The following is a 43,600-nucleotide window of genomic DNA, read 5'->3' on the forward strand; positions in this document are numbered from 1 at the left end:
CGCTTCAACTTTTTCTTGCGCTTTTTTCTTACTTTTTAAAGCAACAATAAATAAAATCAAACAAATGACTGCTACGACAATTGCCACGATTAAACCAATCTCTATTGGTCCAAATGAATTCATAACAAAAACGCTCCTTTATGTGTTCAGTAACTTAATTATAATAGATATGCGCATCGTATTCGATAGTAAAGTTTAAAATTTAAACATTTTGTCTCAGTTTAAGCTTTGACACTATCTTTTAATAAGTTAACTTTATCTAATTTTTCCCATGGTAATAGCACATCAGTACGTCCAAAATGACCATATGCAGCTGTTTGTTTATAAATTGGATGTTTTAAATCAAGCATTCTAATAATTCCGGCAGGTCTTAAATCAAAATGTTTTCTTACAGCTTCTACTAATTCATATTCACTGACTTTACCAGTACCAAATGTATCTATTGAAATTGAAACCGGTTCAGCAACACCAATCGCATACGCTAATTGTACTTCACATTTTTCAGCCAATTGAGCTGCAACAATATTTTTAGCTACATAACGTGCAGCATATGCAGCTGAGCGGTCAACTTTAGTTGGATCCTTACCACTGAAGCATCCACCACCATGACGTGCATATCCACCATATGTGTCCACGATGATTTTACGACCTGTTAGTCCTGCATCTCCTTGAGGACCGCCGATTACAAATCTACCAGTTGGGTTAATATAAAATTTCGTCTGTTCATCTAATAATGACTCTGGCACTGTTGGATAAATAACGTGTGTTTTAATATCATCTTTAATTTGATCCAATTCAATATCTTCAGCATGTTGTGTAGATAAAACAATAGTATCTATTCGAACTGGTTTATCTTGTTCATCATATTCAACTGTCACTTGAACTTTTCCATCAGGACGCAAGTATTTTAAAATTTCATCTTTACGTACGTCAGATAAACGTTTAGCTAACTGATGTGATAAGAAAATGGGTAACGGCATATACGTATCTGTTTCATTAGTTGCATAACCAAACATCAAGCCTTGATCTCCTGCACCCGTAGCTTCAATTTCCGCTTCAGAAGCTTCGTCGCGATATTCTAAAGCTGTATCTACACCTTGTGCGATGTCAGGAGATTGTTCGTCAATTGCTGTTAATACAGCCATCGTTTGGCTGTCGTAACCGAATTTCGCACGTGTGTAACCTATTTCTTTAATTGTTTCTCTAACTACTTTTGGTATATCAACATAAGTTGTTGTTGAAATTTCTCCTGAAATTAAAGCCATACCTGTGGTTACAGTCGTTTCACAAGCCACACGTGCATTTGGGTCATCTTTTAAAATTTCATCTAAAATCGCATCCGATACTTGATCAGCAATCTTGTCCGGATGCCCTTCTGTTACAGATTCTGAAGTAAACAATCTTTTATTATATGTCATAATTTGCTCCTTTAGTTTTAAATTACGAAAATTCTCTCTCTGTTGAGCTCATTAAAAAAGGCCTTCTACACTATAGTAAATAGAGAGAAGGCCCTTTATACGTCCATTCGCTCTTATCGTTCAGACGCTATTTGTCTGCAAACGGTTTGGCACCTTTCTTCAATTAAGAAGAGGTTGCTGGGCTTCATTGGGTCCATGTCCCTCCGCCACTCAGGATAAGAGAATCCGTTAATTTATATAGTACCTAATCTAACATATAATGTCAATTTTACATTTATTAATATTTATTTAAAATTCCTTTGAAATTGGTGTGGACTATTAATCTATATATGTTATACTCTGTAATTGTAAAGGCTTACATCAACTAAATAGCGTGGAGGGATCAAGTATGGCGGTAGATACATACACTTATACAAGCAAAATTGAAAGCATTTTAGACAAGCAATCTTCATTATTTCAATTATCTACAACTCAGTTGTATAATAAAATTTTAGAAAATAATGAAGGCGAACTAACGGAATTAGGCGCCATCAATGCAAAAACTGGTAAATATACTGGTCGTTCACCAAAAGATAAGTTTATTGTCACTGAGCCATCTTATAGAGATGACATCGATTGGGGCAACATAAACCAACCTATCGAAGAAGAAAAATTTCTAAATTTATATGATAAAGTATTAAACTATCTTGATAAGAAAGATGAGCTTTATGTTTTTAACGGTTATGCAGGTAGCGATGAAGATTCACAGTTAAAACTCACTGTTGTTAATGAATTGGCTTGGCATAATTTGTTCGCTCAAAACATGTTCATCCGTCCAAGTACAAATGAAGAAGCTCAAGAAATCAAACCAAACTTCACTATTATTTCTGCACCTCACTTCAAAGCAGACCCATCCATAGATGGTACAAATTCAGAAACCTTCATTATCACATCATTTAAACATAAAGTAATCCTAATAGGTGGAACTGAATATGCTGGTGAAATGAAAAAAGGAATCTTCTCCGTAATAAACTACTTACTACCTAAAGACGACATTATGAGTATGCATTGTTCAGCAAATGTTGGCGAAAAAGGCGACGTAGCTCTATTCTTTGGTTTATCAGGTACTGGAAAGACAACACTTTCTGCTGACCCTACACGTAAACTCATCGGTGATGATGAGCATGGATGGAATAATAACGGTATCTTCAACATCGAAGGTGGCTGTTACGCAAAAGCAATTAATCTATCACAGAAAAAAGAACCACAAATTTATGATGCTATTAAATACGGAACAATTCTAGAAAACGTTGTTGTTGATGAAGAAGGCGATGTTGATTTTGACGACAATCAATACACGGAAAATACTAGAGCTGCATACCCTATTCACCACATTGATAATATTGTGACACCATCTAAAGCAGCGCATCCTAATACAATTATTTTCTTAACTGCAGATGCATTTGGTGTATTACCACCTATTTCAAAATTAACCAAAGACCAAGCGATGTATCATTTTTTAAGTGGTTTCACTGCTAAATTAGCTGGAACAGAACGAGGCGTTACTGAGCCTGAACCATCATTCTCTACTTGTTTTGGTTCCCCATTCTTACCATTAAACGCTAAAGTTTATGCTGATTTATTAGGTAACTTAATAGATAAACATGGCGTTGATGTTTACTTAGTTAACACGGGTTGGACTGGCGGAAAGTATGGCGTTGGACGTCGTATTAGCCTAAATTATACAAGACAAATGGTTAATCAAGCCATTACAGGTAAATTGAGAGATGCAGAATATGTGAAAGATGATATGTTCGGATTAGATATTCCTGTTGAAGTAGAAGATGTCCCTCAAACATTGCTCAATCCTATCAATGCTTGGAGTAAGCCAGAAGCATACAGAACACAAGCTCAAGATTTAATTAATCGTTTTAAATCTAATTTTGAAAAATTTGGAGAAGATGTTGACGAATTAGCCGTCAATGGCGGATTTGAATAATTTAAAATATTAGAAAAGTAGCCATGTAGTCGTCTATTACAATAGAAAACTACATGGCTACTTTTTATTTGTAAATACTTTATATCTATAACATCTTATCTATCATATTGGTCTTTAAGCTTGTTCTGTTCAACATCATCCATCCACTGTTTAATTTCCAGTAGCGTATCTTTGAGCGCAAATGGTCTTGGTACGTGTCCCTCCGACATTTGGTAATAAGTACGAAATGTCGCACCAATCTTTTCAAGTTGTTCCACTAAATAGTAAGCATTATGAATACTTACTTGTTTATCCTTACCCCCATGAACTATAAATATGGGCGGGCTTGTGTTTTTAATTTGAGCGATAGCATCACGTCGTTTATAAGCTTCTATATTCTTTTTAGGATGTCCAATCATACGTTTAAGCATTCCCCTTAAATCAATGCGTTCTTCATACATCAGATTTATGTCTGAGACACCGCCCCAAATAATATAACTCGTCACCGGTAAATCTTGAAATGTTAATAAACCTTGAAGTCCACCTCTAGAAAAACCAATCATGTGAATGGGAATACCAGGATACTTTTGATGTAACAAACGTATCGCAACTGTAACGTCATGCAGATCCGAACCATAAAACTCATCTTTGCCTTCGCTACCATTATTACCTCTATAATAAGGTCCAAAGACCAATGTATGTTCATCCGCAAATTGCATCAATCTTCCCGTTCTCACCTTACCTACTTGCCCTTTACCACCTCGTAAATATAGAACAATTCTCTGCACTTTTGCATGAGGTGTCATCAGCAGCCCCTTAACATTTAAATGATCTACTCTATAGATTACTTCATCAAATATATGGCTATTTGATTCAACCGGCATTCTCTTTTTATGAATAAAATCCAAGTTCAATCACTCTCTCTAAACATTGTAATATTGCTGGATCTTTCAATAAGTAACTTTTTTTATCTTCTGGAATCTCAGATAATGATTTATACAATAGTGGTCCATCCGTTTCAAAATAATCTGGTTGCTCAGTGATAGCTTCTATCTCCACCATAAAGACATCTTTAGTAAAGGACATTCCAATTTGACGATCAACCTTATATTGCGCTATGTATTCACAGTATTTAATCGTTGCGCCAGTTTCTTCAAAGACTTCTCGTGCTGCAGCAGTTTCACTCGCCTCACCTTTTTCTCTTTTACCACCCGGAAATTCAATACCACGTATTTTATGTTTTGTGAATAACAAGCTACCCTTATATTTAGGGATTATAAGTACATGATTACCGTTGGCATAATCTACTTTCTTTTTAAATGTTAGGTACACATCGTCATTTTCTTTGTCTTTAAACTTCACATACATCACTCTTCCCCTTATTATGTTAAACTAGCTATGCTAAGATTTTTGTTGGAGGCAAAATTATGAAAACTATATTTCTAGGACTTATCCATATATATCAACGCTTTATATCACCATTAACCCCTGCAACTTGTCGTTTTTATCCAACCTGTTCTGAATATACTAGAGAAGCCATAGTAGTGTATGGTCCCTTCAAAGGCACATGGTTAGGTATTAAAAGAATTTCAAAATGTCACCCGCTTCATAAAGGTGGCTTTGATCCCGTACCGCTAAAGAAAACAAAGCATAAAAAAGATAAAAACATTAACAAATAAAATTCAATATCTTATGATTTACCACTGGAGGCTCAAAATAAATTGAGCCTCCTTTTAATATACCTGCCTGATTAATCATATCTACCTTGTAGTAATAACCTTCTGGTGTAATATCACTAGGATAATCAGCATATTGTGCTAACATCGCTGTAAAATACCTACTTAGGCCATATTCATACATACCACCTATCACGATTTTCACATCTAGAGTATTGAGCATTTTTATCAAATCCATCACTTTATCTATGCCACCCAATCTAAATGGTTTTAACACAACGACCTCAATGCCAAAATCATTAATAGCTTGTGAAATAAGTGATTTAGATGTCGCTTTCTCGTCAATCGCAACGGGTGGTAGTTCATTTTTTTCAAAATGTGTTAAATGTTGTAGTGACTTAAAAGGTTCCTCAATATATAATATTTGCGCTTCACTTAGTGTTTTTAATTTATCATAATCTACTTTGCTTAATGATTCATTCGCATCGATGGCTATATCAGGTCGAAAAGCTAATTGTGACACCTTTTCCACATCATCTAAGATATCAGCATTCCATTTAAGCTTTACGCGTTGCGGTTGCGTTTGAACAAGTTGTTGAAAATTTCTTGAAGTCATGCCATTAACTGTCGCGCCATAAGGCACATTCAATGATTCTAAAACATGAAACATTTGATAACAAGCCATCACCAACATGCTACGTGTTGCAGGATAATTAGATAATTGCGTTAATGCATCTTGAATTTCTAAAAAAGAATGAAACGTTTTACCCTGAACCTGTTGAAACCATAGTTTTGAAAAATGTTTTACATCCTCTATTGTTTCATTTGCATACCAATTCGTTTCAAACGCATTGCTTTCACCAAAATATGATTTACCTTTATCTGTTATTAATTCAACGAAAAGCGCTTTGCGCGTATTCATTTTAACTTTAGGGGTAATGACAGGTGTTTTAAATTTTGCATTATAATCATACAAATGCATGTTAACTATTTTCATATGTACTCCTTAGTTAAGATTATAAACGCGTTCTTTGAAGTTTACCAGTTGACGTGTAAGGTAAACGAGATACTCGTTGAAATTGTTTAGGTACTTTATATTTTGCAAGTTTTTCTTTAAAAAACACAGTTAATTGTTCTTCTGCGATATCTTTATTTGCAACATAATATAGATAAGGTACTGAACCCCAAGTATCGTCCTCAACACCGATACACATAGCATCTTCGATATTAGGGAATTGTTTGGCTACAGATTCTATTTCAAATGGGTATATGTTTTCACCACCGCTAATAATTAAATCTTTTCTACGATCGTATATCATGACGTAGCCTTCCTCATCTATTTCCGCTATATCACCAGTTTTAAAATAACCGTCTTCGAATGTATCCATTTTTACTTTAGGAAAAAGATAACCATCCATTACATTTTTACCTTTAATCAATAGTTCTCCATGTCCATCTATATTAGGTGATTTAATTTTAACTTCAACATCATTACTCGGTTTGCCAACAGTATCAAATCGATGTTCAAGCATTTCAGGTGTCGCCGTTAAAAATTGCGAGCATGTCTCTGTCATGCCAAACGAATTATATATTGGTAAATCATAGCTTAAAGCTTGTTCAATTAAGTTACGAGAAAGCTTAGCCCCACCTAACAGTATTTTCTCAATATAGAATGGACGGTGTAATCCAGCATCCATTAACCATTTTAATGTTTGTGGCACCAGCGATACATGCGTTGGCGCTTCATTTTTTATGATATTTAACATTTGCTCCGTATTAAATTTTGATTCTAACCGTAATGTGAAGCCTTCAATTAATGAACGTAATACGACACTTAATCCTGAAATATGATATATCGGTAACACAGATAACCATTTTGTTTTCTCATTAAAACCCAAGCTTTCTCGACATCCAAGAGCACTCGCCAAATGATTATTGAATGTTTGCGGCACTGCTTTTTGTGGCCCTGTAGTACCGGATGTAAACATAATAGATGCTATACGCGTTAATGAAAATATCTCTTCAAAATACTTATCATTATTAACTGAAATAAGCTCATTAAAAGGCACAACTTGAATATGTTCTAATTCAAGATCATGCATGGAAATTACTGTATCAACATTTATTGAATCCATCTGTGCTATCATCTCATTTCGAGTTAACCGAGTATTTATCATAGCTGCTTCAATCCCTGCCAGCCAAGCAGCATTAATAAGCAAAACAGATTCAATAGTATTATCAATATAAAAGCCTATTCTCTTTTTATTTAACTGATGTAAAGTACAAGCAAGTTTTGAAGCTCTGTCGTACATTGTCGCAAACGTGACTTGCGTTTCACCATCATCAATAAATATATGTTCACCCTTTTGTTGCGCCTGTTGTTTTAACCAAAAATCCACTTCATCATTCCTCCATCTCATACTCATTATAACGTGTTTAGTCTTATTTAACAGTGTCTGCACATCAACAACAAATAATCTATTAAACTCAAATGTTATAATTAAAGGTAAACACGTTAACATTACCACGATGACCACAAAATAAAAAAGCATCCATAAATTGCCTGGATGCCTTTAATCCTAAGACTTACTATATAAGGTGTTGATCACCCATAGAAATGGATAGTCTATTCCACATATTAATTTGATTAATAATTAATACTAAATCTGTATATTCTTCTTCAGAGAATGATGTACGTACCTCATCATACAGTTTATCTGGCACACCATTTTTAGAGATATGTGTAATTGCTTCTGCTAATTTAAATGCTAACTTTGCTTTTTCAGAAAAAACATTCGTATCATCCCAAGCATTTAATAAATATATTTCTTCTTCTGAAACCTTCATTTTTCTAGCATCTGCAGTATGCATGCCAATACAAAATGCACAACCATTGATTTGTGAGACGCGTATTTTAATCAATTCACGTAGTTTTCTATCTATCGATGTTTTTTCAATTGTTTCTCTAAATCCATAATTAACCCAAGTTCTTCTTTTGCGATTTCATAATAGTCTATTCGATTATCCATGAATGAACCTCCATATCTTTTTAAACGAAGTGATTTATCTTTAAATTAATTAAAAATAAAAAATAATACTTGCAATCGTTGATATTTTACCACTATTAAAGCGTTGACAAACTTATTTTGGATATCTGCTATAAATATACAAGATTTGTAAATCAGACCCTAATTTTATTTTCGTTCAACTCATTATTTAAACTAATAAAAAACCTCGTTATTCAACACTTTAATAAGTTTAGAATAACGAGGCATCTATTATTAGCGGAGAGTGAGGGAGTTTAGAAAACGCACAACTCCAGTGTTTAAGCCATTTCGTTGGCGTACCGTTGGCATAGATAAAAAATGTCATGGTTAGAATCTCTAGCTGACGGACTGCCCATTGCTACGCAATCAAATGTCACTTACAAAACAACCCACCTATTCATTTAGGTGGGCTGTTTTATGGATTGTTATTAAAACCTCCATCTACTTTGATTTCTTTCATTTTTTCGACTTCTTTTTTATTATTTAATGTAAAAACGTGTACTTTTAGACCATTTTCATGTGCCCGTTCCACTAACTCTTTTTCAGTTTTTTTATAATTAATTCCTATGCCATAAGAAAACTTAGATAATCTTTTTAGCTCTGTATCAGTTAATTTGCTTATGTCATTATCCTCCACTAATAATATTAGAGGTATATTTTTGTTCATTTTATGTATATTAGATAGGCTTTTCTCTGAAAATGACTGAATTATAATCCTACCATTTTTTAAATTATGAGGCGTTAATAAAGTTTTTTTATTCAATTCATCAATTAACTTTCTATCCATTCCTGGATAAGCTTCTGGTGTTTTGGTTTCGATGTAGAAATTTGTCTTATTATAATATTTTTTTAACACATCTGATAACAAAGGAACTTTTTCATTCGAATATTTCCCATCAAACCAAGAGCCCGCATCTAACTTTTTTATTTCGTTATTAGTTTTATTTTTTACCAGACCACTACTATTAGTAGTTCTAGTAACATCATTATCATGCATAACAATTAATTCTTTATCTTTAGTCATCTGTAAATCTAATTCTAAATAATCAGCTTCTTGTTTAATAGCTTTATCATAAGCAGCATATGTATGTTCTGGTGCTTTTCCACTTGCTCCTCTATGTGCTATATTTAAATAATCCTTTTCTAATATATTATTATTACTACACCCTGCTAATAAATAACTACTCAATAAACCAAATGCTAATAGTCTTTTCATTTTCCCCATCCTACATATGTTATATTTCGTTGTACTATCTACCATGGTTTATTTTATTAATTCATAACCGACCAACATTTTAATTCGGCCGGCTATAGTTTATACTTTTAAGTTTTTCTATATCTTTTTCTAAACGATCTACTTTTACTGATTGACCATAAAAAGCTAATCCGAAAAATGCCGCTGATAAAGTTGGTAGAATCCATACAAGGTTATCCATGTTTATCACTCCGATTTATCTTTAATTATCTTTCTTTGCTCTTCAATGATAAGTTGCTGTTGTTTGTTAATTTCATCTTTTTTATGCATCTCTCTGTCTAAATTATTTTCTTTATTTTCTGCATAGGTGCTATAAGCAGAAAACAATAATTGCGAAACAACTCCCACTGCTGCAAACACATTTTTATTCTTATCGCAAAAGTTTCTTATTGTGTTTATTATACCACGATATTGTGGGGTTTCACTATCAATTCTACTTTCAATATCTTTTAATGAATCGTTCTTTTTAACATTTTTTAATATTTTTTCTAATTTGTATAAATCTTTGCCACCATCTATCGAAAATACATCTACTATTTCATTTTTAACATTATATATTCCGTCTGGAATATAAGATAGCCCGCCACAATATGAACAAGTTTCTTTATTGTTTTTCATGTAAATTTCATAAGAGTTTTTTATTTCAAAAGATGATTGAAAAGCTTTATCACATAAATCGCAAATTGCTATTAATCTTACCATAATTTAGCCTACTTTTTTAAATTAACTTTAATATAGTATATAAATTTTCACAATATTTATTTTATCTCCACAATGTCTTTTAAATTCAATACACTCATTCCAGTATCTTCATACATATGTAGTGTTTTTGTATGAACATCTACTTTATGAATATAACCTACTTTAGTTTTAATATATCCATTTTCGAAGTAACGCAATTCAATTTTAGGATCATTGTACATTTTAAATATTAACTTATCGTTTAAATCATTCAATTGGTCATCACTTAATGATGGTCTATCAATCTTATTTTGGTCTTGTATGTATTGTTCTAGTTGTTCGTATTGTTCGGGCAGGGTCTTGAAGGCATTCCACTTAACGATTCCTCGCCCTTTTTGTATACGTGGGTTGAGATATTCTCTAGGTATTTTTCGATAATCAGTTTCATATTTATATTCATCTGGTGCATCTTGGTTAATAATCATATAATCACCTCATGAATATAATAGAACTTTTGTTCGTATACGTAAATAAAAAAATAACCACCCCTAAGGGTGGAAGTAGGGTTATACGTTTAAGAGATATTGCGCATACAAGTGTTAAGTAGAAAAGAAATAGATCTGATTTCTCTACTGTTCTTTATGCATTTGTTATAGTATCTAAACAAAAACTATAACAAATCAGTTATAAATTTATATCCTCTTTAACAATTCTTTTATATTTTCTTTAGGATAAATTATAAAATCCTCTAATTTTTCTTTATACTCTAGCCTTTCGAAATTATAATCTTCAGCAGTACCGCCATGAAGAATAATATTATTTAAGGTCAGCCCTTCCACTTCGGTTAGTCTATTCTTAGTGAATTTTATAAAATCAATTTGAGTTTCATTCACTCCAGTAGGTCTACATTTAATTTCACATATATGAGAATTACCGTTTTTTTCCCAATATATGTCTGCAGTTTCTCTTCCTTGAACTTTTATCAATTCTCCATTTTCTATAGCATTAAAATCCCAAACAAATAAATTTTCTTGAAAATCACTCGTTTTACCAAAAATAGATATTCCTAAAGCTTCCATTAATATACCTCTCATTTTATTGACTGATCCTTTTTTATAATCAAGTATATTTTTATAATTCATTAAGGCTCTTTCAAAGTATTTAAAAGTTGCTTCTATGTTTTTTTCTTCATCATCTGTAATATCTCTTTCTATTTGAGCATATAATTCAACGATTTCAACTATAGTAAATTCCAATAATTCTACAAGGTTTTTATTTGTAAAATTTTTAAAATCCATAAAATCCTGATTTATATTCATACATAATCCATCATATAAAATACAATAAAGTTCATCATTAATTCTTAGTATTGTATTTAACTTTGAAATAAAACCATCTATGTTTTTCATAAATTGCTTATACTTAGCTTGTGCAATAGGAAAATATAATTTCCCATCAATATATCTGTTTTCAATTGCAGGCACAATTTGAATGTTATTAGTCATTTATTTTCCTATCTTCCTTCTATCGTAGATTGGAAATATAACTTTGTTACCTACTACTTCACTAATAACTTTAACAGACATTTCTTTCGCATATTGATACATAGTTATAAATACAGCTGGCTCTAACTTTGAGTAGTATTCTTGTTTAGTATCGATTTCATTTATAGTTGAATTATATTCAGCAATATATTCAATATTTAACTTAAAATCTTTAGTGCTGATAGTGAATTTCGCCAAAACAGTTATATTATTATTTTTTTCTTCTATTAAATACACTTTGAAATTAATCTCTTCAGACTTAATAGTATATGGATTGTTATATGATAAAAATTCTTCATTATATTTTTTTAATGATAAATTATTTAAATTGAAATCTGAGAGTTGGAATTCATATTCATAATTCATTAACATAAAGTAAACTCCGTTATATTTGATTTATTAATGATTTCATTTTCGGCGCTAAAATTATGTTTTATAGCTAAACTATTATCTTCTATTTTATCCAGTTTATTTAAAATGTCCGAGAATAAATTTATTATATCTTTGAAATTACTATATGCTGATTCATGGATATAATCATTTGCTTTTAACCTTTTTATATATAATTGATAAAAAGAATTATTAACATTAGTACCTTTATCTTTTATTAATTCTTTAATTTCATCATAAAGATATAAAATTCTAAAATTATATTCGAGTTGATTCTTAAATTCTTCATTTTCTAATAGTTTGAGCGCTCTTTCCCATTCCATTTCTAATTGTTGTGTAAATTCATCTACTAATCTACTTTTATCGAGGCTATTATTTTTTTGCTTTAATTCCTTAATACTTAACATAAATGTCACCTCATAACTTTTCCTATATTATAATATATAATATATCACATCTTATATATTTATAAACAAACACATCAATATACTACATATTGTGTTTTTAATTTAAAAAACTCCTTCAATCACTATAAACACTCTTAAAAATACTACATATTGTGTCAATATATTTTCTTGATATAATTTACTTTTGAGTTTTGAAACAAAGCGCATAAATACCTGCCCTGTATAGTATGAATACAATTAAATTATAGTATAAAAAAACACCCAGTAGGAAGCTGGATGGCATCAACTATTAGCAGAGTAATCATACAATCAATATAAATACTATTAAGGAGTATCTATTAAATAAATACCCACTAAAAATGTTAATAAACAAAAAAGACAGCCGAATTAACGACTGCCTATACACAATAAGGAAGTTTCTCTGTCTAAGAAACTAACGAAACTATATCATACAAACATAAAAAATAACCACCCATTGACATGTGTGGGTGGCGGATATAAAACTATTCGGGAAAGGGCTTATACATGTAAATAAATTATACCATAAAAAATAGGGCAAGCACATAAGTGCCTACCCTGTAGTATATGACGTAATTTAATTATAACATATTTATTTCCAGTTAATAATTCCGTACATGGCTTTTTCGTATTTTATTCTTGCTTTCTTATCGGTGATTTTTCCTAATGCGCACCAAAAATATTTATCACTGCTACCAGCACGAGGATATTTAAAGCGACCCCACCAATATCCGTCGACTTTTTTAATTTGCGTAATATCTACCCAATCATTTTTACCATTCAACCACGAACCCTTATCAACGACACTCCCATGTAAGCCAGCACTACGTCTAACTTTAATTAAAGTGTTAGGATAGAAACGACCTTTCCAGTTCCAAGTTGTTTGTGCGGCTTTCACTTTAGCAGTTGCTTTTTTAGCTACAGCAGTAACTTTAGTACCTGCAAAGTTAGGACGAATAAAAATCATGTTAGGATCATATGCATGTGTACGTTTGGTAGCAGGTTCCCAACCACTACCACCATGCTCAGGTCCATAAGTCCACCCCCCATTTTCCCAGTTCTGCTCAACGACAGTTATAGTATTAAGTGTTGCTGATAATACCCATGCAACGTGTCCTGATCCATTACCGAATGTACTTGGGAATAAAGCCATATCGCCCGGTTTAGCTAAAAATGACGGTGTGTTTTTATATACTTTTGCACGTGAAGCTAACAATGCTTTATTATCTATCGCAATAGCCCATGCGTTAATACCACTTAAATGATAGCCGGGAAATAATGCGTTAAAACCTGCGTTCGCATAGTCGTAGCACTGATTGCCATACCAACCATCGAAGTCATATTTTTTCCCTATTGAATTTTTTAACCAAGTTACAAATTGTGATTGTGTCATTACTGCTGTTGTCATATTATTTATCCCCCTTTTTCCATTTGAGTTTGCCCCAATATTTCTCGTGTTTCACTCGTTCTTTTTTATCCGTAATTTTGCATATAGCAGAATAGTATTTTTTGCCTTTACTTGTGTATGAGATCCACCAATAGCCATCTTCTTTAATAATAGAATTAAACTTAATAACTTTTACGCCTGTAAATTTCATAACATCATTACTGACAATACTTCCTTTCATAGACGGCGCTTTTCTTACTTTGATTGGTGTGTTTGGTACAAATGTTCCTTTCCATTTCCATTCAGCTTGTAACTTCGCAGGTTGCTTAATATCTTTTTTATAATATTTAGCGACATTCTTATCTAAATTAGCTGTTGAACGGTTATAACCTGCAGCCTCTAATAAGTTACCCGGATCTTGTTTGTTGTTTTGAATATCTTGGTGTCCGGGCATACGTGTTTTGTAATCAATTTTCCAATATTCAGCAAGATATGCTAACACACGAGCTGTATTATCAAGTGATTTTTGGCTACGTTTTTTTGCATTTTGTGGATTTTTTCTATCTGTAAAATAGCTGCCTTCAACACCGATTGCACCATAATTTGAATCTACTCCATACCAAATATTGTCTTGAATAGCACTAGGCAATACATGATAAGCAACTTCCGTCGTTGGTATACATACAATGCACTCTTTATCATCTACAAAGATATGTGCCGAAGCGATACCCTCTTGAATATTGTAAGTGTTGCTGTAATAATCAACGTTATTTTGTGCAGTAGTATTCGGATTGCCGGTATCATGTGCCACGATAAATTCAGGTTTCCCTTTTCTTAATCTTAATCCCGGGCGTCTTGTACCTATTTTTAACAATTGAAAATTAACTTTTACACCATTCCATGTTTCAGTCATTTAACTTCACTCCTATTTCATATTGTTTTGTTTTAATACTTTTTCTTGTGCTTTCGCTTTACCTTTAATTAAGTAGGTGTTTTTATATACACCATAAGCTGCAATTACAAAAGGGATTAACGTTGTAGCAAAGTTTTGCCAAGCGTTGAGTTTATCTGGGTCAAGTAATGCTAACTCAATACCACTTGCTTTAAGTGCAAGATACAAAGCACTTAACATACCCCCAATTAAGCCAATCCATTGTTTTAATTTATCTGCATTCATTTAAATTCCTCCATAATAAAAAGCCGACACGTATGTGCCGACTTTAGAATAAGTGTTGTAAAAATGCTGCGGCAGCTGTAACAATAACGCCTGAAACGCCAATAATAGCGACGATGATTTGCACACTGCCTTTTTGCTTTTCATCTATCGTACCTTGAATACCCTTGATTTTATCATCATGATAATTCACTTTATTCGTTAAATTTATTACATCTGTACTTTGATTTCTCATTTCCTTTGCTAACTCTTTCACATCTTGACCCATTTCTTTTTGGACTTCGTAGGATTGTTTGGCATATATCGTGCTTTTTTCAATTTCAGATTTTAAACCACTGATTGCTAAAGTGTTGTTTTTAATGTCTTCATCTATTTGTTCATTTTTCTTTTCCCAGTCTTTTTTCAAAACATAGATACTATTATTTTCGTTTGCCAAATAGACTCACCCCGCCTACAATACACAATACAAAACTTGTCCCGGCCATAATCGCCATTTGTACTGTCGTTAGCCAGTTAATAGAGTGGTAAATACTGCCACTTGTTAAAAACATGTAAGCCACAAATGAGCCAAGACCGCTAATAAAAAGTAATGTAGCACATATGTTGTTGTAGCGATAACTTGTGACAAATATACTGCTTGATATAGTAATAAGTCCGCACAGTATCAATATGGCCCCCCAAATCCATATATGCATCAAATGATCTAAAGCAACGTAAAATGGCGAATCATTAAGTACACTCTCTTGCTCCTTTACCCAGAATACCCCTCGCCATGTAATACGAAAACCATGACTGAATAGAAGTACAACAGCTAATGTTTCTGTTAAATTAAGTTGTTTCATATTATTCTTCATGCGTCACCCACTTTCTATAAAATAAAAACCACAAGCCTAAGCCTGTGGTTCTTCTGGATAATCCTCTCCTGTGATTTTGGCGTATTCCTCTTTAGTTGTTACCCCTAACTCTACATATGTTGCTATATCTTCATTTGTATAAGCGTTTATATCATAAAACCATTTAATACTTTCGTAAGTCGGCCACATTATTCAACACTCCCTTTTAATTTAGAAATTTCAATTAAAGCATTAGCTAGTTGTTTTTCTGTTTCTTTAAGTTGACTGTTACCTTTCACAACTTGAATTTGTAATTTGGCTACTATCATTTCTAACTGACTAGGCACTACAGATGGTGGTTGGTTTGTATCTTGAAATTGTTGTTCAGAAGCACCATGCCAATTCTCACCATCAAACTGTCTAGGTGGGTATAAATCATAAGGTGGCATTGTTTCTGTATATTGATACAGATTTTGTGCTTTTAAATCTTCCTCATCTAATACACCTTCATCATCAGCTTTAATTAAAAAAGGTTTCCCGTTATAATCGAAAACTTGTTTATACATCTAATCACCCCACTAAGTAAGTTAAATGACCGTAGATGTAATCACCTATAGCCATTGTATTATTATTGTCTTGCCATACTTTGAAAATTTTATTTACTGTGTCGTAACTGCATTTGACAGGGTTTTTACCTAGTGTTCCGTTTGTTCTCGCTAGAAAACTGAAAGCATATTTAGGTAAATATTGGTCTGGTAATGTTAGGAAAGGTGAGCCTGTGCTTAAAATGTCCTTCATTACTTTCATGTTGAAAATAATTTCGCAAATATCATTTTTTATTCGATATACAGAAAAGCCTAGAGAATCATCATTAACAAACCCACTCATAAGTGGTAGAGATTGCCAACCTGTATCGTAAAATTTACTATCAGCATAGGCTTTTGCACTAGTCAAAGCGGTATCAGCTTTACTTTGCGCACCTTGTGTTGTTTCCATGTTTAACGTAGGATTTTTCCAATCTCTTGGAACACCATTTGTGTGGATTGTTTTACGATATACAATATTTAAATCACTGTGGATTAGTTCGATAACTTTTCTGCTGCTATTCCCTTCAGTTACATTGATTTCTGCAAAATATGAATTTTCTGCACCACCAGGATCTAACGGACAATCGAATGTATTATTACCTGGTATGATAGCTTCATAAAAGCCTGCGGATAATGTATGCACACTTTTAGATAATGTACCTAAATATTGACGTTTACCTGTGCTATCTGTGAAAGCATATTTCTGCCAATTCGTAGTATCTGTTTGTTTTACATAATTACTTGGCTGAACATCAGTATTAAATTTATCTATTTTCCCTTGCATACTATCATTGATGTTATTCAAATCTGATGCGTATTGTGATGACTTTGTAGTCAATTCATTCAACTTTGTGTCTGCTAAATCATTAATTTCCTTAACACTATTTGTCTTAGCAATTTCAATGTCAGATAATCCTTTATCACGCGCTTGGTCTATCTTCGCTACGTAATCTTCTTGATTTTTCATTGCTTGCTCAATGTTATAAATACGTTGTTTAATTAACGTTTCTAATTCATCAAATTCAATGATGTAATTTAATTTCGTTTCAGCATCAAATTCCCACATTAAACTTTTTTCTATCGTAAAACTGAATATACGTTCAGCAACGATTGCTTCTTTACCCTTTACAGCTACGTAAACTTGAGACGTAACTTTACCTGGACTACTTAAAATGTCATTAGGTACAAGTGTTGATATTTTACCGTTTAAACCGTCTGTAATATCTAAATCTTCTCTAATACTTAAACCATTAGAGTGTACATAGACGATGCTTGTTTTAACATTAGAATCTCCTAAAAGAAGTGGTTTGCCGTTTTGTGTAACTGTAAATTCGAACACCCCTGTATCTTTATCAGCAGTAGAAAAAGCGACATTTAAGTCGCTTCTACTTTGCCTAAATGCTGTTGTTTCTAAAACTAATTTTGCTTTTTTGTTAGGTGCACTTTCATAATTGACCATACATTACACACCTTTCGTTTTGAGTTTAGTTATTTCATTAGACACGTTTACATTGTTATAACCAATGACTGATGAATTTTCGTTGTCTGTGCCATCTACATACACGCCACCTGAACCACCATTGTTGAACACAGTTGTATTTTTTTGTCCTACGGAACGAATGGCGAAGTCTTTATCAGCACCCCATAAGTGATTACCTTCTACTGCACCCGTTTCACAATACGCTAAATAAATACCACCTCGAGGGTTGCCATCTTCCGTTTGTTGGTTGGTATTCGTTACGGTATTATCTCTAACGAAAAAGTTTTTCGCATATTGTATGAATATACCGTTACGGCCTGTGACATTGATTAAATTACTTGTAATGTGTATGTGTCTTGCAAATGCTGCATAACCTGTATATTGTGATATTTCATTGTATATCGCTTCTGTTTTAACGTTGTTGAAATAGTTTTTATCAATAAATAAGGTGTCACACCCTGTATGGCGGACACCTCTATAACCGTAATTAAACGAGTTATCTTTGATATGAACATTTGCACATAGATTAAGGTTTACAGCTTCCCCTTTGTCGTTGTTGTCACAATCAAAAACGTTATTATTTATATGAATATTAAATACTTTAGCTGTTAAGTCATTATATTGTTGTCCAAATGCACTAACTCCTGTTTTAGAGTAATTTTTGAAAATATTACCATTAATAAAGTACATTTCACCTGATTGTGGTTGTTCACTTGGTACGTTGTTAATGTCACTCGCACTCTTATCTAATCCACCTACTGATGAAATACGGACACCTTCCGCACAACTTTCGAACGTATTACCTTCTACCCTTACATTTTTCCACTTGTAAGGTCTGACGCCTGCACCTTTACATCCGTTAAAAACATTATGTGTAACTGTGATATTAGATTGCCATATGTTGTGCACACTTAAATGATTTCCTACGCCTACATCAGGTGCCCCTAATATGTCAGATGGTCTAAAGGTACAGCCTGTGACAATAACATCTTGGCAAGGAGTACCATCAAACTTGCCTTCCCCTTCGATACTTGCAGCAACATATTCTGATAATTGTATTGCCTCTTTCATGGTCTGTGTCGTTTTATTAATATAGCCTTCAAAAATACAATTCGATACTTTCAAATTACGTATACCGTTTGCATCAATAGAGTGATAAGATAATGTATTTCTAAATCGAACGTCTGTAAAAGTTATATTTTGAGCGTGCATTAAATTAACCATATTCGCTTCAACGTCAGGATATTTGTCTAATTGCTCATAGTTATGATCTAGCGTACCACCTTTGAAATGAATATTGCCATTACCTTCATAGCCTGCGTAAGCATCAGTGTATTTAGCATTCATAAACAACTCGTTTGTTTTCCCTCTTAAAATAGTTGCGTTATTATCCATTTCAACAGTAGTATTTCTATACACAATTAACGGTTGGTGAATAAGATAACTCCCCGCAGGTATGAACAAACGTCCACCTTTTGCCTGTTTGATACGGTCCAACGCATCTTGCAATTGATTTGATACATCGGTTCTTCCTGTATTATCCGCGTTGTATTCTTCAAAGTTGATATTTACAAATTTATTTTCAACTCTGCTGATTTCTTGTTTCACATAGTCAAAATCATGTTCTAATCTATCGTAAAGTACATCATGGCTTTTGCCGTCCATTGATACTCTGGAATCCAATATTTCTGAACCGGGGTCATCAATTTCGCCTTTGACAATGTTGGATATTCTTCCGTCTTGTCTCGCTAATTTTTCTTCTAATGTTGAACCTCTATGGTCTATCTGATTTGTTGAATGTGCTTTGACTTGTTCAAGTTTGTGAAACATAAAATCTTCAACCAGTCCGTTATGCGAGAATTCGATTTTGTCGAAATTACTGATATTTTCATTTCTGTAAGTCGAATCCAAATATGGACTTAAATTTCTTTTCAATCTAATCATATATTCATTCCCTCCAATACTTCTGTGCTTAATACGCCTTCATCATCTACTGTTAATTTGAACTTTTTTCCGGAAGGCGATTTGATAATGACATCTGTTGAGATATAAGATTCAATCAAATCTTCTACCCCGATAACAGCAGCCACGTGTGTTTGTGGAAAGTATTCATCGCCTGTTTCTTCATTGACTTCACGAATAATGTCTATTGCCTTACTCATCTATAATTACACTCCCTACAATCGAACCTGTTTGATACTTTAATGGTTGGACACTATAAATATTGTTGAGCTTTACTCTGTTCAATGCATTACTGACATTTTTTATTTTGTTTGTAATCGAGTTATTGATTTGAACGATATCTTTTTGGTTGTTGCTGAATCCAATTTCATCAGGCACTTTGTTTAACGGGTGGCTTTTTTTTAATCGAACCACTTTCAATTCTGAATCAAAGCCCATAATTTCATGAATGAACCAAATACTGTCTCTTTCTCCGATAGATTCATTGCCTACATAATTGATTTCTAAGTCAATATCAGGAGAATCCTTGAACTCTTTCAACATGGTCTTTTTAAGGTCTGACAGTTCGCTGGAATTATCATCGAATACATCTGGTGCTTCTCGTCTTCCGAATATGCTGTAATTACTCGATTTATGCTCATAAACTGTACTGTACAATTGTTCGCCGGTTAATTTGGCAGTTGTATTAATAACTGTTGTTTTTTCCGTTCCTACATACATGCAAGGTTTCGATTTTTTATAATCTATTTTGTCTTTAGGACCTTTGAAAACAACTTTTATTGTATGCTTTCCTTTATCCGCTCCCTTTTTCAGAGTGATATTTTGTATGTTTGCCGTTTTACTGAAGCAGCTGTATTCTCCTAGAGATTTATTATCAAAATAGATTTGAACTACTCCGCCTTTGCTCATACGTTTCAAACTGAATATAATCGTTTCATTACCGTATTTGCAGTTCAATGTGTATGAAAAAGACGCACCGATTTGTTCGGTACGCCATGTTCCTTCTTTAATAAAAGTTCCTGTATATGATAGTTGAGGTGGTTTGATAGGAGTATAGTTTTTAGTGTCCTTTTCTGTTAATTTCTTTCCATATCCTTTAACGACTGTTTTCAAATCACGTGTATCAATCGAAGCTTTAACAGAATCATTGTTATATTTGTATCGAATTACCTTTTCTGTTAATTGGTAGAAAGAGTGATCGTCATAAAAGTATATTTTCCTATTATCGGCGAAATAAATGTAATTAAATAATTCTGCACCCTCAACAATATATTCAATCCCGTTTTTGCCGCCTAATTCTTCAATGGACACCGATTTATTGAATTTACCGATTATTTCATAAGAAAAGCCTAATTTATTATCTTTAAAGGCAAAATCTAAAAACTCTTTTAAACTCAGCTGTTGTGGTTTGTTTTCTGAGTTTTCATCATTTAATGCTTCTTTCGATATATCTTTGCTAACATAATGATTCTGAAATTCAAACATGATATGACTGGCTACAATTTCTTTAGTTTGAATTAAACCGTCATACGATGCTGTACTGCTTTTAATGATGTATCTCTGACCTTGGTAATCAAGGTATGCTTCATTCTGCAAAAGATTATAAATATCTTCATTTCTGGAAGTTTTGAATGCTGTAAATGATATTTGACGTGTATTATTGCGTTCGTACTCATACGAGAAAGAGTCAATATTAAAATCGGTAAGAATTTCAGATACAGTTTCTTGAAAATCGCTTATTATAATATCTTCCATATCCTCACCTACCTGTAAATATAATTAAACACAAATTCTATTTCGAAATTAGATAAAGTCCCCCACACTTCGAAATCATTGAATCCAGGTGCTAAAGAGATAACCCCATGATTTGTTAGTCTTCCACATCTCTTCAAATCTAAATACGGATAAACACCATCTAATACCAAACTTTGATTTTTCTTTAAAGTTCCTTTGAATTCAAAAATATCTCCAGTGGTTTTATTAACAATTTTAAAACTCTTTTCTGTATTGCAGCGTATCCATATTTTCAAAAAATGAAAGCGTGGATTGATTGTATCAGTACTTCCATTGTAAATTTTGAATTTTTGTCTAGTATGTTTAAAAGTTATTTCTTCGTCAGGAATCAATCCGCCTTCAAACTGCCATTTATCAGACATTAAACTGAATTGGTCTGTCTTGTATAGCGATTCGGAATATCCTTTGTAAACGTTGAATGTGATTTCGAATTTAACTGCTGATGTACCTAAATATTCTGCCGATATTACTGGATTATCTACCGCATATTTTTTAGCAGGCATTTGAGAAGTCGATACATAATAACGTTGTCTAGTATTGAATAGGCCCCTTAACTTTTCTTCTAATAAATCAACATCAATAACATCTACACCATCAAAACCAACTTTGACCACTAAATTGAAAGGATCATAAGTTATTGCTCCTGGAATTTCACCGTCAATCCCGTTCATTTTCACATTATTATTGGTTTGAACCGGATAACTTGGTTTTGCTTCTAAAAAAATGAGTCCAGGAATTTCTTCCTGAACATCAACTGTGCCTTCTTGTTTAATTAATTTTAACCATCCATGTGTTATCAAACAGTACCACCTCTCATGTATGCTATTTCAGCACTTCTTTCACCTTGAATTTGAGATATTATCTTTTCTGTACTTTTATAGTCAGTCCCTTTAGGCAATTTTTGAATAACATCAATAACTGCTTCAGTTAATCGATTGTTTTTATCATTTAAATTGACAATTTTAGTCAGTAACTTTTCCACAATTGTATTATCATTATTAACTGTAACTTCTGTTTTACCTTTGTTCATACCAACATAGCTCATAGCCTGTTCAATTAATTGAATAGCTCTAGTACGTTTAGTTCTATGAAGTGGTATAACCATTTCTGCTTTGTTGCCTTCGCCAATTTCAGCTATTTGATGTTTAGTAACCATACCACCATTAGCGTAAGGACCGCCTACACCAATTTGTCTTAGCATTCTTCCTTCATATGTTGCTTTAGCATATCTCATACCAGCAATTAAGTTATCAAGTCCATTGAATATATTGCCATGACCACTTAACTTAAATGCATTAAATGTACCAGGTTTAACTTGTACTAATCCTCTAGGGTTACCTTCTGAACTGCCAGGTCCTACTGCTTTTGGATTACCAGTTGATTCTGTGTTGATTTGTCTTAACCAAGCATTTGCATATGCTGCAGTTTGTGGAAGGCCTGCTAAACCTAATGCTTTCATTACTTCTGGTCTCCAAGCTTGAACTGCTTTTGGCCCTGAGTTGTCACCGCCTTTACCTTCTAATGAATGTAACCATTTTTCAGGATTAACTGCAGTGTCATTACCTGGATGGCCACCACGCATTAATTGGAAGTGTAGATGGGCTCCACGTACAAAATTACCTGTAGCACCTGATTTACCAATTAATTGTCCCGCTTTAATTCTTTGACCTTGTCTAGCAATCTGTTTAGACAAGTGCATATACCAGTTCCATTCGTTTGCAGCTGTCTTGATTTGTACTGAATTACCTCCACCAAAGTCAGTCCATACTTTATCGGCAATACCACCTTTTACAGCATATATATTAGTACCTGTAGGCATACCAAAGTCCATGCCATAGTGTTTACCGCCATTGAAGGTTAAACCACCAGTATAGTTACCGAATCTTTGCCATATATCATGTTTGAATAACCATGAAGCGTCGCCTTCCCCGCCAAATTCTTCAAACATAGACTTAACTTTATCTGCTAATGAGGATTTTAGTTTTGAGTAAGCACCTTTAGCTATGCCAACAGTAGCATTTGCACCTTTTCCGAAATCTATACCCATGCTATCCATAACTTTGTTAACTAGCTTTTTAGGGTTTGAAACATAATCCCAAACATCGCCTATTTTATCTCCTAGCCATGCTGCTCCTTTTTTGGCCATTTCTGTTGTTTTTTCTAAACCATCCTCAGTTTTTTTCTTGATTCCATGTGCAGTTTTAGAAGCACCTTCTTTAAATCCTCCTGCAACGTCACTAAATTTGTCAGCTATCATACTACCAAGTGGGTCATCTTTTTTCTTTTTCTTAGTACCGCTATGAAATCTTGGAAGCAACCCCATATCTTGATAACGTTTAGTATCTGTTGCACTATGGACTTTATCTCCTGCACCTAATCCGATAACTACATCTCTACCTTGAGGTGCATAAAGTGAACCGTCTGCACGTTCAATTACTTCTTGTGTTCCACCGCCTGGTGCATTACCTTGACCTCTATCATTTACAACTGCAAGTGTTGGTTGTCTTAATCCGCCATCACTGTTTGTTGCAAGTGACGTTCCATCATAAGTACCAGTTGATAAATGTGGTATAGGTTTAATTAGTGTTTTATCGGTAATCGCTTTAGCAATTTTATTAATACCGCCAATCATACCGTTCAGACCATCTACTGCTTTATTGGCCACTGTTTTACCTAGGTCTGATGCAGCTGAACCAAAATCTTTTTTAATGTTCTTAATCCAGTCTAAAGTTTTACCTAACCAGGTTTTCCAACTACCGTGTGTTTTCTTGGATTTATCTTCGCCTTCATCAGCGATTTTTCCGAAGTTTTTCTTAGCGTTATCCCACATATTCCATAAGCGATCTTTGACGTTGTCTTTCATTTTACCGAACCATTTTTTTGCGCTGTTGAAACTATCTTTGGATTTGCCTGAAACTTTATCGCCAATCTTGTTCCACCATTTACTTGTGCCGCTATGTGTATCTTTGGAGTTATTTAAGCTGTTAGACTTTGTTTTACCCCACCATTTACGTACACTTCCAAATATATCTTTAGACTTACCAGCTATTTTAGAACCAATTTTATTCCACCACTTGCTTGTACCATTATGGCTATCTTTAGAATTATTAATGGTATTGGATTTCGTCTTGCCCCACCATTTTTTCACACTACCAAATATATCTTTAGATTTGCCTGCAATTTTGCTTCCTAATTTGTTCCACCATTTACTACTTCCGTTGTGACTATCTTTAGAATTGTTTACAGTGTTAGATTTAGTTTTACCCCACCATTTTTTCACACTTCCGAAGATGTCTTTAGATTTGCCTGCTATCTTAGAGCCTAATTTAGACCACCATTTATTACTGCCATTATGGGCATCTTTAGAATTGTTTACGGTATTGGATTTAGTTTTACTAAACCACTTTTTGGCACCATTATAGGCATCTTTGGATTTATCTCCTACCTTCTTGCCAATTTTGCCCCACCATTTACTAGTGCCATTATGGGTATCTTTAAACCATTTACCGACGTTCTTAGCAATTTTCTTAGCGCCACCAATAGAAGAATCTTTCATAACTTCCCATTTAGATTTAACGTGGCCTGTTTGAGCATCAATATTTTTCTTAACTCCGTGATTCTGTTTCAGTGCTTGATCTACAACATCTTTATGTTGTTTCTTAGCTTTTGATTTAGACTCATTATATTGCTTTTTAGCATCTTTGATTACTTTATCAGCTTGGGATTTAGAAAGTGTTCCAGTTTCATCACGTTGACGAACAGCTTCAGCTACAGTATCTTTATACTTTTTCTTAGCGTCTTTAATTGTTGTGTCACGTTCTTTAGCACTTTCTTTAATAACGTTAGATGCAGCTTGCATAGAAAGTTTACCTTTATTTTGTTTCATTCTTTCAAGGATAGCTTTCTGCTCTACTTCACCTTTAGATAAAGATTTAACTACTGTCTTATCTAATTCAGTTTGTAGTTTAGCGATTTTATCATTTTCTTTTTTAGTTAAAGAACGTTTTTCTCTATGAGCTCTAGCGTAAATTCCTAGTATTTGCTCATTAATTCTTTTAGCTTGGCTAGATTCTTTTCGATTACTCGATTTAGTTTGTTCTAGTATTTTAGCTTCTTCTTTTTTAGATAAACCGCTTGTTGCATTAAATATTTTAGTAAGACCTTTGACTTCACTGTTATGGCGTTTATCAAGTTGTTTTGTAACTTCTTGATTTATGTTTCCATATAAGCCTTTGATTTGATTAAACTCTTTATCGCCAATTTTTTTATGACTAACTCGAATTTCTTCAAGTTTAGTCTTGGCTTTTTCAGATAAGTTGTTATAAGCACTAAGTGCTTTCTTAGTCCCTTTTGAAACGCCTTTACCAAAAACATCTGTCTTATCTGTAGTTTTAGATATGGCTTTATGCAACATATCAAAGCTACCTTTTACAAGTTTAAACTGTACTGTGTTTTCTAATACTTTAGCAGATACAGTTTTCACTCCATCCCAAGCTTTACCTAAGCCTTTTCCAACTTTTCCAACCCATGAGAAATCCATTGTACCAACTGTTTGATTCCACAATTTGCCCATCTCTGAAATGCCTTTTCTGAACCAATCCATTTTGGCATAGGCAATACCAAATGTAGCAGTAAGTATTGTTAAAGGTAATGCTAATTTTCCGAGAATACCACCTGTTAACTTAGCAACTTTTCCTAATTTGCCGTAACGTCCTGTAGTCATGGATAGCATATTACCCAGCTTACCGAACATACCTTGTTGACCTTTAGTCGCTTTACCTGTAGTTGCAAGTGATCCTGCGGCTGCTTTATTAGCACCGGCATTAACTGCTGCTTCAGCAGTATTGACTGCCATCTGTCTATTTAATGATGCATAGCCCTGTGCAGCTTTACCAACTGCGCCAATTACTAACCCTGTTGCAAGAAGTACGGGTCCTGTTGCTGCTGCAAATAATCCTAAACCAATAGCACCTTTACGCACCCAAACAGGTAAACTACTAAAACCTTCAACGAAATGTTGTAGACCCTTAGCACCTGCTTGAATCATTGGTGTTAAGTCTTTACCAACTTGAATACCTAGTGACTCAAAAGCACCACCAAGTTGTTCTAAAGCACCTTTAAGGTTTTTCTTCATTTGGTCTGCAGCTTTCTTACTAGCACCGTCTGAATTTTTTAAGGATTTACTGTATTTATTAATTTTCGTTGGTCCTGCATCAATAAGTGATAAGAAACCACTTGCAGCTTCTGTACCTACAATTTGAGATACGGTCGCAAGCTTTTGTTCTTTAGTCATGCCTTGTAAGTTAGTTTTAAACTGACCTATCAGATTACCCATACCAACAAATTTGCCTTTACTGTCAGATAAATGAATACCCATTTCTTTCATCTTCTCTGCGGCTTGTCCAGTTGGTTTTGCTAATCTGATAAATGATGCACGAAGTACAGTACCAGCTTGTTCACCCTTAAGTCCTGAATTAGACATAACTTCAATTGCTGCAGAAGTATCTTCCATTGTTACACCAAGTGAATGTGCAGGAGTACCAGCATATTTAAGTGCTTCGCCTATGTAACTAATATCTGCTGCACTGTCATTTGCTGCTGTTGCTAACATATCTGCAACGTGTCCTGATTCACTCGCTTTAATATTAAAAGCATTCATAGAAGACGCCATAACAGTAGCAGTCGTAGCCATATCTGCACCACTTGCTTCTGCTGCACTGATAACACCTGGCATTGCTGCCATTACTTGTTTAGCACTAAAGCCTAACTGAGCAAGTTCATTCATTCCTTCTGCTACTTCTGATGCGGACTTACTTGTCTTAGCGCCTAAATCAACTGCTTGAGCTGACATAGCTTTTAAATCACTACTGCTTGCTTGTGAAACAGCACCGACTTTAGACATTTGTTGTTCAAAGTCTGCACTCTTCTTGATTGCTGCGCCAAGCCCTAAAGTGATAGGTGTTGTTACACCTACTGTCATGGAACGCCCCATGCCTTTCATGCTAGATCCAACATTATTAAATTTAGTACCCATGTCGTCAGCACGTTGTGCGGCTTTAGTAAAACTACTATTAGCAATTAACTGTTCTTTATTAAAAGCTTGCATTTCATTTTTGGTCTTACTAATAGTACGTTCGAGATTATTTAACGAAGCACGTTCGTTATTAACTGCATTTTGTGCTTTAGATAAATTACTACTATGATTTTTAATTGTTGAATTAAGGTTATTGAACTCTTTCTCTGTTTGTTTCAATTCAGCGTTTGTTTTATCATAAGTAGATTTAATTTTGGTATTCGATGCAGCTAAAGATTTATTTGATTCTTTTAATTTTTTAACTTCTGCGCCTTCGTTTTTATAGCGTTGTACTAACTCTTTATGTTTATTGGCTTGACGTTGTGTGGCATCTGATGCACGTTTGAGTTGTGCTGTTGTGGCTTGATTGGAGTTCTTTAAATCTTTTTCTGCTTGTCTAAGTTGCTTTAACTTCTCATAGGCTTTCTGCTTACTTTGATTTGTACGTTTATAAGCATTTTCAGATTTTTTAAGTTCAGCATTGGAAGTTTTTAGGGCTTCTGTTGAACGATCTAAGGCATTTTTATTCTTCTTATTAGCTTCAGTTAATTGCTTGTAAGCTTTTTCTACACCAGACACACGCTCTTTAGCCTTAACAAAATTCGAATTGACATCTTTTAGTTCATTTTCAACTTGATTGAACATTTGCTTTTGAACTTTAAGCTTTTGATTAAGTCCTTGGATTTTAGTGTTGTATTTATCCATAGACTTTTCAGACTTATCAAATGCAGATAAGTTAGCGCGCATTTCACTGTTAACTGAACCTAAACGTCGCTTCAAACCTTTAAGACCTTCATCAACATTCATGTGATCTAAGCCTAACTCAATGGTAAGGCCTTGTAGTTTTTCATCCATTTATTTCCCTCCTTCCTATCCGAATAAGTTTCTAAGTGCTGAACCTGTTATGACTTCTTGTTCTTCATCTTCTTGTTCAGATTCTTCATCATCATTAAGTAACTCCAACAATGGGAAATAAGGTTGTGACTTTACTTCTGTAAGAGTCCAACCATACTTTTCCATACAATATTTTTGTATATCTTTAAAGCTCGATAAAAGCTCTTTTATTGTAGTTATTCTTCTGTCTTTCCCGTTTCATTTGATGTAGTTTCTGAACCTTCTTCATCTTCGCCTTTGATTTCTCGAAATGTAGCATCCGATACTTTTGAATATTGACGAGTAGACATATTTTTCAAGATATCTTCTTCTGTTAATCCTTGATCAGCAAATAAGCTTACAAAATAATCGCGTTCTATTTTTCTTATGTCGGCGCTTTTAGCATTTTTCTTTTCTGCTTCTTTATCCATTTTTTCTAATGTTTCATAGAAACGTTCGGCCTCACCCAACGTTATATCTTCTTTTGAATAAGTTGCTGTTTTACCTGTTTCACGGTCTTTAATTTCAAATTTAATCATTATTTAGTCTCCTTTTATTCAAATAAAAAAGACACAGTTTATCACTGTGCCTTAGCTTTTTTACGAGATGGTTTTGTTTTAAATTCTGGTACGTCTACTAAATCCGATGTACCATCATCATTTACATGAACTACTTTAAATGTACCTTTTTCATATATTGTATTCGGTTTTAAATCGTTGATAGTAACTTTTGATGAACTATCATCATTACGAACTGATTCTCCAACGACATTACCTTGTTGATCTAATACCTGTAATTTCTCAGTCATTATTTAACCTCCCTAGTTTGCATTAACAACTGCACTTCTTGTGTTTGCTGTTACTTCCACATTTTCGGGATTATTTGGGTGTAGCAGTTCCATCAGAAGTTGGTGTAATATCTTCTGCTTCCTCTGGTGAAGGTGCAGAGCCTTCATAGCCAACGAAGACTTTCTTGAAGAATTCTTCTTCGCCTTCTTTACCTTCATGATAACCATAGACAATTCCTTGGTTTGTTCCATCAACATCAATAGTACGGTTCATCCAGTCACCAGTTAATTTCGTTGGTTCTGGAGCTTCAGCTTTTTCACCACGTGTTTTAAATTCGATAGAATCTAAACTGAATGTACCTTTCAGTAATGCCACGTATACTGGTTGTCCTGTTAAGCCATCTTCTGATTCACCTACTACAGTTACATATGGTGCACGTGTGTTTTCACCGACCCATGCTGAACCATTTTTGTCTTTAGAACGTCCAATAACTGCATTTAAGTCATCACTTGGAATGTTGAATACATCCATATCTGATTTAACTTCGTTTGTACCTTGTTTTTTCATCCAAACACGTTTGTTTGATGCAAACATGTCAACAAGTTCTGGTGCTAAACCAGTGATGTTCATGTTAACCGTACCACCGTTTTCATTTTCCCAAATCATACGTTTGATTACTTTTGATGCTTCTAAATCAAAAATACCTACATGCAAACGTTTAAAACCTACTTTATAAGAACCTTGTCCTTGAGCCATAATTAAATTCCTCCTAATTTTTTGTATAAAAAAGACCGTATCTATTCGACACGGTCACCTTTGTAATATTGATTTTTGGGTATACCTTCATATCTTCTTGATTTAACGTAACGTTTAGTCTCTTTAAAATAGTCATCTAATTGACTTGATGTACTTTTTAAATCTAAATCCCACATCAATCTTCTAATGCGTTTAGTTACCTCTATTGCTTTTTGTTCTGTATAAGCTTCCACATCTACTTGAATCAACCAATTTTCAGATAGATAATCATTTGATGCAAAAGTAGACGGGTTATCATATACAGAATTAAGAACTATAAAACTACTACTCTTATCTGCGACTTCTGTTGGTTTATAAAAATAAATTCTATTACCAACTTCTTGTTTTAAGAAAGGGTCATTTATAATTATTTCTCGAATGAGTTTTAATATATTCATAATTTTGCCCTCAAAACATTCATTATTATTTGTCGATAAGCAAACTCAGATTGCTTGAGTGTTTTGGCGATTACACCGAAACCACGTGGTGTAATTTTCTTACCGTCTCTTGTATAACCATGTTCATTTAAATGTACCAATTTGAATCTGTCCATAGGACCTTCCCATTTAATTAAAATAGAACGTGCTTTCTTTGCACTCTTACTATAAAACGGGTCTGTCTTAGTCATTTCATCGATTGATGCACCCGTATCTTCAAAGCTTTTGAAATTATGTTGTAAATTCTTCTTGAAAAACTCTCCACCTGCATTTAGTGCATCATCTTCGACCTCACGCATTCGTTCTCTACCAAATTTTCTTTCTAGTTGATTAATAAGTGATTCTACACCTTTCACTTCTACACTCATGCTTCTGCTAGTACCAATGTTAAATAACCAGGATTCGGTGTACTAAGGCGTATATCAACTATATTAAACAACTTCTCTCTATATAAAGGTTTATTAACCTTTATATAATGCTTATTATCTGGTAGGTATTGAGGTATAGGATCTCGAATAACAATTGTAAAACCTGAAGCTGATTCCGTGCTTTTTAATATTTCCAAATCTTTCATTGATGAACTGTATATTTTACAAAAGCAACTATATAGTTCCTCTTTTTCTTCATCTTCTGGATAAGGACCTGTATTAAAATACTGTAAAAATGAAACTCTATCTTTAAACTCATTAAATTCCATTTTTACCACCTCACCATTTCTTCAGTTTCAATATCATTCTTTGTAATGCACGCTCATTAAATGTCTTAGACTTAGATTGATCATTAGTATATCCACGACTTTCATAATCTCTAGCTACTATATATTTAACTGCTGTACAGTATAAAGAGTATTCCACTGTATTTTTTTCATACATTGGAACACCGCTTAATAGTAATTCTACTTTTGCAGACTCAATAATTTCTTCAATCATTTCGTTTTCAAAATCATACTCAATTTTGAGCCAAGTTTTTATTCTGTCTATATCCATTTATTTGCCCCCTATTCGGCAGATACAACAGCTGAAACTGAGTTAGCTGTCACATCAACATTTTGGGGATTAACTGGGTGAAGAAGCAGAAGCTTTAACGTTGGCAATACGGAATGCACTATCAAGTGTACGTCTTTGGTCATACCAAGCTGTTAACACGAACAAATATTCACCTTTTTTAACATCTTTATCAGTGTCATAAGTAGTGTTGTCGTAGTTAATACCAAAGTAATTGAAATCCCCAACAATTGGTTTAATAGCTGCATCTGTGAATACTACAGGTTTACCAAATACTTTTTCTGCAGGTGTATCGAAGAAGTTAGTTGTACCATTAGAAAGCACGCTAATAATGCTTACATAATCTACATATCTCATGTAGATTGTAGCGTTATCACGGTAATCTTCGTGTAAATCTGCTAAAGCATTGATAATCGCTTGATACATATCTTTACCTTCTACTTGTTTAATATCATTGTTGTAGAATGACATATGCTCTAAACCAGATTTAGGTTTAACAGCTAAAGCATCTTTACGTTCTTTTGCAGCAAGACCAGATTGTAATGCATTTTCTACCCAGTTAACTAACTCTACATCTGAACCGTGGATAACAGTGTCAGAAATAGCTGCAAACACTTTAAATTTATTTGTAGTGTATTTAACTGTATCACCTTTAACTTGTAATTCTTTCGCTGTTTCAACATCAGTTATGAAATCATCGTCATCTAATGTGTAAGAAACACGAGGAATTTCTAAGCCCTTAATATTAGTTAAACGAGCTTTTTCGCGTAATTGGTTTTTAGCGAATGGCTCTGAAACAATCTCTTTTGATAATGTTTTAGGTAAAAATTTATCCCCACCAGATTCATTACCTGTTGGTAAAGCATGCAATAAACGTTGCGCTTCTTGAGTAGGCTTAGCAAACTCAGTTGGCAATATAGCGTGACGATAGAATTCAGCTTTCGCTTTAATCATTTTATCTTCATCATTTAGAGATTGATAAGCGTCTCCACCTTCTTGTTTTTGCGCTTTAGCTTTTTCTTTCTCTTCAATATCATTAACTTGGCGTTCTACAATTTCAAAACGTTGTTGTAATCCTGTTTTATCCGCTTCTAATTGTTGGATATCTTCCATATTAACGTTTGGATCTGTTGCTTTTTGACTTAATTCGTCATTCTTTTGTTTTAATTGTTGTCCAATCATACCTAATGATTGTTTTAGTTCATATAATGTCGGCATTATATATTCCTCCTATAAGTTCATTGTTATTTTTAAAGTTTCACACTCTTGTGCTATTTTATTTCTGAGTTCTTGTTCTTCTTTGGACATGGATTTTTTAGGTGTTTCAACCGTATTTTCATCTTCGACATCCTCAACAGCAGTGATTTTGTCAACATCTTCACTGACAGATTCAGGAACATGCTTAAACAATTCGAATTGTTCTTTTGTAATACTTGCAGCCATTTGATTAACTCCTAGTATTTCATCAACAAATCCCATTTCTAGTGCTTCGTCAGCAGTCAACCAAGTTTCATCATCTAAAAGCTGTTTCAGTTCTTCAGTAGATAAGTTTGTTGCTTTATCTAAATAAGCTGAATTACTAACACTGTCTGTTTTCTCTAATAAGTCTGCTGTTTTACGTAAATCTTCTGCATTACCTACTGTCATAACCCAAGAATTGTGAATCATTAGAAAACTGTTTTTGTGCATAAAAATAGTGTCACCACTCATAGCGATAACACTTGCGATTGATGCTGCTAAAGCATCTATATAGATATTCACTTTTGCATTATGCATTTTCAACATGTTGTAAATAGCATGTCCTTCAAAAACACTACCACCTCCCGAGTTAATGTGAACGTCAATTTCATTAACTTCACCTAATTCGTCTAATTGCTTTTTAAAGTCAGTAGCAGTGACATCAGTATCAGTCCATTTATCGCCGACAATGTCACCATAAATGTAGATTTCACTTTTAGTGTCAGTCTTTCTCTTGATTTGGAAGTAACTCTTTTCCGTTGGCATTATTATCACCACCTTTCGTTGTATTTCTTTGTTCAACTGGGGTGTCAATCGGGTAAAGATCTCCACTAATCATGGGTTTATCTCCACCCTCAACAGGTGGTAAATCTTCCCATTCTCTAATTTCATTAATGCCATAATAACCACTACGTACAGCCTTAAAGTAAACTTCTGCTTGTGTAGCGCTGTCTGCACGTAATAATGATTTAACGTTAAATTTAAAGTATTGACCTTTTTGTCTATCATTTTTAGTAAGTAATTTACGATTAAGCTCTTCTTCATACTGTTTTATGATAGGTAAAAGCGTGTGTTGCAAATAAAATCTGTTTAGTTCTTCGTTTTTGGTAAAGTTTGTACCACCTTTAGCATTTAAAAACACGGCAGGTAACTGAAATACATTTGCTACACGTTCACGAGTCAAGTTTTCTGAGGCAACCATATCTTCAGATACATACTTTTTAGGTAATGGATCTATTTCTACACCAGGTTCTTGGAATAAAATACCCCCGTTTTCTTCATAAAAAGACTTAAAATCACTTAAAACATCTTCTCTTTTTTCCTTGGAAACGTTAGTTCCATATTTCAGAATAAAGGATTCAGGTTTTTGCATTTCTGCTAAATTGAATTCTCTTAGAGCATTATCAAAATCCATCGTGTTTTTTAATACATCAATAGGGCTAACACCTTGTACCATGTTAGATGCTACAATATGCTTGAAATGTAGCATATCAGTATTATGTACTACTAATTCATTACCTGTGGCTGCATGAATCATATAAAAAAGCTCTTTCGAATTGTTTTCAATTGCCATCTGTACGACATCTGGGTTAATTAAATAAAGTTTTTCTGGTTGTGCAAATACATCACGTTCTATTAGAACGTACGCATTACCTTTTTCATTTCTGCAAGTTTCTATTTGATTGATAAAATCAAAACTACTCATTGAATTGTTTGGCGAAACGGTAAGTAGTTCTGAGACATCATTATTTACAACTTTATAATTTTCATAAAGTTTCAGTGGTAAACTTGCCATTGAATTAGATAATTTTGTTATTGCAGAGAAAATAGTTTCGTTTGTTTCTAACGTATTATTAATCACCCCCCAGAAGTTCTTATTTTTCCAGGGTGAGAAGTCATACATTTTTTTAGTTGTTTGGTCTACCCAATTATCGATTAGTCTTTGTTTGATCTTGTCTAAAAAATTTCCATTTGCGATATTAATCCACCTCCTAACGTCTCAAATCTTTCACACTAATAAATTTAATATTACCTTCACCGCTATCTGATACTACTTTATGCATGATATCTGTATAAGTATTAAGTAATGCTGCAAAACCATCAATTTTACGATATCTGTTCTGTTTAGATGGTAGCCAGTTACCATTTCTGTCTAATTTCAACTGTACATTGTTTATGTACCATCTCATTAAGGGGTTGTTATTGAAGATAACTTTGCCATCTAAAAACATTTCTTTTAAGTCTTTCAATGCCGGACTTAATGTCAACGCGCCTTGTCTTACTTCTTCCGTTTCAAAACCGTAGTTCTTTAATTCTTGGTTTAATTTATAGGCATTAGCTCTGTCATAACTTATTTTCTCAACAGAATGATGTTGGTTGATTTTCAAAATCCAGTCATACACATCGTTGTAATCGATATAAGGTGTGTTTTGAATAGTTAAGTAACCTTCTTCTTCCCAAGCTCTATAAGGAATCTTTTCATTTGAATATTCAACCTTGTGCTTTGGTACCCATGAATGAGTTAAAACAGCTATCTTACCGTTGTCTAATGCAAAAGTTGCAACAGCTGCTGTAAAGTCTTCCGTTTCTGATAAATCATAACCAATAGTACAAGGCAGCCCTTCCAATTCGTTTAAAGCTATTACCTCATTGTTTTTCTTAACTGTGTCATGATTTAAGAAACTCATTTCATCATTGTTTGCAAAAATGTTAAATCGTTTAGTGACAAAGTCACTTCTTTCAGCTGGTGTTCTCTTAGCTTTTTCCCACTCTTCTTTCATTTCTTCGATATCAATAGAAACACCTAAGTTAGGATTAGCTTTAATCCAATTTTCAGGATCGTTCATATCATCGTCATCATCTAAAGAAGCCAAATAATAAAAAGTACGTTCGTCTTCAATAATGCCATCTAATACATCACGACCCGCTTCTACCATATCTACGAGTGGTCCATCTAATTGCGTACCTGCTGTTGTAATATAAATTAACAAAGGTTGTAATCTAGAAGCTCTTGAGTTCTTAATTACATTTAGCAATCGATAGTCTTTAAATTCGTGTATTTCATCGAATATGCCCATATGCGTATTCAAGCCATCAAGTTTTTCACTATCAGAAGCTTGAGGCATGATTTTAGATATAGTCGCATCATAATGTATTTCATCTCTTAAAGGTCTGAAATTTTTTCTTAATTGGGGACTAGCTTTAATCATTGCTTTAGATTCATCAAATAAAAGTCTTGCTTGTTTCATGACGTTGGCAAGTAAATGTATTTCTGCACCATTCTCTCCATCTTGTGAAACACCGAAGTTGGCGACACCCGAAATAGTCGTGGTTTTACCGTTTTTACGCCCCATGAATATAAGCGACTCTTTAAATCTTCTAAGCTTTGTTTCTTTATGCACCCAACCAAACATGCTACCTATAATGAAATGTTGCCAAGGTTGTAAAATCAATTTAGTTCTACTTCCTTTTGACGGTCTACAAAACTTTTCAATGAAACGAATAGGTTTATGACCTAATTCTTCATCAAAAACCCATTTACTATCTTTTTCTAGGTATCTTAAATGCCTTTCACATTCTTTTCTTACATAAATACTCGTTTTAATATTTCCTTGTACTACTTGATTGGCATACCAAGTTGTAAGCAGTTTTGGTGAAGGTTGATTCAATACTTTAATAGTCACCAAAACCACTCTCTTCCTGTACAACTTTTTCTCTTTGTGCAGCAGTTAGCCCAAGTGACTTAAGCAAGTTATTTAAGGTCTGCACTGTCTTTGTTAATTCAATACTTAGGGGGTTTTTAACGATGTTACTCGCCCCTGCTTTGTTTGTATGCTCCATCATTAACTCTGAATTTTTTAATTCATCTCGTAATCTGCAATAAAATTCATAAGTTTCTATATATAAAGAAATAAGCATATCGTCGGATTCTTGGTAGTTGTCTAAATATTGTTTGAGTTTTTGTTTTGTTATTTTCATCTTGACCCCCCTTTCATGAAATTTTTATTCGTGTTGCGAGCGATTGCCCCCCGCCGGTTCCCGGCGAAAAAACTTTTTGGTCGGTGGGTAGGGGGCATAAAAAATATTGTATATTTTTTTATCTAAATTTTAATCACTCTTATATTTTTCTCATTTGATTTGTCGTTGTCATTCGCATGGATTTTATTGTGACAGCTATAACAAACAGACATCAGATTTTCTAATTGAAGTGCTTTACTGAAATCATCATCAACGTAAATGATATGATGAACAATCTTTGCATCAGTTATTACTCCTTCTTTTAAACACATCTGACATAGGTTATTGTCACGATCTAGTGCCATCTCTCTTAGCTTCTTCCATGCTTTAGAATGATAGAACCAATCATGTTCATAGCTTAGTCGACCGTGTCGTCTTATGCTGTTGTGTCGTGTCATCTACTATTCTCCTTATGAGTTAAGCTCATTAGTCTAGATACATATAGATCACCAATGGTTATGACGTATGAGTTATATGTACTAACTCATATGAGTACATCATCATGACTGTTAACTTAAAGGGGAAAGTATTATTGATTCATGTGATGATACTCATATCAATTGGCATACAAAGAAAGACACACCACTAAGTGATGTGCCTACTTATAATATAGTATTGTTATTTATACTAAGTCACTGGTCAATAGCGCCTATCCTATATGGATATTATATAACATAGTATAGTCATATGAATAATAGTGTACGATGTGTACGATTCGTACGATGTGTCTGTTATTGTTTATTCATATATACATCAGTGATAGCATCTATCCTATTGTATAGATTATCTTTACTTATCTGCATAAGTACCATGATTCTATTCTTACTCTCACCCTGCTTAAGTAACTGTAGTATGTGGTAGTTCTTATCATTGGTTATGTTATGCTCATACTCATCAATGAATGCTACCTTCTCTATAAGCTCCTGTGTCTTGCGTCTATCCTTATCATTACGTATCACTCTGACTAGCACCTTATCTCCAGTACCACCTTGGCCTTTAGGCATAGCTGACTCTATACCATACTGCCCAATAGATGTACTATCATACTCATACACTTGATGGTCAATGAGTCGTCTCATCCAGTGGTAATCGGTTATTAATTGTTTCACTTCAGTTGGTGTGTACATATGTTACCTCCAGGTTATTTATAATTATGCTATCTATTAATGATAGGTTGTAGTATACTTAATATAATTTTATTAGATTGGTGGTGAGAAACGGTATGCATTTTAATATTTCTAATCGTTTTAAAAGTCTTCTTGGTTCTGGGAAAACGCTATACATTTATTTAAATAATGGTGAAAAAAATGAAGTGACAGGTAATGTCACTCATGAAGACGGTGAAGTTTTTGAATATACAATACCTCAAGGTAATTTATCTACAGAAGTGGTTATTTTTAAAAATCAAATCGTTAAAATCGAAACAAAATAATCAACTTAAAGGGCGAGTTATCGCCCTAGTATTATTCCTTAAATCTCTTCCACTCTTGCATAGCCTTCTCAATATCTTCATCACTGGCCATATAAACAATTGTATATTTCAATGCTGCTATTTGGTCATTCTTAACATAGTTTGATATGAGTAGGTATAGTGATGTAAGTCCTAATAGTACTGATATAATTATCCACATTACTTATCCTCCTCATAATCTTTCGGCTGATCTATGTCATCATTTGCCTGTAATTTAATAATGATTGCATTCGTAACGTATTTGCTTAGTTCGTAAAGTGCTATGATTAGTAATGTTTTAAGTATTTTCATTGGTCACTGTCCTCTCTCTATTTGTTACCTTTCGATAACGCTCTACTAATAGGACCGTTATTAAAACTAGATGGTACTACTTGTAATAATCCTTTAGGTTTCTTTGCCATCTCCAACGCCTCCTCCTTACTCTCTGCCTCAATCACAGTGTATGATTCATTATCACGTGCTTTAGTTACATGAGTGAAAGGGTGACCGGTTGAATCTGTTAGTGTGCGTATTAAATACTGCATATCATTAACACCACCAATAAAATTATTAATATTACATCTGCTGCAAAAATGAAGTATCTATATGGGTATAAAATACGTTTTAGCCAACTCCAAAACGGTTTAAAGAAACCAAGTACAAAATTCCCTATTCTAGTTAAACAAGATTCAACAATATTTGCGAAACCTTCCCATATTTTCTTCATACACTCACTCCTTAAAATATTTATCAATTAATTTTTTCAACTCTGCTTGTTCTGCGTTTAGTTGCGCATGATCTACTTCCTCATCTTCCGAATACTCGTCAATGTTAGTCACTTCGTACAACCATCTTTGATCTAAAAAGTAATTAATTAAATCTTGCTTGCTCTTAACGTCCAGTATGTTCTCGTCAATATCAGGATTGATAAGTTTACGTTCCCTTTCTCTTTTCTCGCTAAGTTCTGCGCGTAATTCCATGCCTTCTAATATCCATTCGTATTCTTCTGGAGTATTGTAATACACTTTGTAACCTTCAGGTCTTTTTTCTTGCGGAGTATTTTCCCACATTTTCTTAAACTTCTTAATGTTTTCATCAGTATTCATTACCATTATCCACTTTTCTTCATGGCTGAAAGAAATTATAGGCGTGCGTTCAATACGTCGTTTTTCTGATTCGATAAAATCATACGTCCACATCCACACTCACTCCTTATTAAGTAACTCTTTGATTTTTTGAAGTATGTCTTTATCATACGTACCCTTTGTCTTTGTCTGCTGTTCCGTCTTGTCTTGCATGATTACGCTCCATTTTCTTTTTGTATGCTTTGATTAGTTGGTCGATTGTGTAGTATTGAATAGCTAACCCGAAAGGCAATGCTAAAATGTATGCTCTTGATGTGTTGTCATTACGAAACACAGTATCAGTAATACCAACTAACATCATTTTTGTTATTTTGAAATTAGCAAAATCAAATTCTCCATGTGGCTTATTATCTTTTAAAACAGCATCAACGATAGATTCAATTAAAATTTCATCACGTTCCTGTTGGTTTACAATACTCAATCCAAACGCCAACATATCTGCCAATTCATCTAACTGAACATCTAAAGGTTTACCTGGATTTTTCTTCCAATTCTTGAACGTTTCTAATGTGTTAAACCATTCAAAAAATTCAACCACATATGCTACTTTGCTATCCTGTAAATTAAGTGTTGGTATTCTACTGTCAAAGTCCTTTTGTATTTGTAATAATTCTTTTAATTGATCTACTGTAATTGTGTTAGTCATTTTGTTTGTCCTCCGTAAATTTAATATATTTGTTACACACTTCTTTAATGTAATCCTCTGCATACGATCCTTCTCTTAACACAGCTTTTAATTGAGGTAAGCTGTATGCAAAACCTAAATACTGGTCGCTATCGAAACACTGTTCGCAAGTTTCTAATAAACTCTCGTCATAATCTTTTGAAAAATATACTCCACCCATATGATGTTCATAAACATGTGCCATCTACTCGTCCTCCAATTCTATTTTTCAATATATTTTAGTCCAAATTTCCAACCATAAGAATTTCCTGATTTTATATTTATCTCCTATTTTATAATCATCAGCATTAAATTCGTATTTAGAAATCTTTATATATTTTCTTTTCCTTGGATCTTTAAGACAAACGAGGATTATCGTCATACCCGGTCCACTATAATCATAGTCATATTTAGATATTTTATATTCCATCACTACTCATCCTCCAAATCGCTTTTAAACATCTCATCTATTCCATAGCCTTTTGCATATCTATAATGTACTGTATTGTAATTTAAATTCAGTAACGTGCACCATTCTTTCAACGTACGCTCTACACCTTGATATTTTATTAATACATTGGTTTCTCTGTTATTCGATTGTGTTTTTACATCAACCCATCTACAGTTTTCCGGTGTATAGTTGCCGTTGTTATCTATTCTATCTATAGATAATTTTTCATCATATCCATTTTTCATAGCCCATTCCTTAAACTCTAAATAGTTATCAACCCATTCATCACAAACCTTTATACCTCTGCCACCATATCTATTAAAATGAGTTTCTGTTTCAATAGAACATCTTCTAATCATGTTTATCCATATTCTATAAAGTCTTTTTTTGGAATCTCCATGTTTAATATTCTGAGTACATCCACAAGATTTAGTTGTTCCTTTTTGTAAATTATTACCGATTGTTACAAATTTGTTTCCACAATGACAAACAACTTCCCATTTAGCTTTCTTATGTTTATCTTGTCCAAAATAATCAATTACTTTTATACCGTTAAATGTTTTTCCAGTTAAATCCTTAATTTTCCTCATATCAATCACTCATTTCTATGTTTGAAAGTAAGTTGCTAAATTCGTTTGTGCCGTCCTTTTCATCCATTGCTAAACCTGTACGTTTAATTTGTTCTACCATTCCAAACTCATAACTACCTTGTAATTCTCGGGCAACTTCAATTTTGTATGGATATTCTCTTAACAATTTTTCTTTTAACGTCTGCCATGCGTCTTTATATTCTCTATCTTTCATCGTCTGCACGCTCCTTGATGATATATCCCATCATCATAAAAAATTCATCACTTGGTATTTCATCTTTTTGTGGATAGAATTCAACTAATTTGTCAAACGCCTCTGCTTTGCGATAGACTTCTTTTAGTTCTGCTAATAACTCATTATTGACGTTTCTACCATCTCTACTTGCTCTAAAAAAAGCATCATTTATTCTTTGTTCGTATTTATACGCCATCTAATCACCCTCCTCAATCCCTAATCCATCCAACTTCTCTCTAAAATACTTATACGTGCTGCTCGATGGTTTGTTTCCGATGTGTTGGGAGAACTCGTTATTTAACGCTTTGTGTTGTTGCCACTGTTCAAAGTAAGTGTCAGATTGTAAACGTAACGCTTTGTTTTCTTTATCTAAATCATCTACTGTATTCATAAGTAAGGCATTACGTTTTTTAAAATCATGATTCTCCCGTTCCAACCTACTAACCTTTGCTTTATACCAAGATAGATCGTCGATAAGGCTGTTTCGTTCTGCTTTGTATTGGTCACGTTCTTGAATTATTTCATACATGTTGCTAATCACTCGCCATCACTCCTTTAGTAAATGTGGGTGTTCGTAAATATTGCCTTTTACTTCAAACGGTTGTTTTGCTCCTATAGTAAATAAATAATATAATCTTGTTTCGTCACGGTAGTTAAAACCTCCACCTGACCATTTGATGTAACCCAATTCTTTATTTTTATTCTCAACTACATCACCTTCAAATATCTCTACACCATTCTTATCTTTAAGTCCTGTGGATTGGAGGAGTATAACATCCTTAAAATCTGCTACTTCCATGTATTTTTCATTTTCATATACAATCTCTTCATATTTATAATTAATATCTTGTACATCTACAATGATTCCTGTTCCTTTCAAATATGGTCTTTCTTTTAAATACGCTCTAAATTTAATCATCTACTCAACCAATCTCCCATCACGCCAGATTAAAGTCATTGTGTAGTCGTCGTTTAAGATGTAAAAGGCAAATGATTTAAAATCACTTGAGTTTTGAGAATCAACATTGCTATATATATTACTATTTTCATGTATTGTGATTTTTTCTTGTTTATCGATAATTTTATAAATTTCTACTAATTTTGGTATCACCGTATCTTCTGTAATTTCTTCCTCGACTTCGACTGTGAAAGTTTCTTCCGGAAAAAATGTTCCGATTAAAAATTGTATTGCACCACCGCGTGATAATGTTACTGTATTTCCCATATTTGAATTTGCTGTATAATTACGATATCCACTTTTCAATAGCCACTCAATCAACTGTGGTAAGTTTTTCTGTACTTTACGTTTAATCTTCATTCCTTAACCCCTCCATTACTTTCCTGTTATGTTCCTTGTCCTCTGGCAACACTGCTACTGTAAAGCTGCGTGAATTCATAGATTTCAAGAATCCGCGTAATCCGTAATACTTTAATAACTGTGCCATTTCCACTGTGTTCATCCCACCAGTGTTATATTTGTATCGTATGTTGGTTGTGTTTGATAACTGCATTACTTATCCCAATTCTCAAACGCACGCTCGATATACCATTTAGCTTTAGCCACATCTTCTTACCGTTCTTATGAGGACTGCGTGCAAGATACTTAATAGCATTGCCAATGTGATAAGCTACATTAGGATTGTAGTGTTTTGTTACCTGCTCTATGAAATTTATCACTTCTATATCACCGTAGTTATAATGTGAAGGGTGGTTGACTGTGTCGTTTCGCTTACGTTGTTGTAAGTTGTTGGATTGGCTGTGAGATATAATTTCTTCATTTGGGCCAACTGTTGAATTACTGTAACTATATATCTTACCTGGATTAAGCGTGCTCACGCTCTCCGTCTTACTCTCTATAAAGTTACTCCACAAATCAAAGTAGTTATTGTCTGTTATTCCATATAAGTCACCGGTCACATTAATAATGGCTTCATTCTTACCATCTTCGTTAAATATAATTTCATCCACACGCCCCACAACCGTCATCCCTCCGCTGTATTCATTCTTGACAATATCGTACGCGACAATGTCATACACGATTACGTAATCATCTAAGTTCAAATCTCTAATCTTCATTAACTCCACCCCTTGAACATTTGATTCCAAGTATTGTCAAACCAGTATGGGTCTCTACACTTCGCATCTTCAATCATCTGTAAACGTTCCTGCTCTTTACGTTGTTTAGCATCTAACTTATCTCGTCTACGTTCCTCACGTTCTCTGTCCTCT

At 33.6% G+C, this 43,600-nt stretch carries 60 protein-coding genes, 2 pseudogenes and 1 riboswitch (1 of these 63 cut by a window edge); of the genes and pseudogenes, 3 read left to right on the forward strand and 59 right to left on the reverse strand.

What is annotated here, in order from left to right; genetic code table 11:
- Positions 1-123, reverse strand: partial view of a nuclease-related domain-containing protein gene (locus L987_RS08710; protein WP_011302831.1) — the beginning only. It extends 786 nt beyond the left edge of the window; only the first 123 of its 909 coding nucleotides appear in the window; its start codon is at positions 121-123; the stop codon falls past the left edge of the window.
- Between the two features lie 98 nt (positions 124-221).
- Positions 222-1,418, reverse strand: a complete 1,197-nt coding sequence (metK, locus tag L987_RS08715; RefSeq protein WP_047504134.1) for a methionine adenosyltransferase — start codon at positions 1,416-1,418, stop codon at positions 222-224.
- Between the two features lie 110 nt (positions 1,419-1,528).
- Positions 1,529-1,640, reverse strand: a riboswitch (SAM riboswitch).
- A gap of 166 nt (positions 1,641-1,806) precedes the next feature.
- Here metK and pckA point away from each other — a divergent pair.
- Positions 1,807-3,396 (forward strand): phosphoenolpyruvate carboxykinase (ATP), encoded by a 1,590-nt coding sequence (pckA, locus tag L987_RS08720; RefSeq protein ID WP_011302829.1) that lies wholly within the window; start codon positions 1,807-1,809, stop codon positions 3,394-3,396.
- A gap of 95 nt (positions 3,397-3,491) precedes the next feature.
- Here the strand turns inward: pckA and L987_RS08725 are convergent, their stop codons facing one another.
- Together L987_RS08725 and ytkD are read right to left on the reverse strand one after the other, a co-directional pair.
- Positions 3,492-4,283 carry an alpha/beta hydrolase family protein gene (locus L987_RS08725; RefSeq protein WP_172439364.1) on the reverse strand — a complete coding sequence of 264 codons (792 nt, stop codon included), beginning with the start codon at positions 4,281-4,283 and terminating at the stop codon, positions 3,492-3,494.
- Positions 4,267-4,743, reverse strand: a complete 477-nt coding sequence (gene ytkD / locus L987_RS08730; protein WP_011302827.1) for an RNA deprotection pyrophosphohydrolase — start codon at positions 4,741-4,743, stop codon at positions 4,267-4,269. Before ytkD ends, L987_RS08725 begins: the two co-directional genes overlap by 17 nt.
- Before the next feature lie 59 nt (positions 4,744-4,802).
- Here ytkD and yidD point away from each other — a divergent pair, with 59 nt between their 5' ends.
- Positions 4,803-5,054, forward strand: a complete 252-nt coding sequence (gene yidD / locus L987_RS08735) for a membrane protein insertion efficiency factor YidD (RefSeq protein ID WP_011302826.1) — start codon at positions 4,803-4,805, stop codon at positions 5,052-5,054.
- On the opposite strand, the gene menC is transcribed toward yidD, so the two are convergent.
- The 38 genes and pseudogenes from menC to L987_RS08915 all read right to left on the reverse strand — a co-directional run bounded on the left by menC (position 5,044) and on the right by L987_RS08915 (position 37,963).
- Positions 5,044-6,048 (reverse strand): o-succinylbenzoate synthase, encoded by a 1,005-nt coding sequence (menC, locus tag L987_RS08740; RefSeq protein WP_011302825.1) that lies wholly within the window; start codon positions 6,046-6,048, stop codon positions 5,044-5,046. The genes yidD and menC overlap by 11 nt on opposite strands.
- 19 nt (positions 6,049-6,067) lie before the next feature.
- Complete coding sequence (menE, locus tag L987_RS08745) at positions 6,068-7,450, reverse strand: o-succinylbenzoate--CoA ligase (protein WP_041784790.1); 1,383 nt, start codon at positions 7,448-7,450, stop codon at positions 6,068-6,070.
- Between the two features lie 190 nt (positions 7,451-7,640).
- A pseudogene (locus L987_RS08750) lies at positions 7,641-8,080 on the reverse strand (carboxymuconolactone decarboxylase family protein).
- Between the two features lie 433 nt (positions 8,081-8,513).
- On the reverse strand, positions 8,514-9,314 hold the full coding sequence (locus L987_RS08755; protein ID WP_015899779.1) for a glycerophosphodiester phosphodiesterase family protein: 801 nt from the start codon (positions 9,312-9,314) through the stop codon (positions 8,514-8,516).
- A gap of 79 nt (positions 9,315-9,393) precedes the next feature.
- Positions 9,394-9,534, reverse strand: coding sequence for a hypothetical protein (locus L987_RS13740; protein ID WP_015899778.1), 141 nt, complete (start codon positions 9,532-9,534; stop codon positions 9,394-9,396).
- A 5-nt stretch (positions 9,535-9,539) separates the two neighbouring features.
- A complete protein-coding gene (locus L987_RS08760; RefSeq protein ID WP_047504138.1) occupies positions 9,540-10,055 on the reverse strand; it encodes a hypothetical protein in 516 nt (171 codons plus the stop codon).
- A 56-nt stretch (positions 10,056-10,111) separates the two neighbouring features.
- On the reverse strand, positions 10,112-10,519 hold the full coding sequence (locus L987_RS08765; RefSeq protein WP_047504142.1) for a YolD-like family protein: 408 nt from the start codon (positions 10,517-10,519) through the stop codon (positions 10,112-10,114).
- 207 nt (positions 10,520-10,726) lie between these two features.
- Positions 10,727-11,539, reverse strand: coding sequence for a hypothetical protein (locus L987_RS08770; RefSeq protein ID WP_047504145.1), 813 nt, complete (start codon positions 11,537-11,539; stop codon positions 10,727-10,729).
- Positions 11,540-11,950, reverse strand: coding sequence for a hypothetical protein (locus tag L987_RS08775; RefSeq protein ID WP_047504146.1), 411 nt, complete (start codon positions 11,948-11,950; stop codon positions 11,540-11,542).
- On the reverse strand, positions 11,944-12,375 hold the full coding sequence (locus L987_RS08780) for a hypothetical protein (RefSeq protein WP_047504148.1): 432 nt from the start codon (positions 12,373-12,375) through the stop codon (positions 11,944-11,946). Before L987_RS08780 ends, L987_RS08775 begins: the two co-directional genes overlap by 7 nt.
- A gap of 610 nt (positions 12,376-12,985) precedes the next feature.
- On the reverse strand, positions 12,986-13,801 hold the full coding sequence (locus L987_RS08785) for a CHAP domain-containing protein (RefSeq protein WP_047504150.1): 816 nt from the start codon (positions 13,799-13,801) through the stop codon (positions 12,986-12,988).
- 1 nt (position 13,802) lies between these two features.
- Positions 13,803-14,693, reverse strand: coding sequence for a peptidoglycan recognition protein family protein (locus L987_RS08790; protein ID WP_047504153.1), 891 nt, complete (start codon positions 14,691-14,693; stop codon positions 13,803-13,805).
- A 12-nt stretch (positions 14,694-14,705) separates the two neighbouring features.
- Positions 14,706-14,957, reverse strand: a complete 252-nt coding sequence (locus L987_RS08795) for a phage holin (protein ID WP_047504161.1) — start codon at positions 14,955-14,957, stop codon at positions 14,706-14,708.
- 43 nt (positions 14,958-15,000) lie between these two features.
- Positions 15,001-15,390, reverse strand: coding sequence for a hypothetical protein (locus tag L987_RS08800; protein WP_047504164.1), 390 nt, complete (start codon positions 15,388-15,390; stop codon positions 15,001-15,003).
- On the reverse strand, positions 15,374-15,808 hold the full coding sequence (locus L987_RS08805) for a hypothetical protein (protein WP_052190976.1): 435 nt from the start codon (positions 15,806-15,808) through the stop codon (positions 15,374-15,376). The genes L987_RS08800 and L987_RS08805 overlap by 17 nt, the downstream gene beginning before the upstream one ends.
- A 36-nt stretch (positions 15,809-15,844) precedes the next feature.
- Positions 15,845-15,997 carry an XkdX family protein gene (locus L987_RS13525; protein ID WP_081979846.1) on the reverse strand — a complete coding sequence of 51 codons (153 nt, stop codon included), beginning with the start codon at positions 15,995-15,997 and terminating at the stop codon, positions 15,845-15,847.
- Positions 15,997-16,353, reverse strand: coding sequence for a hypothetical protein (locus L987_RS08810; protein WP_047504167.1), 357 nt, complete (start codon positions 16,351-16,353; stop codon positions 15,997-15,999). Before L987_RS08810 ends, L987_RS13525 begins: the two co-directional genes overlap by 1 nt.
- A gap of 4 nt (positions 16,354-16,357) precedes the next feature.
- Positions 16,358-17,833 carry a BppU family phage baseplate upper protein gene (locus tag L987_RS13295; RefSeq protein WP_052190978.1) on the reverse strand — a complete coding sequence of 492 codons (1,476 nt, stop codon included), beginning with the start codon at positions 17,831-17,833 and terminating at the stop codon, positions 16,358-16,360.
- Positions 17,834-17,836: 3 nt separating this feature from the next.
- The gene (locus L987_RS08820) at positions 17,837-19,798 is read right to left on the reverse strand and encodes a right-handed parallel beta-helix repeat-containing protein (RefSeq protein ID WP_047504169.1); all 1,962 of its coding nucleotides are present in this window, start codon (positions 19,796-19,798) and stop codon (positions 17,837-17,839) included.
- Positions 19,795-20,016, reverse strand: a complete 222-nt coding sequence (locus tag L987_RS08825) for a hypothetical protein (RefSeq protein WP_047504172.1) — start codon at positions 20,014-20,016, stop codon at positions 19,795-19,797. The genes L987_RS08820 and L987_RS08825 overlap by 4 nt, the downstream gene beginning before the upstream one ends.
- Positions 20,009-21,571, reverse strand: coding sequence for a prophage endopeptidase tail family protein (locus tag L987_RS08830; protein WP_047504175.1), 1,563 nt, complete (start codon positions 21,569-21,571; stop codon positions 20,009-20,011). Before L987_RS08830 ends, L987_RS08825 begins: the two co-directional genes overlap by 8 nt.
- 8 nt (positions 21,572-21,579) lie before the next feature.
- Positions 21,580-22,410 carry a phage tail domain-containing protein gene (locus tag L987_RS08835; protein WP_052190980.1) on the reverse strand — a complete coding sequence of 277 codons (831 nt, stop codon included), beginning with the start codon at positions 22,408-22,410 and terminating at the stop codon, positions 21,580-21,582.
- Complete coding sequence (locus L987_RS08840) at positions 22,407-28,538, reverse strand: phage tail tape measure protein (RefSeq protein ID WP_047504180.1); 6,132 nt, start codon at positions 28,536-28,538, stop codon at positions 22,407-22,409. Before L987_RS08840 ends, L987_RS08835 begins: the two co-directional genes overlap by 4 nt.
- 15 nt (positions 28,539-28,553) lie before the next feature.
- Positions 28,554-28,703: a hypothetical protein gene (locus tag L987_RS13925; RefSeq protein ID WP_047504182.1), complete on the reverse strand. Its 150-nt coding sequence runs from the start codon at positions 28,701-28,703 to the stop codon at positions 28,554-28,556.
- Between the two features lie 50 nt (positions 28,704-28,753).
- Positions 28,754-29,095, reverse strand: coding sequence for a phage tail assembly chaperone G (gpG, locus tag L987_RS08850; RefSeq protein WP_047504185.1), 342 nt, complete (start codon positions 29,093-29,095; stop codon positions 28,754-28,756).
- A 41-nt stretch (positions 29,096-29,136) separates the two neighbouring features.
- On the reverse strand, positions 29,137-29,364 hold the full coding sequence (locus L987_RS08855) for a fibronectin type III domain-containing protein (RefSeq protein ID WP_047504188.1): 228 nt from the start codon (positions 29,362-29,364) through the stop codon (positions 29,137-29,139).
- Between the two features lie 70 nt (positions 29,365-29,434).
- A complete protein-coding gene (locus L987_RS08860) occupies positions 29,435-30,100 on the reverse strand; it encodes a major tail protein (protein ID WP_052190982.1) in 666 nt (221 codons plus the stop codon).
- A gap of 41 nt (positions 30,101-30,141) precedes the next feature.
- Entirely contained in the window at positions 30,142-30,537 is a 396-nt protein-coding gene (locus tag L987_RS08865) for a hypothetical protein (RefSeq protein ID WP_047504191.1), read from the reverse strand.
- A complete protein-coding gene (locus tag L987_RS08870) occupies positions 30,534-30,944 on the reverse strand; it encodes a hypothetical protein (RefSeq protein ID WP_047504194.1) in 411 nt (136 codons plus the stop codon). The genes L987_RS08865 and L987_RS08870 overlap by 4 nt, the downstream gene beginning before the upstream one ends.
- Positions 30,941-31,273: a hypothetical protein gene (locus L987_RS08875; RefSeq protein WP_047504197.1), complete on the reverse strand. Its 333-nt coding sequence runs from the start codon at positions 31,271-31,273 to the stop codon at positions 30,941-30,943. Before L987_RS08875 ends, L987_RS08870 begins: the two co-directional genes overlap by 4 nt.
- Before the next feature lie 10 nt (positions 31,274-31,283).
- Entirely contained in the window at positions 31,284-31,562 is a 279-nt protein-coding gene (locus tag L987_RS08880; protein WP_047504200.1) for a head-tail connector protein, read from the reverse strand.
- 69 nt (positions 31,563-31,631) lie between these two features.
- On the reverse strand, positions 31,632-32,798 hold the full coding sequence (locus L987_RS08885; RefSeq protein ID WP_047504203.1) for a phage major capsid protein: 1,167 nt from the start codon (positions 32,796-32,798) through the stop codon (positions 31,632-31,634).
- Between the two features lie 12 nt (positions 32,799-32,810).
- Positions 32,811-33,584, reverse strand: a complete 774-nt coding sequence (locus L987_RS08890) for a head maturation protease, ClpP-related (protein ID WP_047504206.1) — start codon at positions 33,582-33,584, stop codon at positions 32,811-32,813.
- Positions 33,541-34,803 (reverse strand): phage portal protein, encoded by a 1,263-nt coding sequence (locus L987_RS08895; protein WP_047504209.1) that lies wholly within the window; start codon positions 34,801-34,803, stop codon positions 33,541-33,543. The genes L987_RS08890 and L987_RS08895 overlap by 44 nt, the downstream gene beginning before the upstream one ends.
- A 7-nt stretch (positions 34,804-34,810) precedes the next feature.
- On the reverse strand, positions 34,811-36,502 hold the full coding sequence (locus tag L987_RS08900; RefSeq protein WP_047504317.1) for a terminase large subunit: 1,692 nt from the start codon (positions 36,500-36,502) through the stop codon (positions 34,811-34,813).
- A complete protein-coding gene (locus L987_RS08905) occupies positions 36,492-36,797 on the reverse strand; it encodes a P27 family phage terminase small subunit (RefSeq protein ID WP_047504212.1) in 306 nt (101 codons plus the stop codon). Before L987_RS08905 ends, L987_RS08900 begins: the two co-directional genes overlap by 11 nt.
- A gap of 122 nt (positions 36,798-36,919) precedes the next feature.
- Complete coding sequence (locus L987_RS08910; protein WP_047504215.1) at positions 36,920-37,234, reverse strand: HNH endonuclease; 315 nt, start codon at positions 37,232-37,234, stop codon at positions 36,920-36,922.
- A gap of 333 nt (positions 37,235-37,567) precedes the next feature.
- Entirely contained in the window at positions 37,568-37,963 is a 396-nt protein-coding gene (locus tag L987_RS08915; protein ID WP_047504218.1) for a hypothetical protein, read from the reverse strand.
- Between the two features lie 95 nt (positions 37,964-38,058).
- On the opposite strand from L987_RS08915, the gene L987_RS08920 reads away from it, so the two are divergent.
- Complete coding sequence (locus L987_RS08920; RefSeq protein WP_047504220.1) at positions 38,059-38,268, forward strand: hypothetical protein; 210 nt, start codon at positions 38,059-38,061, stop codon at positions 38,266-38,268.
- Positions 38,269-38,299: 31 nt separating this feature from the next.
- On the opposite strand, the gene L987_RS13745 is transcribed toward L987_RS08920, so the two are convergent.
- From L987_RS13745 to L987_RS13755, 17 genes and pseudogenes are all read right to left on the reverse strand, one after another.
- On the reverse strand, positions 38,300-38,467 hold the full coding sequence (locus tag L987_RS13745) for a DUF1514 domain-containing protein (RefSeq protein WP_156105210.1): 168 nt from the start codon (positions 38,465-38,467) through the stop codon (positions 38,300-38,302).
- The gene (gene rinB, locus L987_RS13750; RefSeq protein ID WP_156105211.1) at positions 38,467-38,598 is read right to left on the reverse strand and encodes a transcriptional activator RinB; all 132 of its coding nucleotides are present in this window, start codon (positions 38,596-38,598) and stop codon (positions 38,467-38,469) included. The genes L987_RS13745 and rinB overlap by 1 nt, the downstream gene beginning before the upstream one ends.
- A 17-nt stretch (positions 38,599-38,615) precedes the next feature.
- Positions 38,616-38,831, reverse strand: coding sequence for a DUF1381 domain-containing protein (locus tag L987_RS13300; RefSeq protein WP_052190984.1), 216 nt, complete (start codon positions 38,829-38,831; stop codon positions 38,616-38,618).
- Positions 38,819-39,013, reverse strand: coding sequence for a hypothetical protein (locus L987_RS08930; RefSeq protein ID WP_047504223.1), 195 nt, complete (start codon positions 39,011-39,013; stop codon positions 38,819-38,821). The genes L987_RS13300 and L987_RS08930 overlap by 13 nt, the downstream gene beginning before the upstream one ends.
- Before the next feature lie 4 nt (positions 39,014-39,017).
- The gene (locus L987_RS08935) at positions 39,018-39,485 is read right to left on the reverse strand and encodes a hypothetical protein (RefSeq protein WP_047504225.1); all 468 of its coding nucleotides are present in this window, start codon (positions 39,483-39,485) and stop codon (positions 39,018-39,020) included.
- A gap of 52 nt (positions 39,486-39,537) precedes the next feature.
- Complete coding sequence (locus L987_RS08940; RefSeq protein ID WP_047504230.1) at positions 39,538-40,077, reverse strand: dUTPase; 540 nt, start codon at positions 40,075-40,077, stop codon at positions 39,538-39,540.
- Positions 40,070-40,300, reverse strand: a complete 231-nt coding sequence (locus L987_RS08945) for a hypothetical protein (protein ID WP_047504232.1) — start codon at positions 40,298-40,300, stop codon at positions 40,070-40,072. Before L987_RS08945 ends, L987_RS08940 begins: the two co-directional genes overlap by 8 nt.
- Before the next feature lie 24 nt (positions 40,301-40,324).
- Positions 40,325-40,528, reverse strand: a complete 204-nt coding sequence (locus L987_RS14170; RefSeq protein ID WP_231558586.1) for a hypothetical protein — start codon at positions 40,526-40,528, stop codon at positions 40,325-40,327.
- Positions 40,528-41,136, reverse strand: coding sequence for a hypothetical protein (locus L987_RS08955; RefSeq protein WP_047504238.1), 609 nt, complete (start codon positions 41,134-41,136; stop codon positions 40,528-40,530). Before L987_RS08955 ends, L987_RS14170 begins: the two co-directional genes overlap by 1 nt.
- A 1-nt stretch (position 41,137) precedes the next feature.
- On the reverse strand, positions 41,138-41,350 hold the full coding sequence (locus L987_RS08960; RefSeq protein WP_047504241.1) for a hypothetical protein: 213 nt from the start codon (positions 41,348-41,350) through the stop codon (positions 41,138-41,140).
- A complete protein-coding gene (locus tag L987_RS08965; RefSeq protein WP_047504245.1) occupies positions 41,340-41,567 on the reverse strand; it encodes a hypothetical protein in 228 nt (75 codons plus the stop codon). Before L987_RS08965 ends, L987_RS08960 begins: the two co-directional genes overlap by 11 nt.
- Positions 41,568-41,912 (reverse strand): hypothetical protein, encoded by a 345-nt coding sequence (locus L987_RS08970; protein WP_047504248.1) that lies wholly within the window; start codon positions 41,910-41,912, stop codon positions 41,568-41,570. It lies immediately after the preceding gene.
- A 6-nt stretch (positions 41,913-41,918) separates the two neighbouring features.
- Positions 41,919-42,290 carry a YopX family protein gene (locus L987_RS13305; RefSeq protein WP_052190986.1) on the reverse strand — a complete coding sequence of 124 codons (372 nt, stop codon included), beginning with the start codon at positions 42,288-42,290 and terminating at the stop codon, positions 41,919-41,921.
- Complete coding sequence (locus L987_RS08985) at positions 42,291-42,689, reverse strand: hypothetical protein (protein WP_047504250.1); 399 nt, start codon at positions 42,687-42,689, stop codon at positions 42,291-42,293.
- On the reverse strand, positions 42,679-42,831 hold the full coding sequence (locus L987_RS08990; protein WP_156105212.1) for a hypothetical protein: 153 nt from the start codon (positions 42,829-42,831) through the stop codon (positions 42,679-42,681). The genes L987_RS08985 and L987_RS08990 overlap by 11 nt, the downstream gene beginning before the upstream one ends.
- Before the next feature lie 50 nt (positions 42,832-42,881).
- Positions 42,882-43,093, reverse strand: a pseudogene (locus L987_RS14400) (DUF3310 domain-containing protein); the annotation flags it as partial.
- Between the two features lie 353 nt (positions 43,094-43,446).
- On the reverse strand, positions 43,447-43,600 hold a 154-nt coding region (locus L987_RS13755; protein ID WP_269429215.1), incomplete at its 5' end, for an SA1788 family PVL leukocidin-associated protein.

Origin of the sequence: Staphylococcus sp. ZWU0021 (assembly GCF_000798895.1) — a bacterium.
GTDB lineage: Bacteria > Bacillota > Bacilli > Staphylococcales > Staphylococcaceae > Staphylococcus > Staphylococcus saprophyticus.

Bases quoted from the DNA above. Each gene is read 5' to 3' on its own strand.
- metK (WP_047504134.1), bottom strand. From the start codon at position 1,418: ATGACATATAATAAAAGATTGTTTACTTCAGAATCTGTAACAGAAGGG.
- pckA (WP_011302829.1), top strand. From the start codon at position 1,807: ATGGCGGTAGATACATACACTTATACAAGCAAAATTGAAAGCATTTTA.
- ytkD (WP_011302827.1), bottom strand. From the start codon at position 4,743: ATGTATGTGAAGTTTAAAGACAAAGAAAATGACGATGTGTACCTAACA.
- yidD (WP_011302826.1), top strand. From the start codon at position 4,803: ATGAAAACTATATTTCTAGGACTTATCCATATATATCAACGCTTTATA.
- menC (WP_011302825.1), bottom strand. From the start codon at position 6,048: ATGAAAATAGTTAACATGCATTTGTATGATTATAATGCAAAATTTAAA.
- L987_RS08755 (WP_015899779.1), bottom strand. From the start codon at position 9,314: ATGAAAAGACTATTAGCATTTGGTTTATTGAGTAGTTATTTATTAGCA.
- L987_RS13740 (WP_015899778.1), bottom strand. From the start codon at position 9,534: ATGGATAACCTTGTATGGATTCTACCAACTTTATCAGCGGCATTTTTC.
- L987_RS08760 (WP_047504138.1), bottom strand. From the start codon at position 10,055: ATGGTAAGATTAATAGCAATTTGCGATTTATGTGATAAAGCTTTTCAA.
- L987_RS08765 (WP_047504142.1), bottom strand. From the start codon at position 10,519: ATGATTATTAACCAAGATGCACCAGATGAATATAAATATGAAACTGAT.
- L987_RS08770 (WP_047504145.1), bottom strand. From the start codon at position 11,539: ATGACTAATAACATTCAAATTGTGCCTGCAATTGAAAACAGATATATT.
- L987_RS08775 (WP_047504146.1), bottom strand. From the start codon at position 11,950: ATGTTAATGAATTATGAATATGAATTCCAACTCTCAGATTTCAATTTA.
- L987_RS08780 (WP_047504148.1), bottom strand. From the start codon at position 12,375: ATGTTAAGTATTAAGGAATTAAAGCAAAAAAATAATAGCCTCGATAAA.
- L987_RS08785 (WP_047504150.1), bottom strand. From the start codon at position 13,801: ATGACAACAGCAGTAATGACACAATCACAATTTGTAACTTGGTTAAAA.
- L987_RS08790 (WP_047504153.1), bottom strand. From the start codon at position 14,693: ATGACTGAAACATGGAATGGTGTAAAAGTTAATTTTCAATTGTTAAAA.
- L987_RS08795 (WP_047504161.1), bottom strand. From the start codon at position 14,957: ATGAATGCAGATAAATTAAAACAATGGATTGGCTTAATTGGGGGTATG.
- L987_RS08805 (WP_052190976.1), bottom strand. From the start codon at position 15,808: ATGAAGAATAATATGAAACAACTTAATTTAACAGAAACATTAGCTGTT.
- L987_RS13525 (WP_081979846.1), bottom strand. From the start codon at position 15,997: ATGTGGCCGACTTACGAAAGTATTAAATGGTTTTATGATATAAACGCT.
- L987_RS08810 (WP_047504167.1), bottom strand. From the start codon at position 16,353: ATGTATAAACAAGTTTTCGATTATAACGGGAAACCTTTTTTAATTAAA.
- L987_RS13295 (WP_052190978.1), bottom strand. From the start codon at position 17,833: ATGGTCAATTATGAAAGTGCACCTAACAAAAAAGCAAAATTAGTTTTA.
- L987_RS08820 (WP_047504169.1), bottom strand. From the start codon at position 19,798: ATGATTAGATTGAAAAGAAATTTAAGTCCATATTTGGATTCGACTTAC.
- L987_RS08825 (WP_047504172.1), bottom strand. From the start codon at position 20,016: ATGAGTAAGGCAATAGACATTATTCGTGAAGTCAATGAAGAAACAGGC.
- L987_RS08830 (WP_047504175.1), bottom strand. From the start codon at position 21,571: ATGGAAGATATTATAATAAGCGATTTTCAAGAAACTGTATCTGAAATT.
- L987_RS08840 (WP_047504180.1), bottom strand. From the start codon at position 28,538: ATGGATGAAAAACTACAAGGCCTTACCATTGAGTTAGGCTTAGATCAC.
- L987_RS13925 (WP_047504182.1), bottom strand. From the start codon at position 28,703: ATGGAAAAGTATGGTTGGACTCTTACAGAAGTAAAGTCACAACCTTAT.
- gpG (WP_047504185.1), bottom strand. From the start codon at position 29,095: ATGATTAAATTTGAAATTAAAGACCGTGAAACAGGTAAAACAGCAACT.
- L987_RS08855 (WP_047504188.1), bottom strand. From the start codon at position 29,364: ATGACTGAGAAATTACAGGTATTAGATCAACAAGGTAATGTCGTTGGA.
- L987_RS08860 (WP_052190982.1), bottom strand. From the start codon at position 30,100: ATGGCTCAAGGACAAGGTTCTTATAAAGTAGGTTTTAAACGTTTGCAT.
- L987_RS08865 (WP_047504191.1), bottom strand. From the start codon at position 30,537: ATGAATATATTAAAACTCATTCGAGAAATAATTATAAATGACCCTTTC.
- L987_RS08870 (WP_047504194.1), bottom strand. From the start codon at position 30,944: ATGAGTGTAGAAGTGAAAGGTGTAGAATCACTTATTAATCAACTAGAA.
- L987_RS08875 (WP_047504197.1), bottom strand. From the start codon at position 31,273: ATGGAATTTAATGAGTTTAAAGATAGAGTTTCATTTTTACAGTATTTT.
- L987_RS08880 (WP_047504200.1), bottom strand. From the start codon at position 31,562: ATGGATATAGACAGAATAAAAACTTGGCTCAAAATTGAGTATGATTTT.
- L987_RS08885 (WP_047504203.1), bottom strand. From the start codon at position 32,798: ATGCCGACATTATATGAACTAAAACAATCATTAGGTATGATTGGACAA.
- L987_RS08890 (WP_047504206.1), bottom strand. From the start codon at position 33,584: ATGCCAACGGAAAAGAGTTACTTCCAAATCAAGAGAAAGACTGACACT.
- L987_RS08905 (WP_047504212.1), bottom strand. From the start codon at position 36,797: ATGAAAATAACAAAACAAAAACTCAAACAATATTTAGACAACTACCAA.
- L987_RS08910 (WP_047504215.1), bottom strand. From the start codon at position 37,234: ATGACACGACACAACAGCATAAGACGACACGGTCGACTAAGCTATGAA.
- L987_RS08915 (WP_047504218.1), bottom strand. From the start codon at position 37,963: ATGTACACACCAACTGAAGTGAAACAATTAATAACCGATTACCACTGG.
- L987_RS08920 (WP_047504220.1), top strand. From the start codon at position 38,059: ATGCATTTTAATATTTCTAATCGTTTTAAAAGTCTTCTTGGTTCTGGG.
- L987_RS13745 (WP_156105210.1), bottom strand. From the start codon at position 38,467: ATGTGGATAATTATATCAGTACTATTAGGACTTACATCACTATACCTA.
- rinB (WP_156105211.1), bottom strand. From the start codon at position 38,598: ATGAAAATACTTAAAACATTACTAATCATAGCACTTTACGAACTAAGC.
- L987_RS13300 (WP_052190984.1), bottom strand. From the start codon at position 38,831: ATGCAGTATTTAATACGCACACTAACAGATTCAACCGGTCACCCTTTC.
- L987_RS08930 (WP_047504223.1), bottom strand. From the start codon at position 39,013: ATGAAGAAAATATGGGAAGGTTTCGCAAATATTGTTGAATCTTGTTTA.
- L987_RS08935 (WP_047504225.1), bottom strand. From the start codon at position 39,485: ATGTGGACGTATGATTTTATCGAATCAGAAAAACGACGTATTGAACGC.
- L987_RS08940 (WP_047504230.1), bottom strand. From the start codon at position 40,077: ATGACTAACACAATTACAGTAGATCAATTAAAAGAATTATTACAAATA.
- L987_RS08945 (WP_047504232.1), bottom strand. From the start codon at position 40,300: ATGGCACATGTTTATGAACATCATATGGGTGGAGTATATTTTTCAAAA.
- L987_RS08955 (WP_047504238.1), bottom strand. From the start codon at position 41,136: ATGAGGAAAATTAAGGATTTAACTGGAAAAACATTTAACGGTATAAAA.
- L987_RS08960 (WP_047504241.1), bottom strand. From the start codon at position 41,350: ATGAAAGATAGAGAATATAAAGACGCATGGCAGACGTTAAAAGAAAAA.
- L987_RS08965 (WP_047504245.1), bottom strand. From the start codon at position 41,567: ATGGCGTATAAATACGAACAAAGAATAAATGATGCTTTTTTTAGAGCA.
- L987_RS13305 (WP_052190986.1), bottom strand. From the start codon at position 42,290: ATGATTAAATTTAGAGCGTATTTAAAAGAAAGACCATATTTGAAAGGA.
- L987_RS08985 (WP_047504250.1), bottom strand. From the start codon at position 42,689: ATGAAGATTAAACGTAAAGTACAGAAAAACTTACCACAGTTGATTGAG.
- L987_RS08990 (WP_156105212.1), bottom strand. From the start codon at position 42,831: ATGAACACAGTGGAAATGGCACAGTTATTAAAGTATTACGGATTACGC.